The organism is Roseateles hydrophilus (assembly GCF_026712245.1).
GTDB classification, from domain to species: Bacteria; Pseudomonadota; Gammaproteobacteria; order Burkholderiales; family Burkholderiaceae_C; genus Pelomonas; species Pelomonas hydrophilus.
Map to the genome: position 1 here is coordinate 675,093 of NZ_JAPPUY010000003.1, position 55,254 is coordinate 730,346.

At 70.4% G+C, this 55,254-nt stretch carries 54 protein-coding genes and 1 tRNA gene (2 of these 55 running past the window's edge); 35 read left to right on the forward strand and 20 right to left on the reverse strand.

The window, feature by feature from the left end; genetic code table 11:
• The 4 genes from NYO99_RS14705 to NYO99_RS14720 form a co-directional block, all read left to right on the forward strand.
• Positions 1-220: the end of a LysR family transcriptional regulator gene (locus NYO99_RS14705; protein ID WP_268167979.1), read on the forward strand. 677 nt of this gene lie to the left of the window's left edge; only the last 220 of its 897 coding nucleotides appear in the window; its start codon lies off the left edge, out of view; the stop codon is at positions 218-220.
• 93 nt (positions 221-313) lie between these two features.
• Entirely contained in the window at positions 314-1,492 is a 1,179-nt protein-coding gene (locus NYO99_RS14710; RefSeq protein WP_268167980.1) for an isovaleryl-CoA dehydrogenase, read from the forward strand.
• A gap of 37 nt (positions 1,493-1,529) precedes the next feature.
• Entirely contained in the window at positions 1,530-2,195 is a 666-nt protein-coding gene (can, locus tag NYO99_RS14715) for a carbonate dehydratase (protein ID WP_268167981.1), read from the forward strand.
• A gap of 218 nt (positions 2,196-2,413) precedes the next feature.
• Positions 2,414-2,779 carry a nuclear transport factor 2 family protein gene (locus NYO99_RS14720; protein ID WP_268167982.1) on the forward strand — a complete coding sequence of 122 codons (366 nt, stop codon included), beginning with the start codon at positions 2,414-2,416 and terminating at the stop codon, positions 2,777-2,779.
• Positions 2,780-2,822: 43 nt separating this feature from the next.
• On the opposite strand, the gene NYO99_RS14725 is transcribed toward NYO99_RS14720, so the two are convergent.
• The 3 genes from NYO99_RS14725 to NYO99_RS14735 all read right to left on the reverse strand — a co-directional run bounded on the left by NYO99_RS14725 (position 2,823) and on the right by NYO99_RS14735 (position 6,519).
• Positions 2,823-4,250: a M16 family metallopeptidase gene (locus NYO99_RS14725; protein ID WP_268167983.1), complete on the reverse strand. Its 1,428-nt coding sequence runs from the start codon at positions 4,248-4,250 to the stop codon at positions 2,823-2,825.
• Positions 4,251-4,266: 16 nt separating this feature from the next.
• Positions 4,267-5,706 carry a M16 family metallopeptidase gene (locus NYO99_RS14730; protein ID WP_268167984.1) on the reverse strand — a complete coding sequence of 480 codons (1,440 nt, stop codon included), beginning with the start codon at positions 5,704-5,706 and terminating at the stop codon, positions 4,267-4,269.
• A 102-nt stretch (positions 5,707-5,808) separates the two neighbouring features.
• Positions 5,809-6,519 (reverse strand): hypothetical protein, encoded by a 711-nt coding sequence (locus NYO99_RS14735; RefSeq protein WP_268167985.1) that lies wholly within the window; start codon positions 6,517-6,519, stop codon positions 5,809-5,811.
• A 177-nt stretch (positions 6,520-6,696) separates the two neighbouring features.
• On the opposite strand from NYO99_RS14735, the gene NYO99_RS14740 reads away from it, so the two are divergent.
• Positions 6,697-6,948 carry a DUF3297 family protein gene (locus NYO99_RS14740; RefSeq protein ID WP_268167986.1) on the forward strand — a complete coding sequence of 84 codons (252 nt, stop codon included), beginning with the start codon at positions 6,697-6,699 and terminating at the stop codon, positions 6,946-6,948.
• Positions 6,949-7,088: 140 nt separating this feature from the next.
• Here NYO99_RS14740 and NYO99_RS14745 read toward each other — a convergent pair whose 3' ends face one another.
• Positions 7,089-8,450 carry a cytochrome P450 gene (locus NYO99_RS14745; protein WP_268167987.1) on the reverse strand — a complete coding sequence of 454 codons (1,362 nt, stop codon included), beginning with the start codon at positions 8,448-8,450 and terminating at the stop codon, positions 7,089-7,091.
• Positions 8,451-8,508: 58 nt separating this feature from the next.
• Here NYO99_RS14745 and NYO99_RS14750 point away from each other — a divergent pair, with 58 nt between their 5' ends.
• From NYO99_RS14750 to NYO99_RS14800, 11 genes are all read left to right on the forward strand, one after another.
• Complete coding sequence (locus NYO99_RS14750) at positions 8,509-9,357, forward strand: helix-turn-helix domain-containing protein (protein ID WP_268167988.1); 849 nt, start codon at positions 8,509-8,511, stop codon at positions 9,355-9,357.
• A complete protein-coding gene (locus NYO99_RS14755; RefSeq protein ID WP_268167989.1) occupies positions 9,354-10,184 on the forward strand; it encodes a transporter substrate-binding domain-containing protein in 831 nt (276 codons plus the stop codon). The genes NYO99_RS14750 and NYO99_RS14755 overlap by 4 nt, the downstream gene beginning before the upstream one ends.
• Positions 10,185-10,230: 46 nt before the next feature.
• A complete protein-coding gene (locus NYO99_RS14760) occupies positions 10,231-11,409 on the forward strand; it encodes an acetyl-CoA C-acyltransferase (RefSeq protein WP_268167990.1) in 1,179 nt (392 codons plus the stop codon).
• 4 nt (positions 11,410-11,413) lie between these two features.
• Positions 11,414-11,593, forward strand: coding sequence for a hypothetical protein (locus tag NYO99_RS14765; protein ID WP_268167991.1), 180 nt, complete (start codon positions 11,414-11,416; stop codon positions 11,591-11,593).
• Positions 11,590-12,426, forward strand: coding sequence for an SPFH domain-containing protein (locus tag NYO99_RS14770; RefSeq protein WP_268167992.1), 837 nt, complete (start codon positions 11,590-11,592; stop codon positions 12,424-12,426). Before NYO99_RS14765 ends, NYO99_RS14770 begins: the two co-directional genes overlap by 4 nt.
• A gap of 10 nt (positions 12,427-12,436) precedes the next feature.
• Positions 12,437-13,066 carry a LysE family translocator gene (locus NYO99_RS14775; RefSeq protein ID WP_268167993.1) on the forward strand — a complete coding sequence of 210 codons (630 nt, stop codon included), beginning with the start codon at positions 12,437-12,439 and terminating at the stop codon, positions 13,064-13,066.
• A complete protein-coding gene (locus tag NYO99_RS14780; protein ID WP_268167994.1) occupies positions 13,063-13,728 on the forward strand; it encodes an SDR family oxidoreductase in 666 nt (221 codons plus the stop codon). Before NYO99_RS14775 ends, NYO99_RS14780 begins: the two co-directional genes overlap by 4 nt.
• An 82-nt stretch (positions 13,729-13,810) precedes the next feature.
• Positions 13,811-14,290: a MaoC family dehydratase gene (locus NYO99_RS14785; RefSeq protein WP_268167995.1), complete on the forward strand. Its 480-nt coding sequence runs from the start codon at positions 13,811-13,813 to the stop codon at positions 14,288-14,290.
• A 67-nt stretch (positions 14,291-14,357) separates the two neighbouring features.
• Positions 14,358-15,491 carry an acyl-CoA dehydrogenase family protein gene (locus tag NYO99_RS14790; RefSeq protein WP_268167996.1) on the forward strand — a complete coding sequence of 378 codons (1,134 nt, stop codon included), beginning with the start codon at positions 14,358-14,360 and terminating at the stop codon, positions 15,489-15,491.
• A 131-nt stretch (positions 15,492-15,622) separates the two neighbouring features.
• Positions 15,623-16,549 (forward strand): ABC transporter ATP-binding protein, encoded by a 927-nt coding sequence (locus NYO99_RS14795; protein ID WP_268167997.1) that lies wholly within the window; start codon positions 15,623-15,625, stop codon positions 16,547-16,549.
• 11 nt (positions 16,550-16,560) lie between these two features.
• Entirely contained in the window at positions 16,561-17,838 is a 1,278-nt protein-coding gene (locus NYO99_RS14800; RefSeq protein ID WP_268167998.1) for an ABC transporter permease, read from the forward strand.
• Between the two features lie 63 nt (positions 17,839-17,901).
• Here NYO99_RS14800 and NYO99_RS14805 read toward each other — a convergent pair whose 3' ends face one another.
• Together NYO99_RS14805 and lepB are read right to left on the reverse strand one after the other, a co-directional pair.
• Positions 17,902-18,423, reverse strand: coding sequence for an Mpo1 family 2-hydroxy fatty acid dioxygenase (locus tag NYO99_RS14805; RefSeq protein ID WP_268167999.1), 522 nt, complete (start codon positions 18,421-18,423; stop codon positions 17,902-17,904).
• Between the two features lie 124 nt (positions 18,424-18,547).
• Positions 18,548-19,234 carry a signal peptidase I gene (gene lepB / locus NYO99_RS14810; protein ID WP_268168000.1) on the reverse strand — a complete coding sequence of 229 codons (687 nt, stop codon included), beginning with the start codon at positions 19,232-19,234 and terminating at the stop codon, positions 18,548-18,550.
• 144 nt (positions 19,235-19,378) lie between these two features.
• Between lepB and tsaB the strand changes: the two genes are divergently transcribed.
• The 7 genes from tsaB to NYO99_RS14845 all read left to right on the forward strand — a co-directional run bounded on the left by tsaB (position 19,379) and on the right by NYO99_RS14845 (position 26,225).
• Positions 19,379-20,068 (forward strand): tRNA (adenosine(37)-N6)-threonylcarbamoyltransferase complex dimerization subunit type 1 TsaB, encoded by a 690-nt coding sequence (tsaB, locus tag NYO99_RS14815; RefSeq protein WP_268168001.1) that lies wholly within the window; start codon positions 19,379-19,381, stop codon positions 20,066-20,068.
• Complete coding sequence (gene rimI / locus NYO99_RS14820) at positions 20,065-20,568, forward strand: ribosomal protein S18-alanine N-acetyltransferase (RefSeq protein WP_268168002.1); 504 nt, start codon at positions 20,065-20,067, stop codon at positions 20,566-20,568. Before tsaB ends, rimI begins: the two co-directional genes overlap by 4 nt.
• Positions 20,565-21,362 carry a uracil-DNA glycosylase gene (locus NYO99_RS14825; protein WP_268168003.1) on the forward strand — a complete coding sequence of 266 codons (798 nt, stop codon included), beginning with the start codon at positions 20,565-20,567 and terminating at the stop codon, positions 21,360-21,362. The genes rimI and NYO99_RS14825 overlap by 4 nt, the downstream gene beginning before the upstream one ends.
• Positions 21,359-23,425 carry a putative bifunctional diguanylate cyclase/phosphodiesterase gene (locus tag NYO99_RS14830; RefSeq protein ID WP_268168004.1) on the forward strand — a complete coding sequence of 689 codons (2,067 nt, stop codon included), beginning with the start codon at positions 21,359-21,361 and terminating at the stop codon, positions 23,423-23,425. Before NYO99_RS14825 ends, NYO99_RS14830 begins: the two co-directional genes overlap by 4 nt.
• Before the next feature lie 150 nt (positions 23,426-23,575).
• Positions 23,576-24,667, forward strand: a complete 1,092-nt coding sequence (locus tag NYO99_RS14835; protein ID WP_268168005.1) for a class I SAM-dependent methyltransferase — start codon at positions 23,576-23,578, stop codon at positions 24,665-24,667.
• Positions 24,668-24,678: 11 nt separating this feature from the next.
• Positions 24,679-24,981, forward strand: coding sequence for a c-type cytochrome (locus tag NYO99_RS14840; RefSeq protein ID WP_268168006.1), 303 nt, complete (start codon positions 24,679-24,681; stop codon positions 24,979-24,981).
• Entirely contained in the window at positions 24,981-26,225 is a 1,245-nt protein-coding gene (locus tag NYO99_RS14845) for an FCSD flavin-binding domain-containing protein (RefSeq protein WP_268168059.1), read from the forward strand. The genes NYO99_RS14840 and NYO99_RS14845 overlap by 1 nt, the downstream gene beginning before the upstream one ends.
• 7 nt (positions 26,226-26,232) lie before the next feature.
• On the opposite strand, the gene NYO99_RS14850 is transcribed toward NYO99_RS14845, so the two are convergent.
• The 7 genes from NYO99_RS14850 to NYO99_RS14880 form a co-directional block, all read right to left on the reverse strand.
• Complete coding sequence (locus NYO99_RS14850; protein WP_268168007.1) at positions 26,233-26,667, reverse strand: VOC family protein; 435 nt, start codon at positions 26,665-26,667, stop codon at positions 26,233-26,235.
• Positions 26,668-26,717: 50 nt separating this feature from the next.
• Positions 26,718-27,818, reverse strand: coding sequence for a response regulator (locus tag NYO99_RS14855; RefSeq protein ID WP_268168008.1), 1,101 nt, complete (start codon positions 27,816-27,818; stop codon positions 26,718-26,720).
• A 12-nt stretch (positions 27,819-27,830) separates the two neighbouring features.
• Positions 27,831-31,694, reverse strand: coding sequence for a response regulator (locus NYO99_RS14860; protein WP_268168009.1), 3,864 nt, complete (start codon positions 31,692-31,694; stop codon positions 27,831-27,833).
• On the reverse strand, positions 31,691-32,620 hold the full coding sequence (locus tag NYO99_RS14865) for an ABC transporter substrate-binding protein (protein WP_268168010.1): 930 nt from the start codon (positions 32,618-32,620) through the stop codon (positions 31,691-31,693). The genes NYO99_RS14860 and NYO99_RS14865 overlap by 4 nt, the downstream gene beginning before the upstream one ends.
• Positions 32,621-32,837: 217 nt before the next feature.
• The gene (locus tag NYO99_RS14870) at positions 32,838-35,039 is read right to left on the reverse strand and encodes a C1 family peptidase (RefSeq protein ID WP_268168011.1); all 2,202 of its coding nucleotides are present in this window, start codon (positions 35,037-35,039) and stop codon (positions 32,838-32,840) included.
• Between the two features lie 91 nt (positions 35,040-35,130).
• The gene (locus NYO99_RS14875; protein ID WP_268168012.1) at positions 35,131-35,703 is read right to left on the reverse strand and encodes an NnrU family protein; all 573 of its coding nucleotides are present in this window, start codon (positions 35,701-35,703) and stop codon (positions 35,131-35,133) included.
• A gap of 19 nt (positions 35,704-35,722) precedes the next feature.
• Positions 35,723-36,187 (reverse strand): Lrp/AsnC family transcriptional regulator, encoded by a 465-nt coding sequence (locus tag NYO99_RS14880; protein ID WP_268168013.1) that lies wholly within the window; start codon positions 36,185-36,187, stop codon positions 35,723-35,725.
• A 120-nt stretch (positions 36,188-36,307) separates the two neighbouring features.
• On the opposite strand from NYO99_RS14880, the gene NYO99_RS14885 reads away from it, so the two are divergent.
• From NYO99_RS14885 to NYO99_RS14895, 3 genes are all read left to right on the forward strand, one after another.
• A complete protein-coding gene (locus tag NYO99_RS14885) occupies positions 36,308-37,402 on the forward strand; it encodes a saccharopine dehydrogenase family protein (RefSeq protein WP_268168014.1) in 1,095 nt (364 codons plus the stop codon).
• Between the two features lie 14 nt (positions 37,403-37,416).
• Positions 37,417-38,928, forward strand: a complete 1,512-nt coding sequence (amaB, locus tag NYO99_RS14890; RefSeq protein ID WP_268168015.1) for an L-piperidine-6-carboxylate dehydrogenase — start codon at positions 37,417-37,419, stop codon at positions 38,926-38,928.
• Positions 38,929-38,980: 52 nt separating this feature from the next.
• Positions 38,981-39,065, forward strand: a tRNA-Leu gene (locus tag NYO99_RS14895).
• A 52-nt stretch (positions 39,066-39,117) separates the two neighbouring features.
• Here the strand turns inward: NYO99_RS14895 and NYO99_RS14900 are convergent.
• Positions 39,118-41,133 carry a putative bifunctional diguanylate cyclase/phosphodiesterase gene (locus NYO99_RS14900; RefSeq protein WP_268168016.1) on the reverse strand — a complete coding sequence of 672 codons (2,016 nt, stop codon included), beginning with the start codon at positions 41,131-41,133 and terminating at the stop codon, positions 39,118-39,120.
• Positions 41,134-41,238: 105 nt separating this feature from the next.
• On the opposite strand from NYO99_RS14900, the gene NYO99_RS14905 reads away from it, so the two are divergent.
• From NYO99_RS14905 to NYO99_RS14935, 7 genes are all read left to right on the forward strand, one after another.
• On the forward strand, positions 41,239-41,592 hold the full coding sequence (locus NYO99_RS14905) for an HU family DNA-binding protein (protein WP_268168017.1): 354 nt from the start codon (positions 41,239-41,241) through the stop codon (positions 41,590-41,592).
• Positions 41,593-41,604: 12 nt separating this feature from the next.
• Positions 41,605-42,642, forward strand: coding sequence for a LacI family DNA-binding transcriptional regulator (locus NYO99_RS14910; RefSeq protein ID WP_268168018.1), 1,038 nt, complete (start codon positions 41,605-41,607; stop codon positions 42,640-42,642).
• A gap of 247 nt (positions 42,643-42,889) precedes the next feature.
• The gene (locus NYO99_RS14915; protein ID WP_268168019.1) at positions 42,890-44,191 is read left to right on the forward strand and encodes an HD-GYP domain-containing protein; all 1,302 of its coding nucleotides are present in this window, start codon (positions 42,890-42,892) and stop codon (positions 44,189-44,191) included.
• 56 nt (positions 44,192-44,247) lie between these two features.
• On the forward strand, positions 44,248-46,326 hold the full coding sequence (locus tag NYO99_RS14920) for a putative bifunctional diguanylate cyclase/phosphodiesterase (protein WP_268168020.1): 2,079 nt from the start codon (positions 44,248-44,250) through the stop codon (positions 46,324-46,326).
• Between the two features lie 46 nt (positions 46,327-46,372).
• Positions 46,373-46,696, forward strand: a complete 324-nt coding sequence (locus NYO99_RS14925; protein ID WP_268168021.1) for a DUF1840 domain-containing protein — start codon at positions 46,373-46,375, stop codon at positions 46,694-46,696.
• Positions 46,696-47,340 (forward strand): histidine phosphatase family protein, encoded by a 645-nt coding sequence (locus tag NYO99_RS14930; protein ID WP_268168022.1) that lies wholly within the window; start codon positions 46,696-46,698, stop codon positions 47,338-47,340. The genes NYO99_RS14925 and NYO99_RS14930 overlap by 1 nt, the downstream gene beginning before the upstream one ends.
• Before the next feature lie 142 nt (positions 47,341-47,482).
• Positions 47,483-48,439, forward strand: a complete 957-nt coding sequence (locus NYO99_RS14935; RefSeq protein WP_268168023.1) for a porin — start codon at positions 47,483-47,485, stop codon at positions 48,437-48,439.
• A 91-nt stretch (positions 48,440-48,530) separates the two neighbouring features.
• Here the strand turns inward: NYO99_RS14935 and ruvB are convergent, their stop codons facing one another.
• Genes ruvB through NYO99_RS14955 form a run of 4 tightly spaced genes read right to left on the reverse strand, consistent with a single transcriptional unit; the run spans position 48,531 to position 52,232 of the window.
• Complete coding sequence (gene ruvB / locus NYO99_RS14940) at positions 48,531-49,589, reverse strand: Holliday junction branch migration DNA helicase RuvB (RefSeq protein WP_268168024.1); 1,059 nt, start codon at positions 49,587-49,589, stop codon at positions 48,531-48,533.
• Positions 49,586-50,155, reverse strand: coding sequence for a Holliday junction branch migration protein RuvA (gene ruvA, locus NYO99_RS14945; protein WP_268168025.1), 570 nt, complete (start codon positions 50,153-50,155; stop codon positions 49,586-49,588). Before ruvA ends, ruvB begins: the two co-directional genes overlap by 4 nt.
• Positions 50,156-50,182: 27 nt before the next feature.
• Positions 50,183-50,836: a response regulator gene (locus NYO99_RS14950; RefSeq protein WP_268168026.1), complete on the reverse strand. Its 654-nt coding sequence runs from the start codon at positions 50,834-50,836 to the stop codon at positions 50,183-50,185.
• Between the two features lie 25 nt (positions 50,837-50,861).
• A complete protein-coding gene (locus tag NYO99_RS14955; RefSeq protein WP_326494835.1) occupies positions 50,862-52,232 on the reverse strand; it encodes a sensor histidine kinase in 1,371 nt (456 codons plus the stop codon).
• A gap of 134 nt (positions 52,233-52,366) precedes the next feature.
• Between NYO99_RS14955 and NYO99_RS14960 the strand changes: the two genes are divergently transcribed.
• Positions 52,367-53,326, forward strand: coding sequence for a PhoH family protein (locus NYO99_RS14960; RefSeq protein WP_268168060.1), 960 nt, complete (start codon positions 52,367-52,369; stop codon positions 53,324-53,326).
• Positions 53,323-53,772 carry an rRNA maturation RNase YbeY gene (ybeY, locus tag NYO99_RS14965; protein ID WP_268168027.1) on the forward strand — a complete coding sequence of 150 codons (450 nt, stop codon included), beginning with the start codon at positions 53,323-53,325 and terminating at the stop codon, positions 53,770-53,772. Before NYO99_RS14960 ends, ybeY begins: the two co-directional genes overlap by 4 nt.
• A gap of 1 nt (position 53,773) precedes the next feature.
• Here the strand turns inward: ybeY and NYO99_RS14970 are convergent, their stop codons facing one another.
• Together NYO99_RS14970 and hemB are read right to left on the reverse strand one after the other, a co-directional pair.
• Positions 53,774-54,877, reverse strand: a complete 1,104-nt coding sequence (locus tag NYO99_RS14970) for a magnesium transporter CorA family protein (RefSeq protein WP_268168028.1) — start codon at positions 54,875-54,877, stop codon at positions 53,774-53,776.
• Between the two features lie 5 nt (positions 54,878-54,882).
• A protein-coding gene (gene hemB / locus NYO99_RS14975; protein WP_268168029.1) for a porphobilinogen synthase crosses the window boundary here: on the reverse strand, positions 54,883-55,254 show its end. Its footprint extends 645 nt past the window's final position; only the last 372 of its 1,017 coding nucleotides appear in the window; its start codon lies beyond the right edge, outside the window — the gene reads right to left on this strand; the stop codon is at positions 54,883-54,885.

Here is a 55,254-nt window from a genome sequence, read left to right on the forward strand (position 1 = left end):
CGAGGACAGCGCGCTGCTGGCCACCTTTGGCGCGGCCGGCATGGGCGTATTCCCGGCGGCGGCGCTGATGAGCGACAAGCTGATCGAGCGCGATGGCCTGGTGTGCGTGGGCGACTGCGCCGGTGTGGAAGAGGCCTTCTACGCGGTGGGTACCGACAAGAAGATCGTCCACCCGCTGGTGCGCCGCCTGCTGCCGCAGCCTGCCGAAGCAAGCCGCTGATCTGCTTTGCTACAGTTGACGTTAACGTCAATTAAACCGCTCGACGGGCCTGGCACAACCGGGCGCCGGACGGGCCGCACTGGAGACTGACCCATGAACCTGCCCGGCCTCAACTTCCAACTCGGCGAAGACATCGATGCGCTGCGCGACGCGGTGCGCGCGTTTGCCGACGCCGAGATCGCCCCGCGCGCCGCTGAGATCGACCGCAGCGACCAGTTCCCCATGGACCTGTGGCTCAAGATGGGCGACCTCGGCGTGTTGGGCATCACCGTGCCGGAGCAGTACGGCGGCGCCAACATGGGCTACCTGGCCCACATGGTGGCGATGGAGGAGATCAGCCGCGCCAGCGCGTCGGTGGGCCTCTCCTACGGCGCGCACAGCAACCTGTGCGTGAACCAGATCAAGCGCAACGGCAACGACGCGCAGCGCGCCAAGTACCTGCCCAAGCTCATCAGCGGTGAGCATGTCGGCGCGCTGGCGATGAGCGAGCCCGGCGCTGGCTCGGACGTCCTCTCCATGAAGCTGCGTGCCGAGGACAAGGGCGGCGTCTACCTGCTCAACGGCAGCAAGATGTGGATCACCAACGGCCCCGATGCCGACACGCTGGTGGTCTATGCCAAGACCGAGCCCGAGCTGGGCGCGCGTGGCGTGACGGCCTTCCTCATCGAGAAGGGCATGAAGGGTTTCTCCATCGCGCAGAAGCTGGACAAACTCGGCATGCGCGGTTCACACACCGGCGAGCTGGTGTTCGAGAACGTCGAGGTGCCGGCCGAGAACGTGCTGGGCGGTGTGAACAACGGCGCCAAGGTGCTGATGTCGGGCCTGGACTACGAGCGCGCCGTGCTGACGGGCGGGCCGCTGGGCATCATGCAGGCGGTCATGGACAACGTGATCCCGTATATCCACGACCGCAAGCAGTTCGGCCAGAGCATCGGCGAGTTCCAGCTCATCCAGGGCAAGGTGGCCGACATGTACACCGTGCTGCAGGCCGCGCGCAGCTTCGCCTACACGGTGGCCAAGAACCTTGACCTGCTGGGCGCCGAACATGTGCGCCAGGTGCGCAAGGACTGCGCGAGCGTCATCCTGTGGACGGCCGAGAAGGCCACCTGGATGGCCGGCGAGGGCGTGCAGATCTTCGGCGGCAACGGCTACATCAACGAGTACCCGCTGGGCCGCCTGTGGCGCGACGCCAAGCTATACGAGATCGGCGCGGGCACGAGCGAGATCCGCCGCATGCTGATCGGCCGCGAGCTGTTTGCCGAAACCCTGTGAAACCCCGGGCCGCGACAATCGGGGCATGACGACCCCGATGAATCACGAACTCCAGGATCTGCTCGACAACAACAAGCGCTGGGCCGCCGACACCGAGACCCGCGAACCGGGCTTCTTCTCGCGGCTGCTCAAGCAGCAGACGCCGCAGTACCTGTGGATAGGCTGCGCCGACAGCCGCGTGCCGGCCAACGAGCTGGTGGACCTGCTGCCGGGCGAGTTGTTCGTGCACCGCAACGTGGCCAACGTCGTCGTGCACTCCGACCTGAACGCACTGTCGGTCATGCAGTTCGCGGTGGACCACCTGAAGGTGCGCCACATCATCATCGTCGGCCACAGCAACTGCGGCGGCGTGAAGGCGGCGCTGTACGACCTGCGCGTGGGCCTGGTGGAGAACTGGATCCGCCATGTGCAGGACGTGCGCCACATGCACAGCGAGTGGCTCTACACGGTGCCCGAGCCCCAGCGCGTGGACGCGCTGTGCGAGCTCAATGTGCTGGAGCAGGCGCGCAATGCCTGCCACACCACCGTCGTGCAGGACGCCTGGGGTCGCGGCCAAGAGGTCGTCGTGCATGGCTGGGTCTACGGCCTGCACAACGGCCTGCTGGAAGACCTGGCACTGACGGCGGGCAAGGCGGAGGACGTGGACCCGGCCTACCGCCGCGCCTTGGCCAACGTCAAGCGGCGCTACGCCCCGCAGGCCTGAGCTCGCCGGCCGGGCCTCGCACGCCCGGCATGACGATCGACCGGGCGTTGGGCGCGCTTCACACTGGGCGCCTTCTCCACGGACAAGGACGCCCATGCCCCGTACGACCTCTCGCCGCTGGCAGCTGCTGGCAGGCCTGTGCCTGAGTGGGTGGGCGGCGGCCTGCGTGGCCCAACCGTCTGCAAGCTCGGGCGTCGCTCTACGACGAGCTTGCCGGCATGGATGCCCGGCTGTTCGACGCCGCTTTCGTGGCCTGTGACCAGGCCGCCTTCAAGGCGCTGTTCACCGAGGACGCCGAGTTCTATCACGACAAGGCCGGCGCGAGTTTTGGCGATGCGGCCCGGACCCTGAAGTCCTGCCCGCGCGCCAAAGGCGTCACCCGAACGTTGGTGCCCGGCAGCCTGGAGGTCTACCCGATGCAGGGCGATGGCGCCATCCAGATGGGGCGCCATGTCTTCGCGCGTGCGGGCGAGCCGGGGTCGGAGGAAGCGAAGTTCGTCCACCTGTGGAAGCGCGGGCCCGACGGCTGGCGCCTGGCGCGCGTGCTGAGCTTCGACCACCAGCCCTCGGCCGTCGCACGCTAGCCGGCAGCGGCGGGCGGCCACGGGCCACCCGCCGGCTGCACGCTCAGGGCTTGACGGTCGTGAACTCGCCGAAGGCCTTCAGCTGATCGGCGATCTTGGCTGGGTCGCCCACCACCACCCAGCTCTGCTCGTCCGGGTTGAAGTACTTCTTGCCGATGGCCTGCACCTCGGCCGCCGTGACCTTCTGCAGCGCCGGCACGAACTTGCCGAGGAAGTCGGCCGGCAGGCCCACCAGCCAGTTGCTGGCCAGCTGGCGGCCTACCGAGCCCTGCAGCTGCGTGCTGACGAGGTAGCTGCCGGCCATGTAGCGCTTGTTCATCGCCAGCTCGGCGTCGGGCACGGGCTCGGCGCCCAGGCGGCGGTACTCCTTGATGTACTCCGTCATCGCGGCGCCGGCCACCTCGTTGCGCACATCGGCGCCGCCGGTGATGGCACCGCCCACGCGCCAGGACACGCCGCCGGCGCTGGCGCCGTAGGTGTAGCCCTTCTCCTCGCGCAGGTTCTGGTTCACGCGGCTGGAGAAGCCCTGGCCGATGACGGTGCTGGCCACGCGCAGCGCCACCTGCTCGTCGCCGCTGGCGGCAATGCCGGGGCGGCCCAGGCGCAGCGTGGCCTGCACGCTGCCCGGGCGTTCCAGCAGCAGGCGCTGCACCGGCGCGCTGGCGGCGGGCGCGGTCAGCTCGGGCGGGGCGTCGCCCTTGGCCTGCCAGTCGCCGAAGGCGGCCTGGGCCAGCTTCAGCGCGGCGGCTGCGTCGATGCGGCCGGTGATGACCAGCAGCGCACGGTCCGGGCGGAAGCGCCGGGCGTGCTCCGCGCGCAGGCCGTCGGCCGACAGCGCCTGGATGGCGGCTTCGGTCTCCTGCGTTCGGCCGTAGGCGTGATTGCCGTAGATGGCGTTGTTCAGTGCCTTGGCGGCGCGGAAGCCCGGCTGGGTGCTGCTGGCCTTCAGGGCTTGCAGTGCGTTGGTCTTGGCCAGCTGCACCTCGTTGTCGGGGAAGGCCGGGCGGCGCGCCACGTCGGCCAGCAGCTGGGACATGCCCTGGGCATGGGAGGCCAGCGCATAGCCCGAGACGGTGATGCCGTCGTTGCTGGCACTGGCGTTCAGGCCGCCGCCCATGGCCTGTGCGGCCTCGGCGATCTGGCGCGAGCTGCGCGTGGCCGTGCCTTCGGACAGCAGGCCGGCCAGCAGCTTGGCGCGGCCCGGCGCGTCCGGCGCATCGGCGCCCAGGCCGGCGCCACGCACGGCCAGCACGAAGTCCACACGCGGGATGCCGTTGCGCGGCACCACCCAGACCTGCAGCCCGTTGGGCAGCGTCTGCTGGGTGATGTTGGGCACGGCCAGGGGCTTGTCCTTGCCGAAGGGCGGCAGCTCGGCGGGCAGCGGCACGGTGGCGGCCTGCGCAGCGCCGGCCAGCACCAGGGCGGCCGTGGCGATCAGGCCGCGGCGGAAGGTGGTGTTGAGAGTGCTCATGTCTGTGGCTCCGGCATCAGGGTTGCGTGGCCGGCTTGGCGGCGGAGGCGGCCGGCGCGGGCGCGGGCGCGGCCAGCATGGCGGCAGGCTTGCGGTCAATGACCGAGCGGTTGGCCTGCGTCAGGTAGGTGGCGGCCACACGCTGCACGTCGGCCGACGTGACGGCTTCGATCCAGCCCGGCACCTTGTTGATGACGGTGGCATCGCCCCACAGCGCCTGCAGCTTGGCCAGGCGGTCGGCGCGGCTGAGGAACATCTCCACGCCGTTGTACCAGTCGGCCAGCAGCGCGGTCTTGAGGTTCTTCAGCGTCGCGGCGTCCACGCCGTCCTTGACGACGCGGGCGATCTCTTCGTCCATGCCAGCCAGCAGCGCGTCGGCCGTGGTGTTGGGCTTGTACAGCGCGAACACCGTGAAGATGCTCGGGCCGTCGTATTCCCACATGCTGGTCAGGCCGTACAGCGAGTTCATGTTCAGCGCGAGCTCGCGGCCCTTGACCAGGCCCTGGTAGAAGCGCGATGCATCGCCGCCGGCCAGCAGCTGGCCCAGCACGGCAAACGGGGCCTGGTCCTTGGAGCCGCGGTCGGGCAGCTTCCACGCGGCGGCGATGGCGGGTACCTGCGCCAGCTTGTCGGGTTGGGTCAGGCGGCGCTCCTTGGTGTTCAGGCCTTCGCGGAAGTCGGTGGGCTTGGGCGTGGGGCGCGCGGCGATCTTGCCGAAGTACTTCTCCGCCAGCGCAAAGCCCTGGGCCGGCGTCACGTCGCCGGCGATGGACAGCACGGCGTTGTTGGGGCCGTAGTAGTCGCGGTGGAAGGCGCGCACGTCATCCAGCGTGGCGTTCTCCAGGTCGACGAAGCTGCCGTAGCCGTCGTGGTTGTTCTCCCACTTGTCGAAGGCCAGGTAGCCGATGTCCAGCCACATGAAGCCGCCGTAGGGCTGGTTCTGCACGTTGACGCGGATTTCCTCCTTCACCACGTCTTGCTGGTTCTTCAGCGTCGTGGGGTTGAAGTCCAGCGTGGTCATGCGGTCAGCTTCCAGCCACAGCATGGTTTCCAGCGCGGAGGAGGGCGCGGTCTCGATGTAGTTGGTGAAGTCGGGCCGCGTGGAGCCGTTGTTGTTGCCCCCACCCGAGGTGATGACCTGGTCGAACACGCCCTTGGGCGCCTTGGGCGTGCCCTGGAACATCAGGTGCTCGAAGAGGTGGGCGAAGCCGGTGCGGTTGCGCGGCTCCAGCCGCATGCCCACCTTGTAGACCACGCTGATGCCCACCGTGGGGCTGCTCGCATCGGGCGAGATGACGACCGTCAGCCCGTTGGCGAGCTTCTTGGTGTGAACGGGGATCTGCCAGCGGTCCGCCTGCGGGGCGGCCTGGGGTGCGGCCACGGCGTGGCCGGCGGTCAGCGCGAGTGCGGCGGCGCTGATGGCGCCCAGCACCGCGCGGCGGGTGGTGGTCAACATGGGATCTCCTGTGGGGGAACGGCGCGGAGTTTCCCCTGGGTTCGCCGGTGTGCCGAAGCGCACGTCGGGCTTGTCCCTAGACCGTGGCCGGGCGCCGAGCGTTCAGCGTGGGGCGTCGCCGCTCAGATCGAAGTCGAAATTCCGCTCTACCAGTTGCGTGTCCGCCGGGCATCGCGCGGCCCTCATCGCATCGGACACGGCGCGAAACAGCGCGCTGTTGAGCACTGGGTCCTTCGGTGCCGTGACGGCGCGGGTGCGCACGGCCAGCAGGCGCCCGTCCCGGACGTCCGCCTGCGAGCGATAGGTCGCTTGGCCGCGCCAGGCCGAACTGGCGGCGGCGGCCGGCAGCGCCGGGCTTGGCACCTCGCAGGCGTCCGGGGTCAGCACGGGCTTCCAGGCCGGCACCGGGGGAACGACGATGGGTTGCTCGCCCTGGCGCAGCGGCTTGGCGTCTTCGGCAGCGAGCGTGGTGGGTTGCTGCCCGGCCGGGCCCTCCGAGCGCACATCGAAGTCGAAACGTTGCTCGAACACATGGTCGCCCGGTTGGCAGCGGGCACCGCGCAGCGCCTGCCCGATGGCCTCGACCAAGGCGCGTTGTGTGCGCCGGTCGACACCGCCGGTCAGCGACGTGATCTCCATCCGCGTGACGCGGCCGTTCCTGACTTCGGCCTTGGCTCGGTAGGCGGCCTGGCCCCGCCACTCCGTCGGCGGCACCTGGGGCTGCTGCACTTGGCAGACGGGTGGCGCGGGTTGCGCCTGTGCGGACGCGGCCAGCAGCAGTGCTGCCAGGCCGGCGAGGAACATCTTCGTCATGCGGTCTCCTTGCGTGCCGGCCCTCAGGGCCGGTATGCGCCGAAGCCTAACGCGGCATCCCGGTGGCCCCCTGCCTCGCCGATCGTTGTGGTGATTGTTTCTGCCTGTTGTGCGGCCGCCAGGCTGTCGCGGAGCATCCCCGACAATGCGCCCCCGCTTCACCGCACCAGAACAGCCATGTCCGATATCGCCGCCTCTCGCCCCGATCTGCCCGACCACCTCAGCGTGGACCCGCGCAGCCCCCATCACGTCGCCGCTGTCTTCGAGCACGACATCGGCATCCGCTTCAACGGCAAGGAGCGCTTCGACGTCGAGGAATACTGCATCAGCGAGGGCTGGATCAAGGTGCCTGCCGGCAAGACGCTGGACCGCAAAGGCCGGCCGCTGTGCATCAAGCTCAAGGGTGCTGTCGAGGCGTTCTATCGTTGACCCCTCGCCCGGTCTTGCCCTGCTGAACGCAGGCAAGCCCAGTCGGTCCCCCGAGGGGACGGCGATGCTTGCGGCGTCGAGCCGCAAGCACATCGCCCAAGCGGGCCGGCTTGGGGCGGCCCGGCGCTCGGCCCGAAACATCAGGCGCGTGCGACGAGCCGCAGCGTGAGCCCGCCCGCCGGCCTCAGCGTGACCGCCATGCGCGGCTTTGGCGCTTCGAGGCTCAGTGGGCTCAGCTCGAAGCGCTGCAGCAGCAGCGCCGCAATCAGCGTCATCTCCAGCACCGCAAAGTGCTGGCCCAGGCAGACCCGCGGCCCCAGGCCGAAGGGGATGTAGGCGCCGCGCGGGATCTCGTCCGGCGCGCCGGGCAGAAAGCGCTCGGGCCGGAATGCCTCGGCCTCGGGCCACCAGCGTGGGTCGCGGTGCAGCAGCCAGGGCGTCACGCGCACCAGCGTGCGGGCCGGCAGTGTCACGCTGCCCACCGTCACCGCGCGCATCAGTCGCCGCGTCATCAGGGCGGCCACCGGCGGGTACAGCCGCATCGCCTCCTTCAGCGTGGCCGAGAGCCAGGGCAGGGCGGCAGCGTCGTCCGCGCTGGGGCTGCGGCCCTGCAGCACCGCGTCCACCTCCGCCTGCGCGCGGGCCTGGGCCTCGGGGTGGGCGGCCAGCAGCCAGCTCCACCACAGCAGCGCCGTCGCGCTGGTCTCGTGGCCGGCCTGGAAGCTCACCATGCACTGGTCGTACACCTCCTGCGGCGACAGCACTTCGCCGGTGGCTTCGTCGCGCAACGCCATCAGCCGGCCCAGCAGGTCGTCGCCGCCGCCGCCGGTCGCGCGGCGGGCGTCGATGTGCTGCGCCAGCAGGCCGTGCAGCAGCCGCGAGGCGTGGCGCTTGGCCGCCTTGCCGGGCAGCGGCAGCCAGTCCGGCAGCGTGACGGGCCAGAACATCTCGCGCAGCGCCGTCTCGCTGAGCACCTGCACGGCCTCGGCCGCGGCCGCCGTGTCCTGCCCGATGGGCGTGCTGAACAGCGTGCGCGAGATCACGTCCATCGTCAGGTGGCTGAACAGTGCGTCCATGGCCACCGCCTGGCCCGCCTCGCCGGGGCGCAGGGCGTCCAGCCCGGCCACGGCGGCCTCGGTCATCAGCGCCGCGTAGCCGGCCACGCGCTTGGGCGCGAACGCCGGCATCAGCATGCGGCGCTGGCGCTGCCAGGTGGCGCCCTCGGTGACGAGCACCGACTGGCCCATCAGGTCCGCAAACACCTCGGGCCCGCGCGCCCAGCGCACGAGCGCGTCGGCATGCTCCACCATCAGCGTGCGCACCAGCTCGGGGTCGAACACGTCCACCGCGCGTTCACCCAGCACCTGCTGGCGCACCAGGTCGCCCAGCGAGCGTTGCGCGTCGATGACGGCCAGGTAGTCGCGCCGCATGGCCAGCAGCACGGGCAGGCCGCCCCAACGGGTGGGGTGGCCGGGCAGGTCGTTCCAGGTGAGTGCAGTCATGGCGGCATCCTCCGTCTGGGTGGGCGGCGAGGTCTTGAACGAATGCGACACTGAAATCATGGATGACGCTGCCACCCGCCTCTGGCTGCCGCCGCTGGCCCTGGCCGGCTGCGTGCGCGGCGTGATGCTGCGCGACACGCGCGGCCGGGCGCTGGACGCCGCCGCGCGCGAGAACTTCTTCCCCGCCACGCCGCTGGTCAGCCTGTTCTGGTGGCTGGACGGTGGCAGCGACTGGCTGGCCACACCTGGTTTCGCGCCGCCGCCCGCACAGCCGGTGCAGGCGCCGGTGATGCTGGGCGGCCCGTTCACGCGGCCCTCGCACACGCGCAACCCCGGCGCGATGCGCGCCTTCAAGCTGCTGATGCTGCCGGACGCCTTCACCGCACTGACCGGCGTGGCGCTGCCGGCGCAGGTGAACCGCATCGTCGACGCCCGCGACGTGCTGCCGCCGGACTGGTGCGACTGGGCCGCCCGCATGGGTGCCGCGCCCGACGACGCCACCCGGCTGCAGCTGCTGCAGGACTTTCTCGTGCCCCGCTGGCAGGCGCTGGGCGCCCGGCAGCCCGGCCAGCGCTATGCCGCCTGGACCGAGGCGCTGGCCGTGCGCGCCGCCACCAGCGCGGCCGGGCGCAGCCTGCGCCAGCTGGAGCGCCGCATCAAGGCCTGGGCCGGCCTGCCGCTGCGCGAGCTGCGGGCCGTGTCGCGTGCCGAGGCGGCGTTCTACGCGGTGGCCGCCGCCGAGGGCCAGCCTGGCTTCAACTGGGCCGACATCGCCGCCGACAGCGCCTACGCCGACCAGTCCCATTTGTGCCGCGAGACGCGCCGGCTCACCGGCTTCAGCCCCGAGGAGCTGCGCCGCCGCATCCACACGGAGGAGGCCTTCTGGGCCTATCGCCTGTGGCGTTGAGGGGTGGGGCGTGGCGCCGGTGGGCGGCGGTCCTGGGCCTGCTGGCGGGCGCCAGCGCGGCGGCAGCTGCCGCCACGCCGCCCTGCCCGCAGCCGCTGCGGGTGGGCTTCAACGACCGTGCCAGCCCGCCAGCGCTGCTGGGCCAGGGGCCCGGCTTTGCCGAGCCACCGGGCTGGGAGGTGCAGGCCGTGCGCGACACGCTGGCGCGGCTGGGCTGCCCGGCGCAGCGCACGCAGCTGCAGCGGCTGCCGGCGCGGCGCCTGAGCGGGGCGCTGATGCAGGGCCATCTGGACATCGCCTTGCTGTACGCCGCGACGCCCGAGCGCCGCCAGGCCATGCGCTTCCCGACCGATGCGCGCGGCCAGCTCGACCTGGCCTGGGCGCCCGCGTTCGGGCATCTGGTGCTGTTCAGCCGCGCCGGCCACCCGTCGCCACCGCCCGGCTGGGACGGGCGCACGCTGGATGCCCGCTGGCGGGTCGGCGTCGTCACGGGCTCGGTGCAGGAGAGCGTGGCCAGCCAGCGCGGCTGGCGCGTGGAGCCGGTGGCGTCGCGGGATGCCGAGGTCGCCATGCTGCAGGCCGGGCGCTTCGACCTGCTGTTCACCGCGCTGGAGGCGCTGCCGCCCGAGCGGCGCCAGGGCCTGGTGGCCTGGCAGCCGCCGGTGGCACGGCTGCCATTCTTCGCGCCGGCCTCGCCGGACTTCGCGAAAGCCCACCCGGCCTGGACGCGTGCGTTCTGGAACGAGCTCTGCCAGTCGGTGCGTCGCCTGCAGCCCGAGATGCGGCCCAGCGAGTGCGGCACCGTGCCGCCCGCCACGCTGCGCTGACGGCGACGCCACAATGGCGGCTTCGTTGACCGAACGGAGTTCTGAAATGTCCGATGCCATCGTCATCGTGTCCGCCGCCCGCACCCCCATCGGCGGCTTGTTGGGAGATTTCGCCGGCCTCGCCGGCTGGGAGTTGGGCGCCACCGCGATCCGCGCCGCCGTCGAGCGTGCCGGCGTGCCGGGTGACGCCGTCGATGAAGTGCTGATGGGCTGCTGCCTGATGGCCGGCCAGGGCCAGGCGCCCGCGCGCCAGGCCGTGCGCAAGGCGGGCCTGCCGGACTCGGCCGGCGCCGTCACGCTGAGCAAGATGTGCGGCTCCGGCATGCGCACCGTGATGTTCGCCCACGACATGCTCGCGGCCGGCTCGGCCGACGTGATGGTGGCCGGCGGCATGGAGAGCATGACCAACGCGCCCCACCTGATGTTCGCGCGCAAGGGCATCAAGTACGGCGCCTCGGCCGTGTTCGACCACATGGCGCTGGACGGCCTGGAAGACGCCTACGAGCGCGGCAAGGCCATGGGCGTGTTCGCCGAAAGCTGCGTCGCCAAGTACGCCTTCAGCCGCGAGGCCATGGACCAGTACGCCATCACGTCCACGCAGCGCGCCAAGGCTGCCAACGAGAACGGCAGCTTCGACTGGGAGATGGCGCCGGTGACGCTGAGCTCGCCCAAGGGCGACACCGTCATCAAGCACGACGAGCAGCCCTTCAAGGCCAAGCTGGACAAGATCCCCTCGCTCAAGCCCGCCTTCAAGAAGGACGGCGCGATCACGGCGGCCACCTCGTCCAGCATCTCCGACGGCGCCGCCGCCCTGGTGCTGATGCGCGAGAGCACGGCCCAGGCCCGCGGCCTGACGCCCATCGCCCGCATCGCCAGCCATGCCGTGCATGCGCAGGCGCCGGAATGGTTCAGCACCGCGCCGGCAGGCGCCATCCAGAAGGCGCTGGTCAAGGCCGGCTGGCAGGCCGCAGACGTGGACCTGTGGGAGGTCAACGAGGCCTTCGCCGCCGTCACCATGGCCGCGATGGCCGAGTTCCAGCTGCCGCACGACATCGTCAACGTGCACGGTGGCGCCGTCGCGCTGGGCCACCCCATCGGCGCCAGCGGCGCACGCATCATCGTCACGCTGCTGGGCGCGCTGAAGCAGCGCGGCCTGAAGCGCGGTCTGGCCGCGCTGTGCATCGGCGGCGGCGAGGCGACGGCGCTGGCGGTCGAGATGCTGTGACGGGGTGCGCCATCTCGTTCTGATCTTCCTGGCCGTGCTCGCGGCTTACGGCCTGTGGCAGCTGGGCGGCCGCCGCAGCCTGCACCGCTGGGCACGTCACGGCGTGCGCCTGGCGGCCGTGCTGGCGCTGCTGCTGGCCGCCCTCGTCCTGGCCTACCACTCCCCCGCACTGAAACTGCTATGAACGCCAAACCCCTGCTGCTGACCCTCGCCGCGCTGCTGGCCGGCTGCACCCAGATCGACACCGGCAACGTGGGCGTCGAGCGCACGCTGGGCAAGGTCAGCGCCGAGGCGCTGCCGCCCGGCATCTACTTCACGGTGTTCAAGACGGTGGACGAGTTCACCGCGAAGGAGATCGGCTTCCAGCTGGCCGACATGACGCCCAAGAGCCGCGACAACCTGACGATGAAGGACGTCGACATCGACATCTACTTCAAGGTCATGCCGGCGGCTGTGCCGGGGCTGTTCACCAAGTACCAGGGCGACGTGATGCGCCATGCCGACATCGTGCGCGACGGCAGCAAGGACCTCGTCATCGCCTACAGCCGCGTGTCGCGCGAGGCGCGCGAGGCGGTCTACAAGGCCGTGGCCGAGATGGACGCGACCACCATGCACACCAAGCGCGCCGAGCTGTCCGAGGCCGTGCGCGCCGGGCTGCAGAAGGAGCTGGACACCAACGACAAGGGCGCCTTCGTCGTGACGGCGGTCAACGTGCGCAACCTGCTGACCGACCCGGCCATCGAGGCCGCCATCCGCCAGCGCGCCGAGACCGACCAGGCCATCGAGCGCAAGCGCAAGGAGGTGGAGCTGGCCAAGGCTGAGGCCGAGCGCCTCATCGTCGAGGCCGAGGGCCAGGCCAAGGCCAACCAGATCCTCAGCGCCTCGCTGACACCGGCGCTCAAGGAGATCAAGCTGGCCGAGCTGCAGCGCGACGCCGCGCTGGCCATCGCCAACAAGGCCGGCAACACCGTGCTGCTGGGCGGCGGCGCGCAGCCGCTGGTCAACGTCGGCAAGTAAGGAGCAGGCCATGCTGGGCACGCACGATCTGCCGCTGTTCGCCGCCACCGTGTTCGTGCTGAACGCGACGCCGGGCGTGGACATGGCCTACACGGTGGCCAGCACGCTGCGTGGTGGCTGGCGCCAGGGGCTGGCTGCGGCCGTGGGCATCATGGCCGGCTGCGTGCTGCACACGCTGGCCGCGGCCTTCGGGCTGGCGGCGCTGCTGGCGACATCGGCCGAGGCCTTCCTGGTGCTCAAGCTCGCGGGGGCGGCCTACCTGCTCTACGTTGCCTGGGGCATGGCCCGCGCGGGCCTGCGCCCGGCCGCGGCGAGCGCCGAGGTCAGCGCGCCGCCGTCGCTGTGGCGCACGGTGCGCCAGGGCTTCTTCACGAACGCGCTCAACCCCAAGGTGGCGCTGTTCTTCCTGGCGCTGCTGCCGCAGTTCATCGACGCGGCCGCGCCGGACAAGACGGCCGCCTTCCTCTTCCTCGGCGCCTGGTTCATCGCCCAGGGGCTGCTGTTCCTGGCGGCGCTGGTGGCGCTGGTCGTCCCGCTGCGCCGCAGCCGGCCGCGCCCCGGGGTGGGCCGCGTGCTCAACCTGGGCGGCGCCGGCCTCTTCACCCTGCTGGCGGCCAAGCTGGCCTTCACCAAACCATGAACGTTCTGATCATCGGCGCCTCGCGCGGCCTGGGCCTTGAGTTCGTGCGCCAGTACCGCGCCGCGGGCGCCCGCGTCACCGCCACCGTGCGCGACGACGCCGGCCGTGCCCGCCTGACGGCACTGGGCGCCAAGCCGCTGACGCTGGACGTGGCCAGCGCGGCCAGCGTGTCGGGCCTGGCCTGGCAGATCGACGGCGAGGCCTTTGACGTGGTCGTCATCAATGCCGGCGTGTTCGGCCCGCGCGCCGGTGCGCTGGAGGCGCCCACGCAGGACGACTTCGACACCGTCATGCGCACCAATGTGCTGGGCCCCATGCGGCTGCTGCCGCAGGTGGCCGAGGCGCTGGCGCCGGGCGCGCGGCTGGCCATCGTGTCGTCGCGCATGGGCTCCATCGGCCTGCGCACGGGCACGCACGGCTGGCTCTACCGCGCCTCCAAGGCGGCCGTGAACTCGGTGATGAAGGACGCCGCGCTGGCGCTGGCCGGCCGGGCCACCGTCATCAGCTTCCACCCCGGCTGGGTGCGCACCGACATGGGCGGCGCCGAGGCCGACATCGACGCGCCCACCAGCATCGCCGGCATGCGCACGGTGCTGGCCAGCGTGAAGCCGGCCGACACCGGCAGTTTCTTCAATTACGACGGCCAGCCGCTGGCCTGGTGAGGGCGCCGCCCGGCATGCGCTAAGGTCACGCCCTGACGACAACATGGCCGGGCCGGGAGCCCGGCAACTCGGGAGATCTCACATGAACGCGACCGCTGACCTGAACGCCACGCCGGCCACCACCACCTTGGTGAGCGTGGGCGAGATCTGCGAGCGCATCGTCCGCTTCAGCCGCGAGGACATCGCCACCTTTGCCCGCCTGACGGGCGACACCAACCCGCTGCACCACGACGTGCAGGCCGCGCAGCGCGCGCGTCATGGCGAGATCATCGCCAGCGGCCAGCAGACCACGGCCCAGCTGATCGGCCTGATCGCCAGCCATTTCTCGCGCAGCGACGATGGCCAGGCGCGCGAGCTGCTGTGCCTGAACTTCAACTTCTCGTTCAAGGCGCCGGTGTTCGCCGAGCAGGAACTGATGCTGTACTGGCGCGTGGCCAATGTGGAGTGGAACGCCACGCTGGGCGGCTGGCTGTTCCATGCCGATGGCCGCGCCACGGTGCGCAACGCCCACCCCTGCGTCATCGGGCGCGGCACGCTGCTGGTGAAGGCCGGCGGCGCCTGAGCGGCCGTCGCGCGGCCGCCCGCGGCGCGGGCCGTGAAAATGAGGGCCCTCACCAACGGGTCACCTCATGCTTCTTACCGAAGACCACCTGGCCGTGCAGGACGCCATCCGCGTCTATGTGCAGGCCGAGATCGCGCCCCATGCCGCCGCGTGGGACAAGCAACACCATTTCCCGGCCGAACAGTTGAAGGGCCTCGCGGCCCTGGGCTGCTACGGCGTGGCCGTGCCCACCGAGTGGGGCGGTGCCGGGCTGGACTACCTGGCCCTGGCCGTCATCCTCGAAGAGATCGCCGCGGGCGACGGTGGCACCAGCACGGTCGTCAGCGTCAACAACTGCCCGGTCTGCTCCATCCTCGTGGCCTTCGGCAATGACGACCAGAAAACGCGCTTCCTGACGCCGCTGGCCAGCGGCGCCATGCTGGGCGCCTTCTGCCTGACCGAGCCGCATGTGGGCTCCGAGGCCGGCGGCTTGCGCACCACCGCCACGCGTGACGGCGACGACTACGTGCTCAACGGCGTCAAGCAGTTCATCACCAGCGGCCAGCATGGCGACGTGGCCATCGTGATGGCCGTCACCGACAAGGCGGCCGGCAAGAAGGGCATCAGCGCCTTCCTCGTGCCCACGGCCACGCCGGGCTACCAGGTGGCCCGCGTCGAAGAAAAGATGGGCCAGCACACCAGCGACACCGCGCAGATCGTGTTCGAGAACTGCCGCGTGCCCGCCGCCAACCGGCTGGGCGAGGAGGGTCAGGGCCTGAAGATCGCGCTGTCGGGCCTGGAGGGCGGGCGCATCGGCATCGCATCGCAGGCGGTGGGCATGGCACGCGCGGCCTTCGAGGCGGCGCTGCGCTACAGCCAGGACCGCGTCACCTTCGGCCAGCCCATCTTTCAACACCAGGCCGTGCAGTTCAAGCTGGCCGACATGGCCACCCAGATCGAGGCCGCGCGCCAGCTGATCTGGCATGCCGCCAGCCTGAAGGACGCCGGCCGGCCCTGCCTGAAGGAGGCCGCCATGGCCAAGCTGTTCGCCAGCGAGATGGCCGAGCGCGTGTGCTCCGAGGCCATCCAGATCCACGGCGGCTACGGCTATCTCAGCGACTTCCCGGTCGAGCGCATCTACCGCGACGTGCGCGTGTGCCAGATCTACGAGGGCACGAGCGAGGTGCAGAAGATCCTGATCGGGCGCGCGCTGGCCGGCTGACCGGCTGCGGCGAGCGGGGGTTCGCGCCGCCGGCTGTCGATTCATCCGCAGCGCCGCACATTCGTCGCACGGCGGCGGTGCCGCGGTGTCGTGCTGCCTAGCATGCCGATCATTCATTTCAGGAGATCGGCATGCAGGAGTTGCTGGTGGCCCGAGGCCTGCGCAAGGCTTACGGGAGCCGCGTGGCGGTGCAGGAGGTCAGCCTCGCGCTGCGCCCCGGCGAGGTGCTAGGCCTGCTGGGCCCGAACGGCGCCGGCAAGTCCACGACGGTGGGCATCATCAGCGGGCTGACCGTGCCCGATGCCGGCAGCGTGACGCTGTCCGGCGGCGTGACGCTGGCCAGCGACCCCACGGCCTACAAGCGCCGCATCGGCCTCGTGCCGCAGGACTTCGCGCTGTACGAGGACCTGCCCGCACGCATGAACGTCGAGCTGTTCGGCGCGCTGTACGGCCTGGCCCCCGACGTGCTGAAGCGCCGTGCCGCCGAGGTGCTGGCCATGGTGGGCCTGGCCGACCGCGCGCGCGACAAGCCGGCCACCTTCTCGGGCGGCATGAAGCGGCGGCTCAACATCGCCTGCGCGCTGGTGCACGACCCCGACATCCTGCTGCTGGACGAGCCCACCGCCGGCGTGGACCCGCACAGCCGCAATGCCATCTTCGACAACCTGGAAGCGCTCAAGCGCGCCGGCAAGGCCCTGGTCTACACCACGCATTACATGGAAGAGGCCGAGCGCCTGGCCGACCACCTCGTCATCGTGGACCACGGCCGCGTGGTGGCCAGCGGCACCCAGGCCCAGCTGTTTGCGCAGCTGCCGGCGGCGCAGCGGCTGCAGGTGGAGATCGACGGCGAGCCGGACGAGGCCGCCCTGCAGGGGCTGCCCGGCGTGACGCGCAGCGGCCAGCGGCTGGAGATCGCGGTCGCTGATGTCGGCCGCGACACGGCGGCCCTGCTGGCCGCACTGGCGCAGCGCGGCGTGGCGGTGCGCGGCCTGGCCACGGCGCGTGCCACGCTGGAAGACGTGTTCCTGGCCCTGACGGGCCGCCAACTGCGCGACTGAACGGAGCCCCCATGCAAGCCCTTGTTGCCCTGGTGCGTGCAGAGATCCTGCTGCACTTCTCCAACCGCCGCGCCGTGCTGCTCAGCATCGTGGCGCCCATCCTGATCGCCGCCTTCTTCGGCAGCCTGTTCGGCGGCAGCGCGCGCGGCGGCAGCATCGCCGTGGCCGTGGTGGACCTGGACGGCAGCCCGCTGTCCCAGCGCGTGGTGGCTGCGCTGCAGGCCGAGGCGGCACTCAAGACCGTCGTCACCGGCGAGGCCGAGGCGCTGGCCCAGGTGCGCGCCGGCAAGCTGCGCGTGGCAGCCGTGCTGCCCCGGGGCCTGCAGGCGCAGGCCGGCGGCGCGATGTTCGGCGGCACGGCCAAGCCCGAGATCGTGCTGCACCACGACCCCTCCCAGGCCAGCGCGCTGGCGGTGGTGCGTGGGCTGCTGGCGCAGACGCTGATGCAGGAGGTCAGCCGCGCCACGCTCAGCCCAGAGGGCCTGGCCCGCCTGCAGCAGCAGGTGCGCGCCGACAGCCAGGTGCCGAGCGACCAGCGCCACGAGCTGCTGCAGATGTTTGCCGCCATCGACAAGGTGCAGCAGCGCGAGGCCGCCGCGTCGGGCGCGGGCGAGCTGCCGGCCGGCCTGGCCATGCCCTACACCACCCGTGACGTGCAGGCCCTGCCAGAGGGCGGCGCCGCGCCGGCGGCCTACAACAGCTACGCGCATGCCTTTGCGGGCATGGGCGTGCAGTTCATCCTGATGGCCGGCATCGACATGGCCGTGGGCCTGCTGCTGATGCGCCGTCTGGGCCTGTGGCAGCGGCTGCGGGCCGCGCCGCTGTCGCGCACGCAGCTGCTGGGCAGCCGCATCGTGGCCAGCACGCTGATCTCGCTGCTGGTGTTCGTCGTGATCTACGCGGTGGCCATCGCGGCCTTCGGCGTGCGGGTGCTGGGCAGCGTGGCAGGCCTGGCGCTGGTGCTGGTGTGCTTCTCGCTGATGACGGCCTGCTTCGGCCTGCTGGTGGCGGCGCTGGGCCGTACGCCCGAGGCCACGCGCGGCCTGGCCATCCTGGCCACGCTGCTGATGGTGATGGTGGGCGGCGCCTGGGTGCCGGCCTTCCTGTTCCCCGACTGGCTGCAGACGGCCTCGCTGGCCGTGCCCACGCGCTGGGCCGTGGACGCGCTGGACGCTATGACCTGGCGCGGCCAGCCCTTCGCCGAGGCGCTGCTGCCCAGCGCCGTGATGCTGGGCTTCAGCGCGGTGTTCGCGGCGGTGGCGGTGTGGCGCTTCCGCTGGGAGGCGTGAAGGCGGGGCAGTATCGTGCTGTGCACTACGGCGCGATGCGCCGCAGCCCCGAGCACGTGTGGGTCAGGCCGTGGCCGGGCTGCCACGTCGGACCGGGCCCACGCGGGCTTCGATCCGCAGTTGCAAATCGCGCAGGGCGCCGATCATGAACAGCAACTCCACGACCACGAACAAGGGGCCGATGATCAGCCCCATCAGGTCGTCCACGAAGGCGGGCTTGCGGCCCTCCCAGAAGTGACCGACGAACTGAAACGCCCAGCCCACGGTGAAACCACCCACACCCAGCGCCAGCCACAGCGCGGTGCTCTGCGTGGCGGCCCACGCGCCGACAGCGACGGCACCCGCGAGCAGTGTGGCCATCAACAAGCCCAGGCGCAGGTTCAGTGCAAGGTAGTACAGCGCAGTCAGCGCGGCCACTACCAGGGCGGGCGACATGGTGAGGCCCGCCACGTTCAGGCTCGGGCGCGACAACAACACCGCCACGGCGACGACGATCAGCGGGATGCCGATGAAATGCGTGGCGATGTTGCGGCTGTCGCGGTGGTAAGCAGCGTAGGCACTCAGTTGCGCTTCCAGGGTCTTCATGGGCGAGGCGGGGGCAGTGGTTGCTCGGACGGCTGGGATCATGGAATAGAACATTCCGTGACTCTGTCCAAAAGCCGACAAAGTGCGCCGGCTGGCGGAGGCTTTGGGGGGCAGCCTGGCGCGCTCAGCGCACTGCCGACAGCCATCGCCGCCAGCGGGGCGCCAGCCACGGGCCGTCCTCCCCCAGCCAGTCGGCCGACACCAGCACGCGGTGCGCCCGGCCGATCAGCTTCTCGCGCGGCACGGGGCCGATGACGCGCGAGTCGGCGCTGAGGTCGCGGTTGTCGCCCAGCATGAAGTAGTGCCCGGCGGGCACGGTGAACTCGGCCAGGTCGCGTGCCACGGCCAGGCCGGTCAGCCGCTGCACGGCGTGCGGGCGGCCGCTGAGGGTCTCGGTGCTGCGCACGGCGTCGACCACCCAGCCCGGCGCCAGCGTCTCGCCGCGCGTGTGGGCGCCGGTTTGCGCCTGCGGCTGGCCGTTGAGCAGCAGCACACCGTCGCGCAGCGCGATGCGGTCGCCCGGCAGGCCCACGAGGCGCTTGATGAGGCGGGTGCCGTCTACCGGCGAGCCGAAGGTGACGATGTCGCCGCGCGCAGGCTCGCCCAGTGGCAGCAGCACCACGTCGGTCAGCGGCAGCTTGAGGTCGTAGGCCAGCCGGTTCACCAGCACCACGTCGCCTTCCAGCAGCGTGGGCCGCATGGACGCGGACGGGATGGGGTTCCAGTCGGCCACGGCGGTGCGCAGCAGCGCGAAGCCGAGCAGGAATAGCAGGAAGCCACGATGGGCGCGCAGGGTGTGGGAGAGCGTCATGGCCGCCATGCTGGCGCGGCGCGGCCGGTGGCGCCGCAGCCGGCGGGCGAATGGCGGTTTGGCCTGCGTGAACGGCAGGCCCGCGCGCTGCGTGGCGGGCCGTGGCCGCCTGGGCGCCGCGACCCCCGACGGTAAACTGCCTTGATGCCTTTTCTGCTTGCCCTCGACAGCTCCACCGACACGATGGCCCTGGCCCTTGTGACGCCCGGGCAGGACAGGGTGGTCGACGCGGCCGGCGGTGCTCAGGCCTCGGCGCAGCTGCTGCCGCAGGCCCGCGCGCTGCTGGCGGCCGAGGGCGTCGCCATGGCGCAGCTGCAGGCCATCGCCTTCGGCCAAGGGCCGGGCGCATTCACCGGCCTGCGCACGGCCTGTGCCGTGGCCCAGGGCCTGGCCTTCGGGCTGAACCTGCCCGTGCTGGCCATCGACAGCCTGATGCTGGTGGCCGAGGACGCCCGCGCCCAGGGCGCCGGTGACGACATCTGGGTGGCGATGGACGCCCGCATCGGCGAGATCTACGCCGCCCGCTACCGCTGGTCGGGCGATGCCTGGCAGGTGCTGGAGGCACCGGCGCTGTACGCGCCCGAGGCGCTGGCCGCGCACTGGGGCCGCCCGGCGGCGGTGGCGGGCACGGCGCTCACCGCCTACGCCGCCGCACTGGGCACGCTGGACAAGGCCTGGCCGCAGGCGCACTCCCGCGCCGCCGCGTTGGCCGCGCTGGCCCGGGCCGCCTGGCAGCGCGGCGAGGGCCGTGACGCGGCCGAGGCGCTGCCGGTCTACGTGCGCGACAAGGTGGCGCTGACGACGGCCGAGCGCGAACAGAAGGCGGTGCCGTGAGCGCCGTGCCGGACCGCAACCCGCCGCCCTGGGAAGCCAGCCCCCTGCGCGTGCCCGACCTGACCGAGCTGATGGCTATCGAGCGCCAGGCCTACCCGGTGCCGTGGACGCATGGCAACTTTGTCGACTCGCTGGCCGCCGGCTATCCGGCCGAGGTGCTGCGCGCGCCGGTCAGTGCCGGGCTGCGGGCGGGCCGCGATTTGCTGGGCTACTGGGTGGCCATGCCGGGTGTGGACGAGATGCACCTGCTCAACATCACCGTGGCGCCCGCCTGGCAGGGGCGCGGCCTGGCCGTCGCGATGCTGGACCGGCTGGTGGCCGTCTGCCGCGAGCGCGCGCTCACGCAGCTGTGGCTGGAAGTGCGCGTCAGCAACCAGCGCGCGCGCGACGTCTACCAACGCTACGGCTTTGCCGAGGTCGGCCTGCGCCGCGCCTACTACCCGGTGCCGCAGGGCCCGCGCGAGGACGCCGTGCTGATGAGCCTGGCGGTGCCCGCATGAGTTGGGACAGCCGCCAGCGGGCCATGCTGGCCGAGATGGGCTTTCGCCTGCCGGCGCCGCCCGTGGAGGTGCCGGCCGAGCCCGCGCCCGGCCCTGTGGCGGCCGCGCCGGTCGTGGCGCCGCCGGCCCCGCTGGCGCCTGCGCCCGTGCGGCCGCCGGCAGCCCCAGTGCCCACTCCAGCCGCTGCGCCTGTGCCGGCGGCCGCGCCGTCCGCCGTGCCCGCCGCGCTGGCCGGGTTGGACCTGGACGCCCTGCGCGCTGCCGTGCTGGACGGCCGCGCCTGCGGCGCCTGCGAGCACCGCAGCCATCTGTTTGGCCGCGGGGCGCTGCCGCGTGCCGACTGGCTGGTGGTGACCGATGCGCCGACCGAGGCCGACGAGGCGGCCGGCCAGCTGTTCGTCGCCGAGGCCGGCCGGCTGCTGGAGCGCATGGTGCTGGCTGCGGGCCAGCGCCTCGCGGGCGACGCGCCCACCGCGTTCGTCACGCCGCTGGTGCCCGGCCGTGCGCCGCGCGGGCGGCCGCCGCAGGCGCATGAGCTGGAGGCCGGCGAGGCGCAGCTGGCGCGCCTGGCCGAGCTGCTGCAGCCGCGCCTGGTGCTGGCCATCGGCCCGCTGGCCGCACGCCGGCTCACCGGCCTGCCCGATCCGCTGGGCCGCCTGCGCGGCCGCGTGCATGCGTGGCGCGGCCTGCCGCTGGTGGTGACCTACGCGCCGTCCTACCTGCTGCGTTCGCCCGCCGACAAGGCCGGCGCCTGGGACGACCTGCGCCTGGCCCTGGCCAGCCGGCCCGCATGAGCGTGGACGTCGCCGCCACGCTGGCCGAGCAGGCGGCGCGCTTTCGCATGCTGGCCGACTACCTGCCGGCCTGGATCGCGCTGTACGAGGCGCGCACGCAGACCTGTTTGTTCGCCAACCGCGGCTATGCCGAGGCTTTCGGGCTGACGGAGGAGAGCATCGTCGGCCTGCGCTTCGCGCAGATCATCGGCGCGGAGGCGGCGGCGCTGATCCAGCCGGCGGTGGACCGCGTCATCGCCGAGCGCGTGGCCGTCAGCTACGAGCGCGAGCTGCCCGAGGCCGACGGCACGCCGCGCTGGATCGAGGTGAACCTGATCCCCCAGCTGGGCGCCGATGGCGAGGCCGTGGCCAGTTGCGTGCTCATCAACGACATCACCAAGCACCGCCTGGCCGAGCGCGAGGCACGCGAGTCTCAGGTGCGGCTGGACAAGTTCATGCGCGCCACGGTGGAGGGCATCCTGTTCCACAAGGACGGCATCACCACCGACGTGAACCCGCCCTGCTGCGAGCTGGTGGGCTACACGCTGCGCGAGATGGTCGGGCGGCACGTGATGTCCTTCATCGCGCCGGACGAGGTGCCCAAGGTGATGGAGGTCATGCGCCTGGGTCGCGAGCTGCGCTACGAGACCGCCGTGCTGCACAAGGACGGCACGCGCATCCCGGTGGAGTTCATCGTGCGCACGCTGGAGCAGGGCGGCGAGAAGCTGCGCATGACCATCGTGCGCGACATCCGCGATCGCCTGGACAGCGAGGCCCGCATCCAGCACCTGGCCCACCACGACGCGCTGACCGGCCTGCTCAACCGCGCCGCCTTCATGGACCGCATGGCCGGCCTGCTCAAGCGCGCCGAGCGCCGCAGCGAGATGCTGGCGCTGCTGTTCATCGACCTGGACAACTTCAAGCGCGTCAACGACTCGCTGGGCCACCTGGAAGGCGACAAGGTGCTGACCACGGTGTCCGAGCGCCTGGTGGGCGCGCTGCGCGGCAGCGACCTGGTGGGACGCTTTGGTGGCGACGAGTTCGTCGTGCTGCTGACCGACCTGAACAGCCGTGCCGACGTCATCGTCGTGCTGGAGGCCCTGCTGTCGGTCGTCGAGGTGCCGGTGAAGGCCGACGGCCGCGCGCTGTCGGTCACGCCGTCCATCGGCGTGGCGCTGTTTCCGGACGACGGCCAGCATGCCGACGAGCTCATCCAGCATGCCGACACCGCCATGTACCGCGCCAAGGCGCGCGGCCGCGCGACCTACCAGTTCTTCGAGCCCTCGCTGGCCGAGACGGCCTATGCCGATCTCGTGCTCGAGGCCGAGCTGGCGCAGGCGCTGACGCGCAACGAGTTCGAGCTGTTCTTCCAGCCGCAGGTGGACATCGCCACCGGCCAGCTCTCGGGTGCCGAGGCGCTGCTGCGCTGGCGCCACCCGCGCCGCGGCCTGCTGGCGCCCGACGCCTTCATCTTCGTCGCCGAGCGCCACCGCTTGATGCTCGCGCTGGGCGAATGGGTGCTGCGCGAGGCCGCCGCCACCGCGCGGCGCTGGCGCGAGCAGGGCCTCACGCCGGGGCCCGCGCCGGTGCGCATCGCTGTCAACCTGTCGCGCATGCAGTTCAACCTGGACGGCTTTGCCGACACCGTGGCCCGCGTGCTGGGCGATGCCGGCGCGCGCGGCCAGTGGCTGGAGCTGGAGCTGACCGAGCGCATGCTGATCGACGACATCCAGCACGCGCCCACCACGCTGGCCCAGCTGCGCGCGCTGGGGCTGACGGTGTCGGTGGACGACTTCGGCACCGGCTACACCTCGCTGGCCCACCTGACCGAGCTGCCGCTGGACAAGCTCAAGATCGACCAGAGCTTCGTCTCGCGCCTGCCCGACGACGTCGGCGCGCAGGCCATCACGCGCGCCATCGTGCAGATGGCCGTGGGCCTGGGCCTGACGGTCACGGCCGAGGGCGTGCGCACGGCGGCCCAGTGGCAGCTGCTGGCCGGCTGGGGCGCCCAGCAGATCCAGGGCGAGCTGGTCGGCCTGCCGATGCCGGCGGCCGAGTTCGAGGCCTGGGTGCGGGCAAGATGATGGAGCCCCTCGTCCAAGGCGTGCCTTGGCCGGTCCCCCAGGGGAACGGCGATGCTTGCCGGCTCAACCGGCAAGCACATCGCCCAACGCGGGCCGGCTTGGGAACGGCCCGGCGCTCGGCCCGCAATTTCGTGCAGGACAACCCTTGAGATGACGCTGGCTGACCGTATCCACGCCGAGATCGCCACCACCGGCGGCTGGCTGCCCTTTGACCGCTTCATGGCCATGGCCTTGTACGAGCCCGGCCTGGGCTACTACACCGGCGGGCGGCGCAAGTTCGGCCAGATGCCCAGCGAGGGCTCGGACTTCGTCACCGCGCCCGAGATGTCGCCGCTGTTCGGCCGCGCGCTGGCGCGTCAGGTCGCGCAGGCGCTGGCGCACAGCGGCTGCACCGAGGTCGTCGAGTTCGGCGCCGGCTCCGGCGCGCTGGCGGCGCAGCTGATCGCTGAACTGGACGCCTTGGGCGCCGGGCTCGCGCGCTACCGCATCGTCGACCTGTCGGCCGAGCTGCGCGAGCGCCAGCGCGAGCGGCTGGCGCCCTGGGCCGACCGCGTCGAGTGGCTGGATGCGCTGCCCGACACGCTGGAAGCGGTGGTCGTCGGCAACGAGGTGCTGGATGCCATGCCCGTGCAGCTCATCGCCTTCGACGGCCAGGTGTGGCGCGAGCGCGGCGTGGTGTCGGCCGGCGCGGGCTTCGCGTTCGAGGACCGCCCCAGCATGCTGCGCCCGCCGCTGCTGGAATCGGGGCACGGGGGCTTCGTGCCCGGCACCGTCACCGAGATCCACCCGCAGGCCGAGGCCTTCACCCGCACGTTGGCCGGCCGGCTGCGGCGCGGCGCGGCCTTCTTCATCGACTACGGCTTCCCCGAGGCGGAGTACTACCACCCGCAGCGCCGCGGCGGCACGCTGATGTGCCACCAGGCCCACCTCGCGGATGCCGACCCGCTGGTGGCCGTGGGCGACAAGGACCTCACCGCCCACGTCAACTTCACCGGCATCGCACTGGCCGGGCAGGACGCCGGCCTCGTCGTGCTGGGCTACACCAGCCAGGCCAACTTCCTGCTGAACTGCGGCATCGCCGAGCTGTTGCAGGGTGCCAGCCTCGGCGAGCGCGCGATGGCGCACCGGCTGCTGGCCGAGCACGAGATGGGCGAGCTGTTCAAGGTGATCGGCTTTGCGCCGCTGCAGGCGCCGTTCGACGCCGTGGGCTTCGAGCGCGGCGACCGGTCGCACAAGCTGTAGGCGCTGGCGCGATGAAGGCCTGGCTGCTGCTGTTGCTGATGGCGCCAGCGCTGGCGCAGGACCTGCATCCCGGCCGCCAACTGGCCGCCACCTGCGCCAGCTGCCACGGCACCCAGGGCCGCGCGCGCGGCGCGGCCATGCCGCCGCTGGCCGGCATGCCGGCCGACGCGATGCTGGCCCGGCTGCTGGACTACCGCAGCGGCCGCCAGCCCGGCACCGTGATGCCACAGATCACGCGTGGCTACAGCGAGGCCCAGCTGCGCCTCGTGGCGGCCTATTTCTCGTCACTGCCCGCCGTGCAGGCCCGGCCGTGATCGCACGCCGCCAGCTCCTGGGCGCCGCCGGCCTGGCGCTGGCCGGCTGCAGCACGCCACGCGTCGCGCGCCTGGGCCGCGTGGTGGTGGTGGGCGGCGGCTTTGGCGGCGCCACGGCGGCGCACTACCTCAAGCTGTGGGGCGGCGCGAGCGTGGACGTGACGCTGGTGGAGCGGCGCGATCGCTTCGTGTCCTGCCCGATGTCCAACCTCGTCATCGCCGGTGCGCTGGCGCCCGAGGCCCTGGAGCATGGCTACGACGGGCTGCGCGCCCTGGGCGTGCGCTGCGTGCAGGGCGAGGTGGTGGCGCTGGACCCGGCAGCCCGCCAGGTGCGCCTGGCCAGCGGCGAGCGGCTGGCCTGGGAGCGGCTCATCGTCGCGCCGGGTGTGGACTTCATGACCGACGACGTGCCCGGCCTGGCCCAGGCGCTGGACAGCGGCCGCGCCGTGCACGCCTGGCAGGCCGGGCCGCAGACGCTGGCGCTGCGCCGCCAGCTGCAGGCGCTGCCCGACGGCGGCGTGGTGCTGATGAGCATCCCGCGCGCGCCCTACCGCTGCCCGCCGGGGCCGTACGAGCGGGCCTGCCTGATCGCGCACTGGCTGCGCCGCGCCAAGCCGCGCGCCAAGCTGCTGGTGCTGGACGCCAACCCCGAGGTGCAGAGCAAGCGCGCGCTGTTCGAGCGGGCCTTCGCCGAGCAGCATGCGGGCGTGCTGGAGTACCGGCCCAACGCGGAGCTGCAGTCGGTGGCGGGCGACGTGGCGCGCTTCGAGTTCGAGGATGTGCGCGCTGACGTGATGAACCTCATCCCGCCGCAGCGGGCCGGCGCGCTCGTGCGCGAGCTCGCCAACGTCAACCGCCGCTGGGTGGGCGTGGACTGGCTGATGCTGCAGGCCCAGGCCGCGCCCGGCGTGCATGTGGTGGGCGATGCGCTGATGGCGGCGCCCGGCATGCCCAAGTCGGGTCACCTGGCCAACCAGCAGGGCAAGCTGGCCGCGGCGGCCGTGCTGGCGCTGCTGCGCGGCGAGCCCGTGGCGCCCGCGCCGCTGGTGATGAACACCTGCTACAGCTTCACCACGCCCGGCGAGGCCATGCATGTGGCCTCAGTCCACCAGTACGACCCGGCGGACCGCACGATGAAGCTGGTGCCCGGCGCGGGCGGGCTGTCGCCCCAGGCCAGCGCGCTGGAGGCGAGCTACGCGCGCGGCTGGGCCGACAACATCTGGGCCGACAGCCTCGCGCTGTAGGGCCTGCTTACCAGCTGCCGGTGTTGGGCATGGACGCCCAAGGCTCGGCCGGCGGCAACGCCGGGCCGGCCTGCAGCAGCTCGATGGAGATGCCGTCCGGCGAGCGCACGAAGGCCATGCGGCCGTCGCGCGGCGGGCGGTTGATGAGCACGCCGTGATCCACGAACCGCTGGCAGGCGGCGTAGATGTCGGGCACGGCATAGGCCAGGTGGCCGAAGTTGCGGCCGCCGGTGTAGACCTCGGCGTTGCCGTCGGCGTCGGGCCAGTTGTAGGTCAGCTCGACCTGGGCGTCCTCGTCGCCGGGGGCGGCCAGGTAGACGAGGGTGAAGCGGCCGGCCTCGTGCTCCGAGCGGCGCACCTCCACCAGCCCGAGGGCGTCGCGGTAGAAGCGCATCGAGGCGTCCAGGTCGTGGACGCGAACCATGGTGTGCAGGTATTTCATGGCGCGGATTGTCGGCGCCGGCCGCGCGGCCTGCAGCCCTGGGGTTGTGTTCAGTGCGGGTCGGCGAAGCGCTGGGCGATGGTGCGGAACTCGCTCTCCAGCGCGATGAAGGCGTCCACCACGTCGGGGTCGAAGTGCCGGCCGCGCCCGGCCACGATGATGTCGCGCGCCTCTTCGTGCGTGAACGCGGGCTTGTAGACGCGCCGGCTGATGAGCGCGTCGTACACGTCGGCCAGCGCCATCAGCCGTGCCGACACCGGGATGGCCTCGCCGGCCAGGCCCTGCGGGTAGCCGGAGCCGTCCCACTTCTCCTGGTGCGACAGCGTGATCTCCTTGGCGAAGCGCAGGAAGGGCATGCTGTGCCCCAGCGAGTGCTCGGCGCGCACGATGGCCTCGAAACCCAGCGTGGTGTGGGTCTTCATGATCTCGAACTCGTCGCGGTCGAGCTTGCCGGGCTTGAGCAGGATGGCGTCCGGGATGCCCACCTTGCCGATGTCATGCGTGGGCGCGGACTGGTACAGCATGTCGATGTTCTCGACCGTCAGCAGCGCCGCGAAGCGTGGGTGGGTGCGCAGTTGCAGCGCCAGCGCGCGCACGTAGTGCTGCGTGCGGCGCAGGTGGTTGCCGGTCTCGTTGTCGCGCGTCTCGCCCAGCGAGGCCATGGCCAGCACGACGACGCTCTGCAGGTCCTGGATCTCGCGGATGCGCCGCGCCACCTCGGCGCCGAGGTAGTCGCTCTTGTCGCGCAGGAAGTCGGCGGCCGCCTTCAGCGTCAGGTGGGTGCGCACGCGCGCCAGCACGATGGGCGGGCTGATGGGCTTGGTGAGGTAGTCCACGGCGCCGAGCGCCAGGCCGTGGGTCTCGTCCTCGATCTCGGACTTGGCGGTCAGGAAGATCACCGGGATGTCGCGCGTGCGGGTGCCGGCCTTGAGGCGGCGGCACACCTCGTAGCCGTCCATGTCCGGCATCATGATGTCCAGCAGGATGAGGTCGGGCGGGTGCTCGCCCTCGGCCAGGCGCAGCGCGCGTTCGCCGGAGTTGGCCACCAGCACGCGGTAGTCGTCCTGCAGCAGGCCGAACATCAACTCCAGGTTCTCGGGCGTGTCGTCGACGACGAGCACGACGGGGGCATGGGGGCGGCGCTCAGGCATGGAGGCTCCTGCTCAGGGGTTGAGGCCCAGCCGCTGCAGGGCAGGCTGCAGCAGGGCCAGCGCGGCTTCGAAGTTGAACTGCTGCAGGTGCTGACAGAAGGCGTCGTGGTCAGCGCCCAGCAGCGCGCGCACGCGCTCGGGATGGGCCTGCAGCGACTGCCGGGCCTCCGCAAAGCCGCCCTGCAGCTGTTGTACCAGTTCGTGCGCGAACCGCGCCGTCTCGGCCGGGTCGGCCAGTTCGGCGGGCGGGGTGCCGTCGGCCTCGCTCAAGCGGGCGGCGATGTCGCGCAGCAACGGGGCGAGCGCATCGCGGGTGCGCGCCAGGGCTGCCTGCACGCTGGCCTCGGCTTCGGGCGGCGCGCCAGCCTCCAGCGACTGGCTGACGCTGCGCTCCAGGGACTCGGCCGCCGCATGCACCGCCGGGGCCCCGAGGTTGCCGGCCACGCCCTTGAGGGTGTGGGCCAGCCGGCGCGCGTCGAGCCGGCGGCCCTCGTCCAGCGCCTGGGTGATGAGGGTGGGCGTCTGTGCCTGGCCCGCCACGAAGCGTTGCAGCAGCGACAGGTACAGCGGCGGCTTGTGTCCGCTGCGGCGCAGGCCGGTGTCGACGTCCAGGCCGCGCACGTCGCGCAGCGATTGCAGCGTCGCCGCGGCAGCCGCGTCATGGGTGGGTGGGGGCGCCGGTGCAACCGTGGGCAGTGCCACGGCTGACGGCTTGATCCAGGCCTGGAGCAGCCCGTAGAGGCGTTCGGGCTCCACGGGTTTGCTGAGGAAGTCGTTCATCCCGGCGTCCAGGCAGGCGCGGCGGTCGGCCTCCATCACGTTGGCCGTCATCGCGATGATGGGCAGCGCCTCGAGGCCTGGCCGCGCGCGGATGACCCGGGTGGCCTGGCTGCCATCCATGACGGGCATCTGCATGTCCATCAGCACCAGGTCGTAGGGGCGTGCCTGCACGGCCTCGACAGCCTGGATGCCGTCGGCGGCGGTGTCGGCCACGAGGCCGGCATCGCGCAGCAGTTCGGCGGCGATCTGGCGGTTGATGTCGTTGTCGTCCACCACCAGGACGCGCCTGCCGCGCAGCGCGCGCAGCCCCGGCGGCGGGGCCTGCAGCGGGCCCTGCGACGGCGAGGCCACCGGGCTGCCGGTGAGCACGGGCAGCAGGTGGTCGATCAGCGCCGAGCCGTGGATGGGCTTGACGAGCACGGCGCCGAACTGCTCGCGCGTGGCCTGTTCCAGCACCTCCTCGCGGCCGTAGCCGGTGATGAGCAGGCGGTGCGGCGGGCGTTGCAGCGGCATCTGGCGCAGGCGCCGGCCGAGCTCGATGCCGTCCATGTCGGGCATCTGCCAGTCGATGAGCACCACGTCGAACGGCTGGCCGGCGGCCTCAGCGCCGACAACCGCCTGCAGCGCGGCCAGCCCGTTGTCGCAGGCCTGCGCGTGAAAGCCCAGCCCATCCAGCAGGTCCAGCAGCACCGTGCGGGCCGTCTCGTTGTCGTCCACCACCAGCATGCGGCGTCCCTTCAGCGCGGCGTGGGCAACGCTGTAGGCGGGCTGTGTGCCCAGGCCCAGGCGGGCCGTGAACCAGAAGGTGGAGCCCCGGCCGGGCTGGCTGTCCACGCCCACCTCGCCGCCCATCATCTCGGCCAGGCTGCGCACGATGGCCAGCCCCAGGCCGGTGCCGCCGAAGCGCCGGCTGGTGGAGCTGTCGGCCTGCTGGAAGCTCTGGAACAGCTGGGCCTGGTGCTCGGGCGCGATGCCGATGCCGGTGTCGCGCACATCGAAGCGCAGCACCACGCTGCCGTCCTGCTGCGAGAGCTTGCGCACCTTGACGCTGACTTCGCCGCGTTCGGTGAACTTGACGGCGTTGTTGCCGTAGTTGATGAGCACCTGACCCAGGCGCAGCGGGTCGCCGATGAGGTGGTTGGGCACATCGCGACCGACGTCGAAGATCAGCTCCAGCCCCTTGGCGGCGGCCTTCTCGGCCACCAGCGTGGCGAAGTGCTCCAGCACCGAGGCGAGCTGGAATTCGATGGCCTCCAGGCCCAGCTTGTTGGCCTCGATCTTGGAGAAGTCCAGGATGTCGTTGATGACGCCCAGCAGGTGGTTGGCGGAGCGCTGGATCTTGGTGAGGTAGTCGCGCTGGCGCAGGTCGAGCTCGGTCTTGAGCGCGAGGTGCGTCATGCCGATGATGGCGTTCATCGGCGTGCGGATCTCGTGGCTCATGTTGGCCAGGAAGCTGCCCTTGGCGGCGTTGGCTTGCTCGGCGGCGTCCTTGGCCTGCTGCAGCGCCTCGGCGGCGAGGTGCTCGGCTGTCGTGTCCTCGACGATGGCCAGCAGCCCGTCCTCCGGGCGCTCGGGCGAGAACAGCTGGCAGGCGACGCGCGCCCAGAACACCTGGCCGTCACGGCGCTGGAACTGCTGCTCGGCACGGAACAGCCGCCCGGCCAGCACCTCGGTGTACAGCGCTTGGCTCAGTTGCTCGTAGGCCTGGTCGTCCAGGAACCAGTCGCGCGTGGCGGCGCCCGCCAGCTCGCCCGGGCCGTAGCCGAAGATCTGCTCCATGTGGGCGTTGCAGCGGATCACGCGGCGGTCGCGCGTGAGCGCGATGCCGACGGTGGCGCTGTCGAAGATGGCGGACAGCTCGCGCGTGGTCTCGGTCAGGCGCGCGGTGCGCTGGGCCACCTGGGCCTCGAGGTCGGCGTTCAGGGCCTTCAGCGCCTCGTCGGCGAGGCGGCGTTCGGTGACGTCGCGCAGGATGACCGTGAAGAAGGATTCGCCATCCACGTGCAGCTGGGAGATGGACGCCTCGGCGGGGAAGACCTCGCCGTCCAGCCGCCGCCCGGCCACCACGGCCTGGCGGCCCATGCTGCGGCTGGTGACGCCGCTGGCGCCGAACGCGCGGATCTGGTCGGCGTGCGTGGGGCGGTAGGCCTCAGGCAGCAGGATGTCGACGGGTTCACCGATCAGCTCGCCATCGCTGGCGCGGAACATGGTGAGTGCGGCTCCGTTGACGCGGCGGATGCGCTGGCCCGCGTCCACGACGATGATGGCGTCCATCGCCGAGTCGATGACGGCTTCCAGTCGCGCCTGGCTGTTCTTGACCTCGCGGCGGCCGTCGCGCAGGCGTTCGGCCATGGTGTTGAAGGCCTGCGTCAGGCGTGCAACCTCGCGCGGCGCGTGGCGCGGCACCGGCAGCAGCCGGTCATCGCCTTCGCCCGCAGACAGGCGCGCGCTGGCGCGCTCCACCTCGGACAGCGGGCGCGTCACCAGCGTGCGCAGCAGCAGGCTCAGCAGGCCCATCAGCAGCAGGGCTGCGCCCAGGCGCGGCAGCAGGCGCAGCCAGGCCTGGTGCGCCACGGCGGCGTACTCGCCGTCGAGGTTGATGTCGAGGAAGACGACGTGGCGGTCGGTGTCGCGCAGCAGGGCTTCCTTGGCTTCGGGCGCGCAGGACAGCCAGACCCGCACGTGCCGCTTGTCGGGCGAGATCTCGACGTCGGGCAGGCGGATGCCGGCGGCGGCGCTCAGGCGGCGCGTGTCAAGGTCGGGCATGACCTCGCGCGCCGACCGCCCGCGCCAGGCCAGGCGGTGGGCGGTCAGCACCTCGCCGTCCGGGCTGATGAGCGCGAGGCGGGCAATGCGGCTGTCCGTCGAGGCGATGGCGAAGTCCTCGCTGACGTCGCGCGGCCGCTGCCGCCAGCTGCGCTCGACGCTGCGCGCGAGTTGCTCGGCCAGCAGCACGGCGTCCTCGCGGCCTTCGTGCAGGGCAGCCTCGCGGCCGCTGGACAGCGTGTCCAGGTGGGACGACACCAGCAATGCGGCCACGGCCAGCAGCAGGCCCAGGGGCAGGCTGGTGCGCAGCGTGTAGCGCAGCGTCCTCATGCCGCGGGCAGGAAGCGGGTGTCGATCAGGTCAGCCAATGGCGCAGCGCGGCGCAGCAGGCGCTGCTCAACCATGAAGGTCTGCAGGCGCTCGGCGCCCTGCTGCACCACGCCACCGGGCTTCAGCAGCTCGTGGTTGCGGGTGACGTTCGGCAACTCCAGCCCGTCGAAGACCTTGGCCACCTCCGCCGGCCTGACCTGCAGGCGCGGCGCCATCAGTGGCGCCGTCACGGCGGGTGCGCGCTGGTGAAGCTCACGTGCGCGGAACAGCGCGGCCACCAGCGTGCGCGTCGAGTCGGGCCGCTGCTGGAGCACATCGGGCCGCATGGCCAGCACGTCGACGATCAGCCCGGGCGTGGCACGGCTGTCGTACAGCCGGTGTGCGCCGCGCTCGGCCAGCTGGGTGGCCCAGGGCTCGGCGGTGACCACCGCGTCGAGGTGCTCGCGCTCGAAGACGTCGGCACTGCTGTTCAGCGACACAGGCACTTTGATCACTTCGTCCACCCGTAGGCCGTGGGCGTGCAGCATGGCGCCCAGCAGCACCGCGCCGGTGGCACCCTGTTCCACGCCGATGCGGCGGCCGCGCAGGTCTTCGGGCCGCCGGATCGCCGGGCGCGCCATGACGACGTCGGCCCCAGCCGACACATCCAGCACGGCCAGCAGCGACAGCGCCAGCCCTTCGGCACGGGCGCTGACGGTTTCGTCCAGCGTCAGCTGGGCCGCCTCCAGCTGGCCCACCGCCAGCGCGCGCAGGACATCCACGCTCGAGCTCATTTCGATGGGGCGCAGTTCGCGCGGGTCGAGCAACTCCAGCTCGCGGGCAAGGAAAAGGAATTCATAACCGGGGAACACGATGCTGCCCACGCGCAGTGGCGGGCGCGGCGCCTGACAGGCAGCCAGCGGTGCCAGTGCCAGCGCAGTCACCATGCGCCGCCGCCCGCTTTGCGAGGGGTGAGCCGGTGGCGCAGCGAACAGCGACGTGCGGGCGGGGGGCATGGGCGTGACCGCAAAAAGGACGCGACCCACTCTAGCATCGGGATTTGCCCGCATCAGGCGCGTACGGCGCCCGGGCACGGTTCGCTGCGCCTTTCCTTGATTGCGCTCAAATCCGGCGTTAATGACGGCCGCGCTGCGGCCGCTTGTTTCAGTAGTCCAGCCACTCCATCGGCGCGGTCAGCGCCGCGCCGCGGATGCGCTCCAGCGTGCCGGTCAGCAGGTCGATGTTGTTGTCGAAGCTGCCGTGGCTGGCCGCGATCTGGTCGCCCGTCTTGGTGCTGCGAACCTTGGGTGTGCTGACGCGCTGCAGCAGTTCACCGGCCGGCCACAGCGTGAGCCAAGCAGTGATGTCGCCCCGCGCGGCGTCGGCCCATTGGTCCAGCGGCCAGTCGGCCTGCGGCTTGAGCAGCGCGCGCTCCATGCCCAGCAGGGGCTGTTTGCGCACGTCGTCCAGCGCCCGCGACACAAGGTAGAGCAGGCTCTTGCCGTAGATGTCGCGCTCGGCGCTGGGCAGGCCGTCGGCGCGTTCGTTGGCGTCGGTCAGCACGTGCAGGCGTAGCGTGGTCAGCGACAGCACGCCGGCCAGTTCGGCCGCGCCGTAGTGCTGCACGGCAAAGGCGCTGGAGCAGGCGGCGGCGTACAGCTCGCAGCTGGCCGCGGGCAGCGGGTCAGCGCCAGCCAGCCGGCCCAGCAGGTGGCCCAGCAGGATGGAGCCCGCCGAGTGGCCGACGAGGTGCAGCTCCAGCGTCTGGCCCTGGCGGGTCAACGCATCGCGCAGTTCGCGCAGCATGTCGGCGGTGAGGTCCAGCACGTGGTCGTCTGTGGCGCCGCCGGCGGCGTTCTCGCGCATCTCGCTCCAGATGCCGCGCGCGAACTGCCGGCCCACGGCCTCGATGGCACGGTCCTTGGCCTCGGAGGCCGCCTCGCGCAGCTTGTCCAGCCAGCCCTCGCTGCGGTCACCGCTGTCGACGATGCGGTGCTTGAGGTCTTCGAGCATGGACTTCAGCGTCTCGCCCGGGCCGGTCTTCCAGGTGAAGAACAGCGGGTAGATGCCGTTGGCCAGGAAGTAGGGCGCCAGCACGCGGATGCGCTGGATGGAGGCGCCCTCGGCGTTCAGCCCGCCATGTGCGTAGAGCGCGACCTTGACGGTCTTGGCCTTGGCCGCCTTCGCCCAGGCCGCGGGGCGCGTGACGACGATGTCGCGGGCCAGGCCGGCGCGGTCGCTGCGCTCGCGCGTGAAGTCGGTGGCCATCAGCTGGCCGTCGTTGCCTGAGACGAGGGTGTGCGTGTAGGCCTCGTCGGTGCGCAGCGGCTGGTAGGGCTTGTGGTCGAAGGCGTGATCGAACGGCCAGGGGTCGTCGCGCGGGTTGTCGGGCTGGCGCAGCGTGGGGGCAACGTCGGCCAGCCCGCGCCCCGCCATCACGCGAAAGCCGCTGGCTGCCGGGGCGGACTTGCGGCCGCCGCGGGCTGGCGCCTGGCGGGCCTTCACGTCCGACAAGTCCTGCGGCACACCGAGCGCCACGGCCCAGGCGTCCGTGGCGTTGGTGACCCAGTCCTCGTACGGCAGCACCGCGAAGCCGCTGGCGCCCCAGCCTGTGCCCCAGCTGTTCTGCACGACGAAGCCGCGCTCGTTGTAGCCCACCAGCGCGAAGGCGTGGCCGCCGGTCTTCTGTGTCATGGGGGCCATGCGCGGCAGCTTGTCGTGGCTGGTGGGCAGGGCGGCAGCGGCCATGGCCCAGCCGTCATGCACCTCGGCCGACACGTAGACGGCGCCGATCTCGTAGATGGCGGCCTGCATGTCGACGATGCTTTTCTTGTCGACGCGGTAGTACACGCCCAGTGGGCGGCGCGTGGCGTCTTCGTCCCAGCCGGCCAGGGGCGGCTTGAACTTGCCATCCGGCGCGTACGGCCACAGCCCCGCACTGCACACGCCGTGCTTGTGCCAGCCCTTGAGCGCGCCCCGGCACGAGGAGCCGTCGTAGTCCTGGCCTGGCCACTCGTCATAGAGCTTGGCCAGCTCGTAGAACATGCGTGGGCTGACGAGCTCAGGCAGCGGGCTGCGAGCCCCGCCGAGGTGGCGCAGCCAGTACAGGTAGTTGGTGACGCAGGCCAGGCCGAAGCCGGTGCAGGCGCCTTCGTTGCCCTGGTTCAGGATGCGGCCCGACTTCACGTAGGCGGGCAGCAGTTGCTTCAGGTCGGCATCCAGCGGCCAGCGCGCCGGCAGCGAGCGCAGCGGCGCGCGGTACATCAGGTCGCGCAGGTCCAGCCGGTCGGGTCGGGCGTCCAGCCGGGGGACAGGGGTTGCCGCGGCGCGGCGGGCGGTGACGGGCTTCTTGGACGGGGTGGCCATGGGTGTCTCCTGAGTGGTCGACCCATGATGGCCAGCGGGATGAGGGCGCGACATCCCCAGTCATGCGCCCGTCCCCAGCCTGAAGGAAGCGTCAGCGCCCCAGGGGGGCGATACCCAGCCAGGCCGCATGCAGCCAGAAGGCGAAAGCCGCCCACAGGGCGACGCCCAGCACGACGGTGGCCACGGTGCCCGCTGCCGTGGGCGCGGCCACGGCCGGCGCCGGGCGGCGGCGAGCCGCGCGGAACACAAGGATGGACCACACCAGGAAGCTGCCGAACAGCATCAGGTCAGCCGCCGTGTTGTTGGCGATCAGGTGCGCGAAGGCCCAGACCTTGACTGACAGCGTCATCGGGTGCTGCAGGCGCGCCTTGATGTGATTGCGCGGCACGTAGACGGCCGCCATGAGCACCATGGCCACCAGCATCAGCGTCGCCGCCGCATGGTTCATGCCGCGCAGGGCTGGCCACAGCACGGCGGGCTGTTGGCGAGCCAGCGAGTAGCCCCAGACGATCAGCACCAGGCCGATCAGGGCGACCACGGAGTAGAACGCCTTCCAGCCCAGCGGGCCGAGCGTGGCGATGCGCGCCTGGCGCCAGCGCGGCGCGAGCGCTTGGGTCAGGTGGATGCCGAGGAAGAGGGCGAGGCCGAGAGAGAGCCAGGTCATCGGAGTCTTTCGTGAGGGGCTAGGTCTGTCGGTCGACGCGCAGCGCGAGCACGACCGAGCTGTTGGTGCGCAGCACGCCGTCGATGTCGCCGATCTCGTCGAGCAGCGCGTCGAGCCGGGCCGTAGTGTCGGCGCGCAGCAGCGCCATGTAGTCGAACTCACCGCTGACGCTGGCGAGCTGGCGCAGCTCCGGCAGTTCTGATAAGCGCTTCACCACCTCGCGTCCGGCCTTGGGGCTGACGGTGATGCCGACGAAGGCCTGCACGCTGCGCCCGGCTTCGTCGCCGCCCAGCCGCGCGGTGTAGCCCACGATGCGCCCGCTGGCCTCCAGCCGCGCCAGGCGCGCCACCACGGTGGTGCGCGCCACGCCCAGCTTGCGCGCCAGCGTGGCCGTGCTGTCGCGCGCATTGGCCTGCAGCAGCAGGATCAGCCGGCGGTCCAGGTCGTCGGTCGCTGAGAGCGTATTTACCCTTGATTCATCCATAACGGCGAATCATCGCGACGATTCGGCGAATCAGCAATTGCTTTCGTCGGAACATCGCTTTCTTTCGTCATCGCCCCTGCCTAGAGTGCGGGCCAACGCAAACACAGCCTGGAGCCCCTCATGAAGATCGCCCTGCTCGGCGCCGGCCACATCGGCCAGACCATCGCCCGCCTGCTGCACGCCACCGGCGACTACCAAGTGACGGTGCTCGACAAGAACCCCGGCTACCTGAAGGTGCTGACCGATGAGGGCATCGCCACCGCCGAGGTGGACAGCGACAACCGCGGCGCGCTGGCCGCCCAGCTGCGCGGCAAGGACGCCGTCGTCAACGCGCTGCCTTACCACCTGGCCATCACCGCCGCCGAGCTGGCGCTGGAGTGCGGCTGCCATTACTTCGACCTGACCGAAGACGTCGCCGCCACCAAGGCCATCAAGCAGATGGCCGAGGGCGCGCGCACTGCGTTCATGCCGCAGTGCGGCCTGGCCCCGGGCTTCATCGGCATCGTCGCCCACCACCTGGCCAGCGGCTTCGACTCGGTGCGTGACGTGCAGATGCGCGTCGGCGCGCTGCCCGCCTTCCCGACCAATGCGCTGAAGTACAACCTGACCTGGTCGGTCGACGGTCTGATCAACGAGTACTGCCACCCCTGCGAAGCCATCCACGAGGGCGACACCATCGCCGCGCTGCCGCTGGAAGGCCTGGAGCACTTCAGCCTGGACGGCACTGAGTACGAGGCCTTCAACACCTCCGGCGGCCTGGGCACGCTGTGCGAAACCTGGGCGGGCAAGGTGCGCAACCTCGACTACAAGACCGTGCGCTACCCCGGCCACCGCGACCTGATGCAGTTCCTGCTCGGCGACCTGGGCCTGAAGGGCGACCAGGAGAACCTGAAGGCCATCATGCGCAAGAGCATGCCGGCCACCATGCAGGACGTGGTGCTGGTGTTCGTGACCGTCTCGGGCATGAAGAACGGCGTGCTGCTGCAGGAAGTGTTTGCCCGCAAGATCTTCGCCACGCGTGACGGCGCCCAGCCGCTCTCCGCCATCCAGATCACCACCGCCGCCGGCATCTGCGCCGCGGTGGACCTGTTCCGCGAAGGCAAGCTGCCGCAGCAGGGCTTCGTGCGCCAGGAGCAGGTGGCGCTGCCGGACTTCCTGGCCAACCGTTTCGGTTCGGCCTACCAGCAAAGCCGTCAGGTCGAGTCCATCTCCTGAGCAGAATGCGGACCATGAAGCAACAAGCCCATTCCGTTCTCGACGCCCTGGGCGTCCATCTCCCGCCCGCGGGTGACCTGACCGTGCGCTCGCCCATCGACGGCAGCGTGCTCGCCCAACTGCCCACGGCCAGCACGGCCGACATGCAAGCCGCCGTGGGTCGCGCGCACGAGGCCTTCAAGGCCTGGCGCGTGGTGCCCGCCCCGAAGCGCGGCGAGCTCGTTCGCCTGTTCGGTGAAGAGCTGCGCGCCCACAAGGCCCAGCTCGCGCAGCTGGTGTCCCTCGAAGCCGGCAAGGTGACGAGCGAAGGCCTGGGCGAAGTCCAGGAAATGATCGACATCTGCGAGTTCGCCGTCGGCCTCTCGCGCCAGCTGCACGGCCTGACGATTGCCAGCGAGCGCCCGGGTCACCGCATGATGGAGCAGTGGCTGCCGCTGGGCGTCGTCGGCATCATCTCGGCCTTCAACTTCCCCGTGGCCGTGTGGGCCTGGAACTCGGCCCTGGCCCTGGTGGCCGGTGACGCCTGCGTGTGGAAGCCGTCCGAGAAGACGCCGCTGACCGCGCTGGCCACGCAGGCCTTGTTCGAGCGCGCCGTGAAGGCCTACCGCGCCGCTGGCCATGCCGCGCCGGACGGCCTGTCCGAACTCGTCATCGGCCGCGCCGACGTGGGCGAGGCCATGGTGGACGACGCCCGCGTGGCGCTGGTCTCTGCCACCGGCTCCACCCGCATGGGCCGCGCCGTGGGCCCGCGCGTCGCGGCGCGCTTCGGCCGCTGCCTGCTGGAACTGGGCGGCAACAACGCCATCATCGTCACGCCCAGCGCTGACCTCGAACTGGCGGTGCGCGGCATTTTGTTCGGCGCCTACGGCACGGCCGGCCAGCGCTGCACGACGACGCGCCGCGTCATCGCGCACGAGAGCATCCACGACGCGCTGGTCGAGCGCCTGGACCGCGCCCGCGCGCAGCTGCCCATCGGCTCGCCGGTGGAAGCCGGCACGCTGATCGGCCCGCTGATCGACGCGCAGGCTTTCGACGCGATGCAGTTCGCCCTCAGCGCCGCGCGCGAGCAGGGCGGCACGGTGTCCGGTGGCGAGCGTGCGCTGGCCGACCGCTTCCCCGAGGCCTACTACGCCGTGCCCGCGCTGGTGCGCATGCCGGCGCAGACCGAGGTGGTCTGCCACGAGACCTTCGCGCCCATCCTGTACACGCTCAAGTACAAGACGCTGGACGAAGCGATCGCGCTGCAGAACGGCGTGCCGCAGGGCTTGTCCAGCGCCATCTTCACGACCGACATCCGCGAGGCCGAGGCCTTCATGAGCTCGTCGGGCAGCGACTGCGGCATTGCCAACGTCAACATCGGCACGTCCGGTGCGGAGATCGGCGGCGCCTTCGGGGGCGAGAAGGAAACCGGCGGCGGCCGCGAGAGCGGCTCTGACGCGTGGAAGGCCTACATGCGCCGCACCACCAACACGGTGAACTACTCCAGCGAACTGCCGCTGGCGCAGGGCGTGAAGTTCGATATTTGAAGAAATTCTTCGCAAGCCTGAAAAACCGGGCTATACTGCGAGGCTCCTGAAAGCCCAGGTGGCGGAATTGGTAGACGCACTAGTTTCAGGTACTAGCGGGTAACTCCGTGGAGGTTCGAGTCCTCTCCTGGGCACCAAACGAAAAAGGCCAGCACGAAAGTGCTGGCCTTTGCCGTTTCTGGGGTGCGCTCAGCGCGTGCCGTGAAACCAGCGCGCTTCGAACTCACCCGCGCTGACGCCCTTCCCAAGCCACCACCCCTGCCCCCAGTCGCAGCCCATCTGTCGCAGGGCCAGCATCTGAGCCTCGGTCTCCACGCCTTCTGCGACGACGTCCAGGCCCAACTCATGCGCCATCGTGACGATGGCTCGGCACAGCGCCAGCGCCTTGCCGCCATCCCCGAGCCCGGCGACAAAGCTGCGGTCTATCTTCACCGTGTCGATGTCGTGGTGCTGCAGGTAGCTCAGCGATGAGTAGCCGGTGCCGAAGTCATCCAGCGAGACGGTCAGCCCGGCGTTGCGCAGCGCGCGCAACCGGTCGACGACGGCCTCGTCGCGCTCCAGCAGCAGCCCCTCGGTGATTTCCACGGCCAGCGCGTCGCCGCCCAGCCCCATGGTGAGCAGATGTCGGGCCCAGTCTGTCTGCGCGCGTTGGCCGCGCTCACCGAGGAACTGCACCGGCGACTTGTTGATGCTGATCTGGAAGCCTGTCTGACCCGCTGCGCGCCAGGCCTGCGCTTGGGCCGCCGCCTCGCGGAATACCCAGTCGCCGATGTCGACGATCAGCCCGGTGGCCTCGGCGATGGGGATGAATTGCGCCGGGCTCACGTTGCCCAGATGTGGGTGCTGCCAGCGCAGCAAGGCCTCGGCCTTGCGCGGCGTGGCGCCAGGATCGTGCAGCGACAGGATGGGCTGGTAGACCAGGCTGAACTGCCCCAGCGCCAGCGCGTCGCGCAACTCTGCAGCCAGCCGCGTGCGTTGATGCGCGGCCTCATGAAGTGCCGGCGTGAACAGGCTCATGCGGTTGCGGCCGGCGCCCTTGGCCTCGTACAGCGCCAGATCGGCATGCTTGAACAGGGCCTCGATCTCCTGGCCGTCGCGCGGCGCGAGGCTCACGCCGATGCTGGCCGACACATAGACGCGCTCGCCGGCCACCTCGAAGGCGTCGGCCAAGGCGCGCAACAGCGTCTGGCCGACGCGCCGGGCTTCGGGCTCGATGGGGGCGGCGGCCAGCATCAGTGTGAACTCGTCGCCGCCCATGCGTGCCACCACGCCGCCAGCAGGCGTGCAGCGCTGCAGGCGTTGCGCGACCTGCACGAGCAGCGCGTCGCCCGCGTCGTGGCCGAGTGAGTCGTTGATCTCTTTGAAGTGGTCCAGGTCCACGAACATCACGGCGAGTTCTCGTGGGCGTGTCAGCGCTTCCTCGAGGTGCTCGCGCAAGGCTCGGCGGTTGGGCAGTCCGGTCAGGGTGTCGATGCGCGCCTGCTGCCAGGCCTGCGCCTCCTGGCGCTTGCGGTCGGTGATGTCGGTGTGCGTGCCCACCATGCGCAGCGGCCGCCCCTGCGCGTCGCGCGCGATGACCATGCCGCGGCTCAGCACCCACTTCCATGTGCCGTCCCGCGCCAGCACACGGTGTTCGTTGCGGTAGATGGGCGTACGTCCGGCGAAGTGGTCCTCGCGGTCCCGTGCCATCTGGGCGAGATCGTCCGGATGCGTGCGCCGGTCGAAGGCCTCGGGCGTCGCTTCGATGTCGCCCGGCTCGAAGCCGTAGAGCCGCAGGTAGCGGTCGGAGAAGTGTTCGACACCGGCCTGCACATGCCAGTCCCACACGCCGTCACCGCTGCTCTCCAATGCCAGCTTCCAGACCGCGTCAGCCTCATGCAACCGTTGCTCGGCGGCGCGCCGGGCGGCGATGTCGGTGTGCGTGCCCAGCCACAGGGGTGAGCCGGGCAGGCGCTGGGCCTGGGCGAGCACCCAGGATCCGCCGAGGCGGTATTCCATCTCGAAGTGGTCATGGGCTTGTGCGCGCGCCCATGCCGCCAGGAAGGCGGCGCGGTCGTCGGCCGCAAGCAACTCGGCCAGCGGTCGCGGCAGTGCCGGGTGCGCCAGCGCCTGTCCCATGCGTGCGTTCATCCACACCACGCGCGCCTGCGCGTCCGCCTGCCAGGCCTGTTGCGGCAGGGCGTCCAGCAGCGAGGCAAAGTGCACGTCGGACGGCATTGGCGATGGATGCGAGGCTTTGCCCCGACTGTATGCGCCACAATCGCGCCCGCCCGAGCCGTTCGGGCGCGTAATTTCGCGAGACCCCCCGCAATGAACAAGACCGATCTGATCGAACACCTGGCCGCCAAGCACGAGCTGAGCAAGGCTGAAGCCGGCCGCATCCTCGAGACGCTGCTGGACGCTGTCGTCACCACCGTCAAAAAGGGTGGTGCCGTGTCGATCCCCGGCTTCGGCTCCTTCAAGCAGCACGCCCGTGCTGCCCGTAACGGCGTGAACCCCAGCACCGGCGCCAAGATCAAGATCGCCGCCGCCAAGCTGCCCAAGTTCACCCCGGGCGCTGGCTTCAAGGCTGCCGTGGACCCCAAGGCTGCTGCCAAGAAGGCTGCTGCCAAGCCGGCCGCCAAGCCCGCGGCCAAGCCTGCCGCAAAGGCCAAGAAGAAGTAATTCTTCGTCTCGATGAGCGCGCGCGGCGGCAGCCCCACCATCGTTGACGTCGCCCGCGAGGCGGGTGTCTCGATCAAGACCGTCTCGCGCGTGCTCAACCATGAGCCTGGCGTGCATGAAAGCACGCGGGATCAGGTGCTCAAGGTGGTGGAGGCGCTGCGTTACCGGCCCAAGCAGTCGGCCCGCAGCCTGGCTGGTGGGCGCTCCTTCCTGATCGGCCTGCTGTACTACGACCCGAGCGCCAACTTCGTGGGCAGCGTGCAGCAAGGTGCCACGCTGCGCTGCCGCGAGCTGGGTTACCACCTCGTCGTCGAGTCGCTGCACAACGATGCGCCCGACCTGCGCCAGCAGATCGACCGCATGGTGCTGGCGCTGCGGCCGGACGGCATGATCCTGACGCCTCCGCTGTGCGACAACCCCGAGGTGCTGGCCGCGCTGCGCGAGAGTGGCACGCCGTGCGTGCAGATGTCGCCCGAGCGGGACATCCGCGGTGTGCCGTCGGTGCGCATGGACGATGTTCACGCGGCCGAGGAGATCACCAACCTGCTGCTCAGCCTGGGCCATCGGCGCATCGCCTTCATCAAGGGGCCGCCGGATCAATCCGCCAGCGCCGCGCGCTACGAGGGCTTCGTCAACGCCCTGCGGGCGCATGACCTGCAGCCCGACGCCGAACTGGTGCGGCCGGGCAACTTCACCTTCGCCAGCGGCCGCGATGCGGCGCACAAGCTGCTCAGTGGCCGGCAGCGGCCGACGGCGGTGTTCGCCAGCAACGACGACATGGCGCTCGGCGTGCTGGCCGCCGCGCATCGCCTGGGTCTGAATGTGCCCAGCGAACTGTCGGTGGTCGGCTTTGACGATTCCTCCACCGCATCGTTGGTCTGGCCGCCGCTCACGACGGTACGCCAGCCGGTGGCGGAGATGGCGCGTGCTGCCGTTGAGATGCTGGTGTTCGGGCACAAGTCCGGTGTTGCGACGACGACGGACGAGGCCGACCTGCACAAGGTGCTGCCGCACGAGCTCATCGTGCGTGATTCCACGCGGGCCTGCTGAACCCACGCGCTGCCGGGCGAGCATGGGCGCGAAGGCCATGCATTCCTTCGCGTTTGCCCCGACAAAGGCACAGAATTTCGTTCACGTTCAGGCGCTAAGCTCCACACTGCACCGGCCGGGGAATTTTCCCGGGTGGCCGGGTGAGCAAGCGACCGAGTTGACGCGCAGCGCGAGGTCGACCCAGTGCCGTGGCAGCGATGCCCGCCGGGGTCGCACCGAGGGGTGCCGTGAGCGTGGGTTTGAGTGAATGCAGGATAGATCAAACGATCCGCTGATCGATGTCAGCCAATTGACCGTCGGGATGTTCATCCACCTGGACCTGGGGTGGATGTCGCATCCGTTTCCGCTGTCCAGCTTCAAGATTGCGTCCAGTGATCAGCTGCTGATCTTGAAGCGGCTCGGCTTGACGCAGGTGCGTTGGAGCCCGGCCAAGAGCGACCTCTCGCTGCAGCCCGTCGTCACGCCCCTGAGTGCGGAGCCTGACGCGCAGGCTGATGTCGAGACGGCCACGCAGGCGGCCGAGCCCTCGCCCGAAGAGCTGGCCCGCGAGGCCCATCGCCGTGCGCTGGCTGCTCAGCGCGAGGCGCTGCGCCTTTGCGAGGCGCAGTACGGCGAGGCGGCTGCGGGCTTTCGCAGCGTCATGGACAACGTGCAGTCCGACCCGCATCAGGCGCGCAGCCTGGCCGAGGGCCTGACGGCTGCATTGCTCGACAAGATGCTGGTCGAAGGCGACCTCAACATGCGGCTGCTGAACGAGGCCGCGGGTGACCGCTCCACGGCACATGCGCTGAATGTCTGCATCATTGCGTTGCTGCTGGGCCGTGCTTTCGGTCTGGGCCGCGACGAGATGATGGATCTGGGCGTCGGTTCGCTGCTGCACGACGTCGGCAAGCTCGAGGTGGCCGCGCGGCTGCGCCATCGCGACGAGAGCTTCACCTCGGCTGAGACGACGGCCTATCAGCAACACGTGGCCAAGGGCGTTGCCATCGCGCAGACGATGGGGTTGGCGCCTGCGCCGCTGCTCATCATTGCGCAGCACCATGAGCATGCGGACGGCAGCGGGTTCCCGCAGCGCATCAACATGGACCGCATGAGCACCGGTGCGCGCATCGTGGCGCTGGTTAACCGTTTCGACGGCCTGTGCAACCCGCTGATTTCCTCCAAGGCGATGACGCCGCACGAGGCGCTGTCGCTGATGTTTGCGCAGGGGCGCAATCGCTTCGATGCGACCATGCTGAATGCGTTCATCCGCATGATGGGCGTCTACCCGCCGGGATCCACCGTGCAGCTGACCGATGACCGCTACGCGTTGGTCGTGTCGGTGAACTCGGCGCGGCCGCTGAAGCCGCGCGTCATGGTTCACGACCCGAAGGTGCCCAAGGAAGACGCCCTCATCCTGAACCTGGAAGAGATGCCCGACCTGGGCATCCGTCGCAGCCTGAAGCCGCAGTTCCTGCCGCGCCCGGCGCTGGACTACCTGAGCCCGCGTGCGCGCATCGCGTATTTCTTCGACGCCGTCAGCACGGGGCCCGGGGAGCTGGCCGCGTGACCAACAGCCGCGAGGCGACCTCAGGCCTGTCTCGCGCACCCGCAGCGCCTTCTGTGATGGAGGCACTGCTCGAAGGCCTGCCCGAACCGGCATGGCTGGTCGACGGCGAGAGCCTGACCGTCAGCGTCATCAACCGAGCAGCATTGCGCCTGCTGGGCCTCAAGCCCGAGCGGGCGCTGGGGCAGCAGCCGGCCACGCTGTGCGGCTCGCTGGAGGATGAGGCTTTCTGGCAGGGGGCAGCGCGCGACCCCTTCGCCCGCATCCGTTCCGACACCGTGCTGACGCACAGCGACGGCCAGCCCCGTTGGGTCAGCCGCGCCATCAGCCCCATTCACACGCCCGAGGGTGATCGCTACTGGCTGGTCATGTTGCACGACCAGACACGGCGGCGACGCGCCGAGGCGGAGCGCGAGACGCTGCTGGCCGAACTGCGGGCGACGCTGGAGTCCACGGCCGACGGCATTCTTGTCGTTGACCTCGCCGGCCGCGTGCGCAGCTTCAACCGACGCTTTGCCAAGCTGTGGGGCCTGCCGGGCGGTCTGCAGCACGAGCCGGGCGACGCCGGGCTGTGGCTGAGCCTGCAGCGCGTGATGCACGACGGTGAGCAGTACCGCATGCGCATCGAAGCGCTGCTGGATGCGCCGCTGATGCGCTCCAGCGACATGCTGCGGCTGGCCGACGGCCGCGTGCTGGAGCAGGTCTCGCTGCCGCAGATGAGCCGTGGCGAGCCCATCGGCCGCGTGTTTTCCTTCCGTGACCTCAGCGAGAAGCTCGCGGCCCATCAGCGCATCGAGGAGCTGGGGCGTTCCGACGTGTTGACCGGCGCACCCAACCGTCGGGCGTTGGCCGACCGCATCATTCAGCAGATGGCTGCAGGCGCCGACGGGGAGCCCCCGCCGGTCTTTGCGCTGCTGCACCTGGACCTGGACCGCTTCAAGCAGATCAACGACACGTTGGGGCACAGCTATGGTGACCGCGTGCTGCGCGAGGTGGTCGAGCGTCTTCAGGGCGCCGTGGGCGCCCATGACACGCTGGCCCGCTTGGGCGGTGACGAGTTCGCACTGCTCATCGACGGGGCTCAGATGTTCGAGGCCGAGGCCGCGGCGCGTCGTGTGCAGCAACTGCTGGCCCAACCGTTCAGCTTCGACACGCTGAGCTTCACTGTCACTGCGAGTTGCGGCATCGCGCTGTACCCCGGCGACGGCGGTTCGCCCGACGAACTGCTGGCCAGCGCCGAGCGGGCCATGCATTGGGTCAAGGAGAGCGGCCGCGCCGGCTTCCGCTTCCACGTGCCGCGCAAGGAAGTGGATTTGCTGTCGCGCATGCGGCTTGATCACGCGATGCGCCAGGCCCTGGCCGAAGGGCGATTCCGGCTGCACTATCAGCCGCAGGTCGAACTCGGCAGTGACCGGGTGATCGGCGCCGAGGCGCTGATCCGCTGGCGCGACCCGCAGCGTGGCGACATCTCGCCGGCTGAGTTCATCCCGCTGGCCGAGGAAAGCGGCTTTGTCGTCGCCATCGGCGATTGGGTGTTGCGTGAGGCGGTCGACCAGGCCGCGCACTGGCTCAGCCGTGGCTTGCGCATGCCGGTGGCTGTCAACGTGTCGGCGCTCCAGTTCCAGCAGGCGCACTTCGTCGACAGCGTTGCCTCGGCACTGCGCGACGCAGCCTTGCCCGCGAGCATGCTGGAGTTGGAGCTCACCGAGGGTGTCCTGGTGGGGGATGCGGACGAGGGCCTCAAGCGCATGCAGGCGCTGGCGGCCTTGGGCGTCACGCTGTCGATTGATGACTTCGGCACCGGCTACTCATCGCTGGGCTACCTGAAGCGCTTCCCCATCCAGCGTCTCAAGATCGACCGCAGTTTTGTGCAGGGCCTGCCCAATGACCCCAGTGATGTGGGCATTGCCAATGCCATTGTCCAGATGGGGCGTGCGCTGGGCTTGCAGGTCATTGCCGAGGGCGTCGAGACCGAGGCGCAGCGCGACTTTCTGGCCCAGGCCGGCTGCCACGAGTTCCAGGGCTACCTGTTCGCGCCCGCCCTGCGCCCCGAGGAGTTCGAGCAGCGCGTGCGGCCGCGGCGGCATGTCGTGGACGCGGCGGTGTCCGGCTGGCTGGGGCTTGCCAGCGCCGGCTGAGACCGGCTGAAGTCGGCGCAGCGCAAGGCGGGCGCAGAATGCCGTCATGCTTTATTGCTTCAAATCCAAGGCGGGTGCCGATGTCGTCATGCTGGCGGAATCGGGCGATGCGGTGTTGCGTCTGATGGGCCGTGAGCCCGCGCCGCGCGGCATCCTGCAGTCGGTGGACCTGCCGGCGCTGCTGCAGGCCTTGCAGGCCGGTGTCGACGCTGACGACGCCGAGTTCCAGCGCCGCGTCGATGCTGCCAAGGCGGCGGGTGAGCCGGAACCGCGCCGACCCAGCGTGACCTTGCGCCAGCGTGCCTGGCCGCTGCATGAGCTGATGACGCGCAGCCAGCGGCACGGTGCCGATGTTGTCTGGGGCGTGTGATGCTTGAGGAGCCCACGCGCGTCATCCTCATCCGCCACGGTGAGACGGCCTGGAACCGGGCTACCCGCATCCAGGGCCATACCGATATTCCGCTGAGTCCGCTCGGGTTGGCCCAGGCGCAGCGTCTGGCTGAGGCGCTGGCGGACGAGTCGCTGGCGGCTGTCTATGCCAGCGACTTGAGTCGCGCACGACAGACGGCCGAAGCGCTTGCAGCCGGCCGCGGGATGCCGGTGCACCTGGACGCTGGACTGCGCGAACGAGCCTTCGGCCGCTTCGAGGGGCTGAGCTGGGAGGAAATCGCGCAGCGCTTCCCGGACGACTCGGTCCGTTGGCGCCGTCGCGAGCCCCATTTCGAGGTCGGCGGCGGTGAGAGTCTTCACGCCTTCAGCGCCCGCTGCGTCAGCGCTGCGCGGCGCGTCGTGGCGGCGCACCCGGGCCAGGCCATCGCGCTCGTGGCCCATGGTGGCGTGCTGGACTGTCTCTATCGAGCCGCCACTCGCACCGCGCTGGATGCGCCGCGCAGCTGGCAGCTGGGCAACGCCACCATCAACCGCGTGCTGGCAACGAGTGAAGGCTTCACCCTGGTCGGTTGGAACGATGACCGGCACTTGGCCGGCTTGGCTGCAGACGACGTCGCGGCCTGAGGCGGTCAGTGCTCCCTAGCCCGACTGTTGCGCAGGAACATCGCCCTTCTCGTCGCGTGAAAACTCGCTCCTATACTTCTTTGCATCTGATTTCGAAGGTAGGTTTTTCCAACCCGCCGCAACCCATCTACAAAGGTTCACGATGAAGAAGATCGCCCTTGTCGCCGCCCTGGCTGCCGCCACTGCTGCCCCCGCCTTCGCACAAAGCTCCGTCACGCTGTGGGGCCGCCTCAACACCACCGTGGAAAGCCAGAAGGTCGGCAACCAGGACCGCAAGTCCGTCGTGGAAAACAACAACTCCCGTCTGGGCCTGCGTGGCACGGAAGACCTGGGTGGCGGCCTGAAGGCGTCGTTCAACCTCGAGCATGGTCTGAACTCCGACACCGGCGCTGCTTCGGGTGGCTCGCAGTTCTGGAACCGCCAAGCCAACGTCGAACTGACCGGCTCGTTCGGTACGGTTCGCCTGGGCAGCTGGTTCCCGGATTCGTACTTCTCGACCGTGGACCGCACCAGCAACCACAACCACGACACCGGCTCGTCGTCTGACGCGCTGTTCTCGTCCTTCGCTTTCGGCTTCCGCACCAACAAGGTCGGCTACTTCTCGCCCACCGTGAACGGCTTCAGCTTCAACGCCAGCCTGCACGCGGGTGAAGGCGCCGCCGGCGACGCCCGCGCGATGGACCTGTCGGCCAACTACGAGGTGGGTGGCCTGCACGTTGCGGCTGCTTACTCGCAAGCCGACACCGCCACGAAGCGCAAGAACTACACGTTCGAAGCCGACTACTCGTTCGGCCCCTTCCTGGTGGCTGGCTACGTGCAGCGTGAAACCGCTTCCCGCTTCAAGTCGCGCAACATCGCCCGCGTGTCGGCCATGTACACGATGGGTCAGTCGGAGTTCCACTTCAACATCGGCGGCACCAAGGCCGGCGCTGACGGCACCTTCCGCACCGCTGGCGCTTCGCAGTGGACGCTGGGCTACAACTACAACCTGAGCAAGCGCACCAAGGTGTACGGCTACATCACCGACATCGACCAGAAGCTGCCCAACGGCGCTGGCGACTTCAACTCGCTGGCTGTGGGCGTGCGCCACAACTTCTGATCCTCGGGATCAGTCAGGAAAAGCGCCCTGCGGGGCGCTTTTTTCATGCCTGCACGGCGGCGGTGCCGCCGCTGGGTACGGGCCGGTGAGGTCAGTCGCCGAACAGCCCGGGGCCGGCCTTGTTGCCCGGTGGCGTCAGGCCTAGGTGGCGGTAGGCCGCCAGCGTCGCGACGCGGCCGCGTGGCGTGCGCTGCAGGAACCCCTGCTGGATCAGGTAGGGCTCGATGACGTCCTCGATGGTGCCGGCCTCCTCGCCGATGGCGGCCGCCACGTTCTCCAGGCCGACGGGCCCGCCATCGAAGCGGTGCACGACGGCCTCCAGGAACTTGCGGTCCATCAGGTCAAAGCCCTGTGGGTCGACGTCAAGCATGGCCAATGCTTTGTCGGCGATGCCGGCGACGATGCGGCCGTCACTTTTCACCTCGGCGTAGTCGCGCACGCGGCGCAGCAGCCGGTTGGCGATGCGCGGCGTGCCGCGCGAGCGGCGGGCGATCTCCAGTGCGCCGTCGGCATCGATGGGCGCGTTGAGCAGACCGGCGGAGCGCGTCACGATGCGCTGCAGCTCGGCCGGCGTGTAGAACTCCAGCCGCGCCACGATGCCGAAACGGTCGCGCAGCGGATTGGTCAGCATGCCGGCGCGCGTCGTCGCGCCGACCAGCGTGAAGGGCTGCAGGTCCAGCTTGATCGAGCGGGCGGCCGGACCCTCGCCGATCATGATGTCGATCTGGTAGTCCTCCAGCGCCGGGTACAGGATCTCCTCGACGACCGGGCTCAGGCGATGGATCTCATCAATGAAGAGGACGTCGTTCTTCTCCAGCCCCGTGAGGATGGCCGCGAGGTCCTTGGGTTTCTCGAGCACCGGGCCGGAGGTCTGGCGCAGGTTCACGCCCAGCTCGGCCGCGATGATGTGGGAGAGCGTTGTCTTGCCCAGGCCCGGTGGGCCGAACAGCAGCACGTGGTCCAGCGCCTCGCGGCGCTTGCGGGCGGCACCGATGAAGATTTCCAGCTGCTCGCGGGCCTTGCTCTGGCCGACGTAGTCGTCCAGCAGCTTGGGCCGCAGCGCGCGCTCCAGCGCTTCCTCGCGGCTGGACTCGGGCGCCGCGCTGACGATGCGTGGTGTCGGGGCGAGGTCGTCGGTCTGGATGCTCATGAGAGTTTCTTGAGGGCCAGCTTGATGCCGTCGCTGACGCCCACGTCAGGCGGCAGTGCCTTCAGCGCCGTGCCGGCGTCCTTCTCGCTGTAGCCCAGCGCGACCAGCGCCTGCAGGATGTCCGCCTGGTTGTCGTTGGCCACGGTGGTGGGCAGCGCGAGGTCGGGGCCGAGCTTGCCCTTGAGCTCCAGCAGCAGGCGTTCGGCCGTCTTCTTGCCGATGCCCGGCACCTTGGTCAGCCGGCCGGCTTCCTGGCGCGACACGGCCTGCGCAAGCTCCGAGACCGACAGCCCCGACAACAGGCCCAGTGCCATCTTGGGGCCGACACCGCTGATCTTGATGAGCTGGCGGAACGTGGCGCGTTCCTCGTGCGTGAGGAAGCCGAACAGCTGGTGCGCGTCCTCGCGCACGGTCAGGTGGGTGAGCAGCACGGCGCGCTCGCCGAGGCTGCCAAGGTTGAAGAACGTGCTCATCGGCACGTCGACTTCGTAGCCGACGCCGGCCACATCGATCACCACCTGGGGCGGTGTTTTCTCGGCGATGACGCCGCTGAGTCTTCCGATCATGGCCCGATTATCCGGGCCGGCTCAGCCTCAGTTGCGACCGAACAAACCCAGCCGCTGCGCTTCCAGCGCGGCCTCGGCGCGCGAGCTCACATTGAGCTTGCGGTAGATCTGCTTCACGTAGTCGGCGATGGTGTGGCGGGACAGGCCCAGCTGCACGCCGATCTCCGGCAGCGTGAAGCCCTTGGCCACGCGCAGCAGCACCTCGGTCTCGCGGTCGGTCAGCGACACCTCGTGCAGCAGCGAGGCGGCGGGCTTCTTCACCTGCGCGGCGAAGTAGGCGATGACCTTGCGTGCGATGGACGGCGACAGCGGCGGCTCGCCCTGGCTCATGCGCTGCAGCTGCTCCACCAGCAACTCGCGCGACTGCTCCTTCAGCAGGTAGCCGAAGGCGCCGGCTTGCAGCGCGGGGAACAGGTGTTCGTCGTCGTCGTGGATGGTGACGATGACGGACTGGACTTCCGGCTGCTTCTCGCGCAGCGCGGCGATGACGTCGACGCCCGAGCCGTCCGGCAGGCCCAGGTCCAGCAGGGCCAGCGTGAAGCGCTGGCTGTTGACCAGGGCCAGTGCGTCCTGCACGCGCGAGCATTCGGTGATCTGCGCGTTGGCGAACACCTGCTTGATCAGGGCCTTCAGCCAGGCGCGGATCTCCGGGATGTCTTCGAGCAGCAGGATGTGGTTCATGGGGGGACCTTCGGGGGAACGAAAACTAGAGCGGGATCGTCAAGCGGATGACGGTACCCCAGCCCGGGCCGGATTCGACCAGGCACTGGCCGTGCATTTGCTTGGCGCGTGACTTCATGCTCGCCATGCCATGGCCACGGTCCAGGCGGCCATCCAGCTCGGTCGGGATGCCCTGGCCGTTGTCCTGGATGGTCAGGATGAAGTCGCCATCCTGCACGGCGCTGGAGATGGTCGCGTTGGTGGCGCCGCTGTGTTTGATGATGTTGCTGACCGACTCGCGCAGGATGCGCGTCGTCTGCACGTAGGAGCGGGCCTGGAAGGTGTGCTCGATGTCCTCGGCCGGGCTCTTCCACTCGGCCAGGATGTTGGCCTGGCCCAGCCGCGACACGACCTCGGCGCGCCAGTCGCCCAGTGCGTCGATGAGGTGCACCGGCTTGCCGGTCAGGCCGCGCACCGACAGCCGCATCTCCTCCAGCGCCTCACGCGCCAGCGTCGAGATGCGGTCGGACTCGCTGGTGTGCACGATGGTCAGCAGCTTGGCGCCGAGGTCGTCGTGCAGGTCGGCGGCGATGCGCTTGCGTTCGCGCTCGGTCACCTGCTCCAGCTTCTGCTCGGCCAGCTGGCTGTGGCTGCGCTCCACCTCGGCAATGCGCTCATTCATGCGCTGCTCGATGGCGGTGGCGCGTTTCTCGGCATCCACACGCGCCTGGGCGACGTTATTCACGACCTGCAGGCCCAGCGCCAGCATCAGCAGCGGCAGTGCCAGGCTCAGCCACGGCGAGGCGGTCAGCCACAGTGATTCACTGAGCGGCGCCAGCGCCAGCTCACCCAGCAGCGCCAGCATGGTGGGCAACAGCAGCAGCGCCATCAGCCGCAACTCGCGCTGCAAGCCGTCGTCGGGGTCGGCCTTCAGCCGCAGCCTGCGCAGCCAAAGCGCCCAGCCCATGGCTGCGACCAGTTCCAAGGTCAGCACCACATTCCACACGGCGGGCAGCACGTCCAGGCGGCCACCGGTCAGCAGCAGGCTGGCCGGTACTACCAGACACTGGATGAGCAGCGCATGGTCTATCCAGCTGCGCTTCCAGGCCATCTGGCGCAGCAGGTACTGCACGCCGCACAGCACCAGCAGCGTCATCAGCAGCGGCCGCAGGCCAGCCGCTGCCGGGGCGCCGGCGGCGCGCAGCACCACCCAGCTCAGCATCATGCCGACGAGGAAGTTGGCCGCGCGCTCGCGGTGGTGCAGGCCGGCCACGAGGCCCACCACGGTGGCCATCAGGGCCAGCATGGCGGCCACCCAGCCGCGCAGGATGGCGGCCCAGTCGGGCGTGGCGAAAGCTTGGGCGTGGGCGAGGGCGGGCCAGCACAAGGCCGCACAGACGAACAGGGCAGCAGGCAATCGCCGAGGCCAGCAGGCCCGCGGCGCGGTCAAAGCAATCATGGGCCGGCATTGTGAGGGAGGCCGCCAGGCCCGGCGGCGGGGAATGCCCCAGCGCGGCGACAATTCAGGCTTTCCGTTTGCCGGTGTCCGCCTTGATTCTTCGCTTTGCCTTCGAACCCGTCGACAACACCCGCCTGGCCCGTGTCTGCGGCAGCGTGGATGCGAATCTGCGCGACATCGAAGCGGCGCTCGGCGTCAAGATCTCGCGGCGCGATGCCGAGTTCCGCGTCAACGGCCTGAAGGCCGCCGCCGAGCGCACGCAGTCTCTGCTGGAGGCCTTGTACGAGCGTGCCCGCCGCCCGCTGGCGGCCGAGACGCTGCAGCTCGCGCTCGTGGAGGCCCAGGCGCCCGCGCCCACCAAGACCGGCCCCGATGGCGATCTGGTGCTGCGCACGCGGCGCGCCGATCTGTCCGCCCGCACGCCGCGTCAGCACCAGTACCTGCAGCAGATCCTGTCGCACGACATCACGTTCGGCCTCGGCCCGGCCGGCACCGGCAAGACCTTCCTGGCCGTGGCCTGTGCGGTGGACGCGCTGGAGCGCGCCAGCGTGCAGCGCATCATCCTGACCCGCCCGGCCGTCGAGGCCGGCGAGCGCCTGGGTTTCCTGCCGGGCGACCTGACGCAGAAGGTCGACCCCTACCTGCGCCCGCTGTACGACGCGCTGTACGACCTGCTGGGCTTCGACCGCGTCACCAAGGCCTTCGAGAAGGGGCAGCTCGAGGTCGCGCCGCTGGCCTTCATGCGCGGCCGCACGCTGAACCACGCCTTCGTCATCCTGGACGAGGCACAGAACACCACGCCCGAGCAGATGAAGATGTTCCTGACCCGCATCGGCTTCGGCAGCCGCTGCGTCGTCACGGGCGACACCAGCCAGATCGACCTGCCGCGGGGTGTGACGTCCGGCCTCATCGACGCCGAGCGCGTGCTGGCCAAGGTCAAGGGCATCGCGATGACGCGTTTCACCAGCGCGGACGTCGTGCGCCACCCGCTGGTGGCGCGCATCGTTGAGGCCTATGAAGCGCGCGCCAAGCGCGAAGCGAGAGAAGCATGAGCCCCCGTCCCGAACTGAGCCTGTCCCTGCAATTCGCCGACCCGCGCCACCGCGCGGTGCTGCCGCGCCACAAAGTGCAGCGCTTCATCCGCGCGGCGTTGGAGCTGCCGGGCGAGCTCACTGTGCGCATCGTCGGCGCCGAGGAAGGCCGCGCGCTGAACCGCGAGTACCGCAGCAAGGACTACGCGACCAACGTGCTGACCTTCGACTACAGCCACGAGCCGGTCGTTGGCGCCGACCTCGTCATCTGCGCCGAGGTGGTGGAGAAGGAAGCCGCCGAGATGGGCATCCCGCTGCTGGATCACTACGCCCACATGCTCGTGCACGGCACGCTGCATGCGCAGGGCTACGACCACGAGGAAGACGACGAGGCCGCCTGCATGGAGTCCCGCGAGACCGAGATCCTCGCCGGTCTTGGCGTGCCTGACCCCTACCGGCGCGGCTGAGTTATTGGCTGCTGAGGTAGCGCTTGCGGCGGAACAGCAGCCACAGGCCCATGGCCAGTGCGCCGATCAGCGCGATCGCTTCCCAGAAGCCGTAGGCGTTCTTGATCAGCGGCATCCACTCGAAGTTCATGCCGAAGATGCCGGTGATCAGGTTCAGCGGCAGAAAGATGGCCGTCAGCACGGTCAGCGTGCGCATGATGCTGTTGGTGCGGTGACCGAGTGCGCTGAAGTGCATCTGCACGGCAGATTCCGCTGACGATTCCAGACGCCGCACGTGCGTCAGCACGCGCTCCACATGCTCCAGCACGTCGCGTGATCGCACGCGCAGCAACTCGCGTTCGCGCGTGACCTGCGGGTCGCCATCGGCCGGCCATTCGTCCAACGCGTCTATCCACTCCTGGATGGCGCTGCGCTGGTCCTCGCAGGTGTCTTCCAGCCGGTGCAGCGCGTCGCGGCTTTCCAGCAGCAGCGGCCAGTCGTCGAAGTCGCTGCTCTGGTCCAGCAGCACGCGCTGCAATGTGCCCAACTGGCGCGTCAGCAGCCGCCGCAGTTCCAGGTAGCTGTCCACCATGTGGTTGACCATGCGCAGCATCAGGTCGGCCGGGCTGGTCGGCAGTCGCGCACCGCCCCGGGCCGGTGCCTTCTCGCGGCCCTCGGTCAGCCGATCCAGCTTGTGGGCAAAGAACTCGCGCACTTGGCAGTCCGTCGGGTGCACGGTGACCAGCACGCGGTCGAACACCGCAAAGCCCACCGGGCTGGTGTCGATCGCGCGCAGCGCGCGCTGCGCCGAGGCCAGCGTGCCGTGCTCGTCATCGACGAACAGGTCCTGGCTGCCCGGCGCCGCAGCCAGGCGGCGGAACACCAGCATGTCGTACCAGGACGTGTAGTCGAAGTGCGAGGGCAGCTGGTTGTTGATCAGGTCCGACACATGCAGGTCGACGATGTTGCCGCAGCCCCAGCGCGACAGCGCCTGCTGCACGGCCGCCTCGCCCACCTCGAACTCGCGCCGCCCGTAGCCCAGCCATAGGAAGCCCTGGGCCGGCAGCGCCTCGGGCAGGGCGGGCAGCTCGGTGAAGCTGTCGGCCTGGATGTGGAAGACCCGCATGGGGCTCAGCCTCGTTTGAGCAGCCGGGCGGCGTCCAGCGCGAAGTAGCTCAACACACCATCGGCACCTGCGCGCTTGAAGGCCAGCAGCGATTCCATCATGACGGCATCGTGGTCCAGCCAGCCGTTGGCGGCGGCGGCCTTGACCATCGCGTATTCGCCACTGACCTGGTAGGCGAAGGTCGGCACGCGGAATTCGTCCTTCACGCGGCGCACGATGTCCAGGTAAGGCATGCCGGGCTTGACCATCACCATGTCAGCGCCTTCAGCCAGATCCAGCGCCACTTCGCGCAAGGCCTCGTCGCTGTTGCCGGGATCCATCTGGTAGGTCTTTTTGTCGGCCTTGCCCAGATTGGCAGCAGAGCCCACCGCGTCGCG

Bases quoted from the DNA above. Each gene is read 5' to 3' on its own strand.
- NYO99_RS14710 (WP_268167980.1), top strand. From the start codon at position 314: ATGAACCTGCCCGGCCTCAACTTCCAACTCGGCGAAGACATCGATGCG.
- NYO99_RS14805 (WP_268167999.1), bottom strand. From the start codon at position 18,423: ATGAAGACCCTGGAAGCGCAACTGAGTGCCTACGCTGCTTACCACCGC.
- NYO99_RS14925 (WP_268168021.1), top strand. From the start codon at position 46,373: ATGCTTTATTGCTTCAAATCCAAGGCGGGTGCCGATGTCGTCATGCTG.
- NYO99_RS14860 (WP_268168009.1), bottom strand. From the start codon at position 31,694: ATGAGGACGCTGCGCTACACGCTGCGCACCAGCCTGCCCCTGGGCCTG.
- ybeY (WP_268168027.1), top strand. From the start codon at position 53,323: ATGAGCCCCCGTCCCGAACTGAGCCTGTCCCTGCAATTCGCCGACCCG.
- NYO99_RS14780 (WP_268167994.1), top strand. From the start codon at position 13,063: ATGAACGTTCTGATCATCGGCGCCTCGCGCGGCCTGGGCCTTGAGTTC.
- NYO99_RS14950 (WP_268168026.1), bottom strand. From the start codon at position 50,836: ATGAACCACATCCTGCTGCTCGAAGACATCCCGGAGATCCGCGCCTGG.
- NYO99_RS14865 (WP_268168010.1), bottom strand. From the start codon at position 32,620: ATGGTGACTGCGCTGGCACTGGCACCGCTGGCTGCCTGTCAGGCGCCG.
- NYO99_RS14840 (WP_268168006.1), top strand. From the start codon at position 24,679: ATGAAGGCCTGGCTGCTGCTGTTGCTGATGGCGCCAGCGCTGGCGCAG.
- NYO99_RS14800 (WP_268167998.1), top strand. From the start codon at position 16,561: ATGCAAGCCCTTGTTGCCCTGGTGCGTGCAGAGATCCTGCTGCACTTC.
- NYO99_RS14745 (WP_268167987.1), bottom strand. From the start codon at position 8,450: ATGACTGCACTCACCTGGAACGACCTGCCCGGCCACCCCACCCGTTGG.
- NYO99_RS14875 (WP_268168012.1), bottom strand. From the start codon at position 35,703: ATGACCTGGCTCTCTCTCGGCCTCGCCCTCTTCCTCGGCATCCACCTG.
- NYO99_RS14935 (WP_268168023.1), top strand. From the start codon at position 47,483: ATGAAGAAGATCGCCCTTGTCGCCGCCCTGGCTGCCGCCACTGCTGCC.
- NYO99_RS14785 (WP_268167995.1), top strand. From the start codon at position 13,811: ATGAACGCGACCGCTGACCTGAACGCCACGCCGGCCACCACCACCTTG.
- ruvB (WP_268168024.1), bottom strand. From the start codon at position 49,589: ATGAGCATCCAGACCGACGACCTCGCCCCGACACCACGCATCGTCAGC.
- NYO99_RS14930 (WP_268168022.1), top strand. From the start codon at position 46,696: ATGCTTGAGGAGCCCACGCGCGTCATCCTCATCCGCCACGGTGAGACG.
- NYO99_RS14920 (WP_268168020.1), top strand. From the start codon at position 44,248: ATGGAGGCACTGCTCGAAGGCCTGCCCGAACCGGCATGGCTGGTCGAC.
- lepB (WP_268168000.1), bottom strand. From the start codon at position 19,234: ATGACGCTCTCCCACACCCTGCGCGCCCATCGTGGCTTCCTGCTATTC.
- NYO99_RS14760 (WP_268167990.1), top strand. From the start codon at position 10,231: ATGTCCGATGCCATCGTCATCGTGTCCGCCGCCCGCACCCCCATCGGC.
- NYO99_RS14855 (WP_268168008.1), bottom strand. From the start codon at position 27,818: ATGCCTGAGCGCCGCCCCCATGCCCCCGTCGTGCTCGTCGTCGACGAC.
- NYO99_RS14880 (WP_268168013.1), bottom strand. From the start codon at position 36,187: ATGGATGAATCAAGGGTAAATACGCTCTCAGCGACCGACGACCTGGAC.
- NYO99_RS14825 (WP_268168003.1), top strand. From the start codon at position 20,565: ATGAGTTGGGACAGCCGCCAGCGGGCCATGCTGGCCGAGATGGGCTTT.
- NYO99_RS14905 (WP_268168017.1), top strand. From the start codon at position 41,239: ATGAACAAGACCGATCTGATCGAACACCTGGCCGCCAAGCACGAGCTG.
- NYO99_RS14750 (WP_268167988.1), top strand. From the start codon at position 8,509: ATGGATGACGCTGCCACCCGCCTCTGGCTGCCGCCGCTGGCCCTGGCC.
- NYO99_RS14775 (WP_268167993.1), top strand. From the start codon at position 12,437: ATGCTGGGCACGCACGATCTGCCGCTGTTCGCCGCCACCGTGTTCGTG.
- NYO99_RS14740 (WP_268167986.1), top strand. From the start codon at position 6,697: ATGTCCGATATCGCCGCCTCTCGCCCCGATCTGCCCGACCACCTCAGC.
- NYO99_RS14735 (WP_268167985.1), bottom strand. From the start codon at position 6,519: ATGACGAAGATGTTCCTCGCCGGCCTGGCAGCACTGCTGCTGGCCGCG.
- NYO99_RS14795 (WP_268167997.1), top strand. From the start codon at position 15,623: ATGCAGGAGTTGCTGGTGGCCCGAGGCCTGCGCAAGGCTTACGGGAGC.
- NYO99_RS14790 (WP_268167996.1), top strand. From the start codon at position 14,358: ATGCTTCTTACCGAAGACCACCTGGCCGTGCAGGACGCCATCCGCGTC.
- NYO99_RS14915 (WP_268168019.1), top strand. From the start codon at position 42,890: ATGCAGGATAGATCAAACGATCCGCTGATCGATGTCAGCCAATTGACC.
- NYO99_RS14885 (WP_268168014.1), top strand. From the start codon at position 36,308: ATGAAGATCGCCCTGCTCGGCGCCGGCCACATCGGCCAGACCATCGCC.
- NYO99_RS14730 (WP_268167984.1), bottom strand. From the start codon at position 5,706: ATGTTGACCACCACCCGCCGCGCGGTGCTGGGCGCCATCAGCGCCGCC.
- can (WP_268167981.1), top strand. From the start codon at position 1,530: ATGAATCACGAACTCCAGGATCTGCTCGACAACAACAAGCGCTGGGCC.
- NYO99_RS14850 (WP_268168007.1), bottom strand. From the start codon at position 26,667: ATGAAATACCTGCACACCATGGTTCGCGTCCACGACCTGGACGCCTCG.
- NYO99_RS14725 (WP_268167983.1), bottom strand. From the start codon at position 4,250: ATGAGCACTCTCAACACCACCTTCCGCCGCGGCCTGATCGCCACGGCC.
- NYO99_RS14720 (WP_268167982.1), top strand. From the start codon at position 2,414: ATGGATGCCCGGCTGTTCGACGCCGCTTTCGTGGCCTGTGACCAGGCC.
- NYO99_RS14830 (WP_268168004.1), top strand. From the start codon at position 21,359: ATGAGCGTGGACGTCGCCGCCACGCTGGCCGAGCAGGCGGCGCGCTTT.
- NYO99_RS14910 (WP_268168018.1), top strand. From the start codon at position 41,605: ATGAGCGCGCGCGGCGGCAGCCCCACCATCGTTGACGTCGCCCGCGAG.
- ruvA (WP_268168025.1), bottom strand. From the start codon at position 50,155: ATGATCGGAAGACTCAGCGGCGTCATCGCCGAGAAAACACCGCCCCAG.
- tsaB (WP_268168001.1), top strand. From the start codon at position 19,379: ATGCCTTTTCTGCTTGCCCTCGACAGCTCCACCGACACGATGGCCCTG.
- NYO99_RS14970 (WP_268168028.1), bottom strand. From the start codon at position 54,877: ATGCGGGTCTTCCACATCCAGGCCGACAGCTTCACCGAGCTGCCCGCC.
- NYO99_RS14835 (WP_268168005.1), top strand. From the start codon at position 23,576: ATGACGCTGGCTGACCGTATCCACGCCGAGATCGCCACCACCGGCGGC.
- amaB (WP_268168015.1), top strand. From the start codon at position 37,417: ATGAAGCAACAAGCCCATTCCGTTCTCGACGCCCTGGGCGTCCATCTC.
- NYO99_RS14870 (WP_268168011.1), bottom strand. From the start codon at position 35,039: ATGGCCACCCCGTCCAAGAAGCCCGTCACCGCCCGCCGCGCCGCGGCA.
- NYO99_RS14770 (WP_268167992.1), top strand. From the start codon at position 11,590: ATGAACGCCAAACCCCTGCTGCTGACCCTCGCCGCGCTGCTGGCCGGC.